Annotated in this window: 50 protein-coding genes (1 of these 50 running past the window's edge); 26 read left to right on the top strand and 24 right to left on the bottom strand. The window is 73.0% G+C overall.

The window, feature by feature from the left end:
* A protein-coding gene (locus ACZ6KO_RS10175; RefSeq protein WP_469302556.1) for a glycoside hydrolase family 13 protein crosses the window boundary here: on the bottom strand, nt 1-1,767 show its 5' portion. 336 nt of this gene lie to the left of the window's left edge; the window shows 1,767 of its 2,103 coding nt (coding positions 1-1,767); it begins with the start codon at nt 1,765-1,767; the stop codon falls past the left edge of the window.
* Between the two features lie 222 nt (nt 1,768-1,989).
* On the opposite strand from ACZ6KO_RS10175, the gene ACZ6KO_RS10170 reads away from it, so the two are divergent.
* The 5 genes from ACZ6KO_RS10170 (at nt 1,990) to ACZ6KO_RS10150 (ending at nt 7,858) form a co-directional block, all read left to right on the top strand.
* Nucleotides 1,990-3,264, top strand: coding sequence for an extracellular solute-binding protein (locus ACZ6KO_RS10170; RefSeq protein ID WP_469302553.1), 1,275 nt, complete (start codon nt 1,990-1,992; stop codon nt 3,262-3,264).
* A gap of 8 nt (nt 3,265-3,272) precedes the next feature.
* Nucleotides 3,273-4,265: a carbohydrate ABC transporter permease gene (locus ACZ6KO_RS10165; protein ID WP_469302550.1), complete on the top strand. Its 993-nt coding sequence runs from the start codon at nt 3,273-3,275 to the stop codon at nt 4,263-4,265.
* Nucleotides 4,266-4,267: 2 nt separating this feature from the next.
* The gene (locus tag ACZ6KO_RS10160) at nt 4,268-5,161 is read left to right on the top strand and encodes a sugar ABC transporter permease (RefSeq protein WP_469303833.1); all 894 of its coding nucleotides are present in this window, start codon (nt 4,268-4,270) and stop codon (nt 5,159-5,161) included.
* Nucleotides 5,162-5,222: 61 nt separating this feature from the next.
* Complete coding sequence (locus tag ACZ6KO_RS10155) at nt 5,223-6,842, top strand: glycoside hydrolase family 13 protein (RefSeq protein ID WP_469302548.1); 1,620 nt, start codon at nt 5,223-5,225, stop codon at nt 6,840-6,842.
* Nucleotides 6,839-7,858: a LacI family DNA-binding transcriptional regulator gene (locus tag ACZ6KO_RS10150; RefSeq protein WP_469302546.1), complete on the top strand. Its 1,020-nt coding sequence runs from the start codon at nt 6,839-6,841 to the stop codon at nt 7,856-7,858. Before ACZ6KO_RS10155 ends, ACZ6KO_RS10150 begins: the two co-directional genes overlap by 4 nt.
* A gap of 9 nt (nt 7,859-7,867) precedes the next feature.
* Here the strand turns inward: ACZ6KO_RS10150 and ACZ6KO_RS10145 are convergent, their stop codons facing one another.
* Nucleotides 7,868-8,134 (bottom strand): DUF397 domain-containing protein, encoded by a 267-nt coding sequence (locus tag ACZ6KO_RS10145; RefSeq protein WP_469302544.1) that lies wholly within the window; start codon nt 8,132-8,134, stop codon nt 7,868-7,870.
* The gene (locus ACZ6KO_RS10140) at nt 8,131-8,979 is read right to left on the bottom strand and encodes a helix-turn-helix domain-containing protein (RefSeq protein ID WP_469302542.1); all 849 of its coding nucleotides are present in this window, start codon (nt 8,977-8,979) and stop codon (nt 8,131-8,133) included. Before ACZ6KO_RS10140 ends, ACZ6KO_RS10145 begins: the two co-directional genes overlap by 4 nt.
* Before the next feature lie 94 nt (nt 8,980-9,073).
* Between ACZ6KO_RS10140 and ACZ6KO_RS10135 the strand changes: the two genes are divergently transcribed.
* Both ACZ6KO_RS10135 and ACZ6KO_RS10130 read left to right on the top strand, forming a co-directional pair.
* Complete coding sequence (locus tag ACZ6KO_RS10135; protein WP_469302540.1) at nt 9,074-9,556, top strand: ATP-binding protein; 483 nt, start codon at nt 9,074-9,076, stop codon at nt 9,554-9,556.
* A 207-nt stretch (nt 9,557-9,763) separates the two neighbouring features.
* The gene (locus ACZ6KO_RS10130) at nt 9,764-10,612 is read left to right on the top strand and encodes a helix-turn-helix domain-containing protein (RefSeq protein ID WP_469302538.1); all 849 of its coding nucleotides are present in this window, start codon (nt 9,764-9,766) and stop codon (nt 10,610-10,612) included.
* Between the two features lie 52 nt (nt 10,613-10,664).
* On the opposite strand, the gene ACZ6KO_RS10125 is transcribed toward ACZ6KO_RS10130, so the two are convergent.
* Complete coding sequence (locus ACZ6KO_RS10125) at nt 10,665-11,534, bottom strand: glycosyltransferase family 2 protein (protein WP_469302536.1); 870 nt, start codon at nt 11,532-11,534, stop codon at nt 10,665-10,667.
* Between the two features lie 18 nt (nt 11,535-11,552).
* A complete protein-coding gene (locus tag ACZ6KO_RS10120) occupies nt 11,553-12,911 on the bottom strand; it encodes a tetratricopeptide repeat protein (protein ID WP_469302533.1) in 1,359 nt (452 codons plus the stop codon).
* A gap of 247 nt (nt 12,912-13,158) precedes the next feature.
* Between ACZ6KO_RS10120 and ACZ6KO_RS10115 the strand changes: the two genes are divergently transcribed.
* From ACZ6KO_RS10115 to pulA, 4 genes are all read left to right on the top strand, one after another.
* Nucleotides 13,159-14,211: an NAD-dependent epimerase/dehydratase family protein gene (locus ACZ6KO_RS10115; protein WP_469302531.1), complete on the top strand. Its 1,053-nt coding sequence runs from the start codon at nt 13,159-13,161 to the stop codon at nt 14,209-14,211.
* A 46-nt stretch (nt 14,212-14,257) separates the two neighbouring features.
* Complete coding sequence (locus ACZ6KO_RS10110) at nt 14,258-14,950, top strand: LbetaH domain-containing protein (protein WP_469302528.1); 693 nt, start codon at nt 14,258-14,260, stop codon at nt 14,948-14,950.
* 186 nt (nt 14,951-15,136) lie between these two features.
* Nucleotides 15,137-16,852 carry a carbohydrate-binding module family 20 domain-containing protein gene (locus ACZ6KO_RS10105; protein ID WP_469302526.1) on the top strand — a complete coding sequence of 572 codons (1,716 nt, stop codon included), beginning with the start codon at nt 15,137-15,139 and terminating at the stop codon, nt 16,850-16,852.
* Nucleotides 16,853-16,957: 105 nt separating this feature from the next.
* Nucleotides 16,958-22,333, top strand: coding sequence for a pullulanase-type alpha-1,6-glucosidase (gene pulA, locus ACZ6KO_RS10100; protein WP_469302524.1), 5,376 nt, complete (start codon nt 16,958-16,960; stop codon nt 22,331-22,333).
* Here pulA and ACZ6KO_RS10095 read toward each other — a convergent pair.
* From ACZ6KO_RS10095 to ACZ6KO_RS10065, 7 genes are all read right to left on the bottom strand, one after another.
* Nucleotides 22,320-22,856 carry a GNAT family N-acetyltransferase gene (locus tag ACZ6KO_RS10095; protein ID WP_469302521.1) on the bottom strand — a complete coding sequence of 179 codons (537 nt, stop codon included), beginning with the start codon at nt 22,854-22,856 and terminating at the stop codon, nt 22,320-22,322. The genes pulA and ACZ6KO_RS10095 overlap by 14 nt on opposite strands.
* A 10-nt stretch (nt 22,857-22,866) precedes the next feature.
* Entirely contained in the window at nt 22,867-23,592 is a 726-nt protein-coding gene (locus tag ACZ6KO_RS10090; RefSeq protein WP_469302519.1) for a TetR/AcrR family transcriptional regulator, read from the bottom strand.
* 64 nt (nt 23,593-23,656) lie between these two features.
* On the bottom strand, nt 23,657-24,733 hold the full coding sequence (locus tag ACZ6KO_RS10085; RefSeq protein WP_469302517.1) for a PDR/VanB family oxidoreductase: 1,077 nt from the start codon (nt 24,731-24,733) through the stop codon (nt 23,657-23,659).
* Nucleotides 24,730-25,635 (bottom strand): metal-dependent hydrolase, encoded by a 906-nt coding sequence (locus tag ACZ6KO_RS10080; protein ID WP_469302515.1) that lies wholly within the window; start codon nt 25,633-25,635, stop codon nt 24,730-24,732. The genes ACZ6KO_RS10085 and ACZ6KO_RS10080 overlap by 4 nt, the downstream gene beginning before the upstream one ends.
* 105 nt (nt 25,636-25,740) lie before the next feature.
* On the bottom strand, nt 25,741-27,633 hold the full coding sequence (locus ACZ6KO_RS10075; protein WP_469303830.1) for a hypothetical protein: 1,893 nt from the start codon (nt 27,631-27,633) through the stop codon (nt 25,741-25,743).
* Between the two features lie 66 nt (nt 27,634-27,699).
* Complete coding sequence (locus ACZ6KO_RS10070) at nt 27,700-28,500, bottom strand: tyrosine-protein phosphatase (protein ID WP_469302513.1); 801 nt, start codon at nt 28,498-28,500, stop codon at nt 27,700-27,702.
* A gap of 24 nt (nt 28,501-28,524) precedes the next feature.
* Nucleotides 28,525-29,115: a rhomboid-like protein gene (locus tag ACZ6KO_RS10065; protein ID WP_469302510.1), complete on the bottom strand. Its 591-nt coding sequence runs from the start codon at nt 29,113-29,115 to the stop codon at nt 28,525-28,527.
* Between the two features lie 126 nt (nt 29,116-29,241).
* Between ACZ6KO_RS10065 and ACZ6KO_RS10060 the strand changes: the two genes are divergently transcribed.
* Complete coding sequence (locus ACZ6KO_RS10060) at nt 29,242-30,015, top strand: hypothetical protein (RefSeq protein ID WP_469302508.1); 774 nt, start codon at nt 29,242-29,244, stop codon at nt 30,013-30,015.
* Between the two features lie 62 nt (nt 30,016-30,077).
* Nucleotides 30,078-31,616, top strand: a complete 1,539-nt coding sequence (locus ACZ6KO_RS10055) for a PepSY-associated TM helix domain-containing protein (protein WP_469302506.1) — start codon at nt 30,078-30,080, stop codon at nt 31,614-31,616.
* Nucleotides 31,617-31,714: 98 nt separating this feature from the next.
* Here ACZ6KO_RS10055 and ACZ6KO_RS10050 read toward each other — a convergent pair whose 3' ends face one another.
* Both ACZ6KO_RS10050 and glnII read right to left on the bottom strand, forming a co-directional pair.
* Nucleotides 31,715-32,356: a winged helix-turn-helix domain-containing protein gene (locus ACZ6KO_RS10050; RefSeq protein ID WP_469302504.1), complete on the bottom strand. Its 642-nt coding sequence runs from the start codon at nt 32,354-32,356 to the stop codon at nt 31,715-31,717.
* Nucleotides 32,357-32,833: 477 nt separating this feature from the next.
* Nucleotides 32,834-33,853: a glutamine synthetase gene (gene glnII / locus ACZ6KO_RS10045; RefSeq protein ID WP_469302502.1), complete on the bottom strand. Its 1,020-nt coding sequence runs from the start codon at nt 33,851-33,853 to the stop codon at nt 32,834-32,836.
* Between the two features lie 202 nt (nt 33,854-34,055).
* Between glnII and ACZ6KO_RS10040 the strand changes: the two genes are divergently transcribed.
* On the top strand, nt 34,056-34,973 hold the full coding sequence (locus ACZ6KO_RS10040; RefSeq protein WP_469303827.1) for a Gfo/Idh/MocA family protein: 918 nt from the start codon (nt 34,056-34,058) through the stop codon (nt 34,971-34,973).
* Between the two features lie 69 nt (nt 34,974-35,042).
* Here ACZ6KO_RS10040 and ACZ6KO_RS10035 read toward each other — a convergent pair whose 3' ends face one another.
* The 3 genes from ACZ6KO_RS10035 to ACZ6KO_RS10025 are packed head-to-tail and all read right to left on the bottom strand — an operon-like array spanning nt 35,043 to nt 37,685.
* Nucleotides 35,043-35,630 (bottom strand): hypothetical protein, encoded by a 588-nt coding sequence (locus ACZ6KO_RS10035; RefSeq protein WP_469302500.1) that lies wholly within the window; start codon nt 35,628-35,630, stop codon nt 35,043-35,045.
* A gap of 45 nt (nt 35,631-35,675) precedes the next feature.
* Nucleotides 35,676-37,175 (bottom strand): MocR-like pyridoxine biosynthesis transcription factor PdxR, encoded by a 1,500-nt coding sequence (pdxR, locus tag ACZ6KO_RS10030; protein WP_469302498.1) that lies wholly within the window; start codon nt 37,173-37,175, stop codon nt 35,676-35,678.
* A gap of 9 nt (nt 37,176-37,184) precedes the next feature.
* Nucleotides 37,185-37,685, bottom strand: a complete 501-nt coding sequence (locus ACZ6KO_RS10025) for a MarR family transcriptional regulator (RefSeq protein ID WP_469302495.1) — start codon at nt 37,683-37,685, stop codon at nt 37,185-37,187.
* A gap of 83 nt (nt 37,686-37,768) precedes the next feature.
* Between ACZ6KO_RS10025 and ACZ6KO_RS10020 the strand changes: the two genes are divergently transcribed.
* Nucleotides 37,769-38,773, top strand: coding sequence for an alpha/beta fold hydrolase (locus ACZ6KO_RS10020; RefSeq protein WP_469302493.1), 1,005 nt, complete (start codon nt 37,769-37,771; stop codon nt 38,771-38,773).
* On the opposite strand, the gene ACZ6KO_RS10015 is transcribed toward ACZ6KO_RS10020, so the two are convergent.
* The gene (locus tag ACZ6KO_RS10015; protein ID WP_469302491.1) at nt 38,697-39,068 is read right to left on the bottom strand and encodes an ArsC/Spx/MgsR family protein; all 372 of its coding nucleotides are present in this window, start codon (nt 39,066-39,068) and stop codon (nt 38,697-38,699) included. The genes ACZ6KO_RS10020 and ACZ6KO_RS10015 overlap by 77 nt on opposite strands.
* Nucleotides 39,069-39,210: 142 nt before the next feature.
* On the opposite strand from ACZ6KO_RS10015, the gene ACZ6KO_RS10010 reads away from it, so the two are divergent.
* The gene (locus ACZ6KO_RS10010; protein WP_401448003.1) at nt 39,211-39,468 is read left to right on the top strand and encodes a hypothetical protein; all 258 of its coding nucleotides are present in this window, start codon (nt 39,211-39,213) and stop codon (nt 39,466-39,468) included.
* Nucleotides 39,469-39,531: 63 nt separating this feature from the next.
* Here the strand turns inward: ACZ6KO_RS10010 and ACZ6KO_RS10005 are convergent, their stop codons facing one another.
* Nucleotides 39,532-40,653, bottom strand: a complete 1,122-nt coding sequence (locus ACZ6KO_RS10005; RefSeq protein ID WP_469302488.1) for a PP2C family protein-serine/threonine phosphatase — start codon at nt 40,651-40,653, stop codon at nt 39,532-39,534.
* 89 nt (nt 40,654-40,742) lie between these two features.
* Between ACZ6KO_RS10005 and ACZ6KO_RS10000 the strand changes: the two genes are divergently transcribed.
* The 3 genes from ACZ6KO_RS10000 to ACZ6KO_RS09990 all read left to right on the top strand — a co-directional run bounded on the left by ACZ6KO_RS10000 (nt 40,743) and on the right by ACZ6KO_RS09990 (nt 43,864).
* Nucleotides 40,743-41,510 carry a VIT1/CCC1 transporter family protein gene (locus ACZ6KO_RS10000; RefSeq protein WP_469302486.1) on the top strand — a complete coding sequence of 256 codons (768 nt, stop codon included), beginning with the start codon at nt 40,743-40,745 and terminating at the stop codon, nt 41,508-41,510.
* 9 nt (nt 41,511-41,519) lie between these two features.
* The gene (locus tag ACZ6KO_RS09995; RefSeq protein WP_469302483.1) at nt 41,520-42,428 is read left to right on the top strand and encodes a TIGR01777 family oxidoreductase; all 909 of its coding nucleotides are present in this window, start codon (nt 41,520-41,522) and stop codon (nt 42,426-42,428) included.
* Between the two features lie 197 nt (nt 42,429-42,625).
* On the top strand, nt 42,626-43,864 hold the full coding sequence (locus ACZ6KO_RS09990; RefSeq protein WP_469302481.1) for an NAD(P)/FAD-dependent oxidoreductase: 1,239 nt from the start codon (nt 42,626-42,628) through the stop codon (nt 43,862-43,864).
* A gap of 573 nt (nt 43,865-44,437) precedes the next feature.
* Here ACZ6KO_RS09990 and ACZ6KO_RS09985 read toward each other — a convergent pair.
* The gene (locus ACZ6KO_RS09985; protein ID WP_469302479.1) at nt 44,438-45,886 is read right to left on the bottom strand and encodes a regulator; all 1,449 of its coding nucleotides are present in this window, start codon (nt 45,884-45,886) and stop codon (nt 44,438-44,440) included.
* A gap of 172 nt (nt 45,887-46,058) precedes the next feature.
* Here ACZ6KO_RS09985 and ACZ6KO_RS09980 point away from each other — a divergent pair, with 172 nt between their 5' ends.
* The 5 genes from ACZ6KO_RS09980 (at nt 46,059) to ACZ6KO_RS09960 (ending at nt 49,506) form a co-directional block, all read left to right on the top strand.
* Nucleotides 46,059-46,400 (top strand): hypothetical protein, encoded by a 342-nt coding sequence (locus ACZ6KO_RS09980; protein WP_469302477.1) that lies wholly within the window; start codon nt 46,059-46,061, stop codon nt 46,398-46,400.
* Nucleotides 46,401-46,497: 97 nt separating this feature from the next.
* Nucleotides 46,498-47,298 (top strand): lipoyl(octanoyl) transferase LipB, encoded by an 801-nt coding sequence (gene lipB, locus ACZ6KO_RS09975; RefSeq protein WP_469302475.1) that lies wholly within the window; start codon nt 46,498-46,500, stop codon nt 47,296-47,298.
* 109 nt (nt 47,299-47,407) lie between these two features.
* Complete coding sequence (gene lipA / locus ACZ6KO_RS09970) at nt 47,408-48,355, top strand: lipoyl synthase (protein ID WP_469302473.1); 948 nt, start codon at nt 47,408-47,410, stop codon at nt 48,353-48,355.
* Nucleotides 48,356-48,599: 244 nt separating this feature from the next.
* Nucleotides 48,600-48,788, top strand: coding sequence for an SCO2195 family GlnR-regulated protein (locus tag ACZ6KO_RS09965; protein ID WP_401447985.1), 189 nt, complete (start codon nt 48,600-48,602; stop codon nt 48,786-48,788).
* Between the two features lie 19 nt (nt 48,789-48,807).
* Entirely contained in the window at nt 48,808-49,506 is a 699-nt protein-coding gene (locus tag ACZ6KO_RS09960) for a DUF4191 domain-containing protein (RefSeq protein ID WP_469302471.1), read from the top strand.
* A gap of 86 nt (nt 49,507-49,592) precedes the next feature.
* Here ACZ6KO_RS09960 and ACZ6KO_RS09955 read toward each other — a convergent pair whose 3' ends face one another.
* Nucleotides 49,593-50,060, bottom strand: coding sequence for an RDD family protein (locus ACZ6KO_RS09955; RefSeq protein ID WP_469302468.1), 468 nt, complete (start codon nt 50,058-50,060; stop codon nt 49,593-49,595).
* A 184-nt stretch (nt 50,061-50,244) separates the two neighbouring features.
* On the opposite strand from ACZ6KO_RS09955, the gene glnA reads away from it, so the two are divergent.
* Nucleotides 50,245-51,654: a type I glutamate--ammonia ligase gene (gene glnA / locus ACZ6KO_RS09950; RefSeq protein WP_401447978.1), complete on the top strand. Its 1,410-nt coding sequence runs from the start codon at nt 50,245-50,247 to the stop codon at nt 51,652-51,654.
* 67 nt (nt 51,655-51,721) lie between these two features.
* Here glnA and ACZ6KO_RS09945 read toward each other — a convergent pair whose 3' ends face one another.
* Nucleotides 51,722-52,387, bottom strand: coding sequence for a TetR/AcrR family transcriptional regulator (locus ACZ6KO_RS09945; protein WP_469302464.1), 666 nt, complete (start codon nt 52,385-52,387; stop codon nt 51,722-51,724).
* Nucleotides 52,388-52,474: 87 nt separating this feature from the next.
* Between ACZ6KO_RS09945 and ACZ6KO_RS09940 the strand changes: the two genes are divergently transcribed.
* Nucleotides 52,475-53,245, top strand: a complete 771-nt coding sequence (locus tag ACZ6KO_RS09940) for an SDR family NAD(P)-dependent oxidoreductase (RefSeq protein WP_469302462.1) — start codon at nt 52,475-52,477, stop codon at nt 53,243-53,245.
* Between the two features lie 33 nt (nt 53,246-53,278).
* On the opposite strand, the gene ACZ6KO_RS09935 is transcribed toward ACZ6KO_RS09940, so the two are convergent.
* Both ACZ6KO_RS09935 and aceE read right to left on the bottom strand, forming a co-directional pair.
* On the bottom strand, nt 53,279-53,800 hold the full coding sequence (locus tag ACZ6KO_RS09935) for a DUF4240 domain-containing protein (protein WP_469303824.1): 522 nt from the start codon (nt 53,798-53,800) through the stop codon (nt 53,279-53,281).
* A gap of 186 nt (nt 53,801-53,986) precedes the next feature.
* A complete protein-coding gene (gene aceE, locus ACZ6KO_RS09930; protein ID WP_469302460.1) occupies nt 53,987-56,668 on the bottom strand; it encodes a pyruvate dehydrogenase (acetyl-transferring), homodimeric type in 2,682 nt (893 codons plus the stop codon).
* Nucleotides 56,669-56,772: the final 104 nt, after the last annotated feature.

The following is a 56,772-nucleotide window of genomic DNA, read 5'->3' as shown; positions in this document are numbered from 1 at the left end:
GGTCTCCGGGGTCCGGCCCGCGCTGGTGTCGCCCTCCCGGGGCTCCGCCCCGAGCCTCGGGGCCAGGGTCCCGGGCTCCAGGGGCGCCAGCCCGGCGGAACTGCCCGGACCCCCGGCCGTCCCGGTTCCGGCGGGGTCCGCCGCGTGTGTCCGGGCCGGGACCGCGGGGGCGTCCGGGCGCGCGGCGGCCGCGCCGGCCGGGGCGGGGATGCGCCCGGCGGCCGCTGCGTCGGGGCGGCCCGCCTCCGGGGCGCCGAGGCCGGGCATTGCGCGGCGCAGTTCGAGGGCCGCCCGGTAGAGCTCCAGCGTGGAGTGCGGGTCGCCGGTCTGCGCGGCGACGCTGAAGGCGCCCCACCCGTCGGGCTGCGGCAGCCAGCTGCCCCCGGGCCCGAAGCCGTACGGCGGCTCGGCGCCCGACCACGGGATCGGCACCCGGCACCCGTCCCGCAACCCGTCCTGCCCCGCGGCCTCGCCGGCCCCGGCCGCCCCCGGGGCCGCTCCGTCCCCGGCACCCCCGCCACCCGCGCCCCCGGACCCCCGGCGGAACGCCGGGTCGCGGCGGGCGGTCGGGGGGAGGTCGCAGACCTCGGGGAGGCCCAGTTCCTCGCCCTGGTAGAGGTACGCCGAGCCGGGGAGGGCCAGCATCAGCAGGGCCGCCGCGCGGGCGCGGGCCAGGCCACGGGGGCCGCCGCCGTAGCGGGTGCGGTGGCGCACCACGTCGTGGTTGGACAGCACCCACGTGGTCGGCGCCCCCACGGACGCCGTCGCCGCCAGGGACTCGTCGATCACCGTCCGCATGGCCACCGCGTCCCACGGGCACTCCAGGAAGCGGAAGTTGAACGCCTGGTGCAGCTCGTCGGGGCGGACGTACAGCGCGAGCCGGTCCGAGGACGGCGCCCACGCCTCCGCGACCCCGATGCGCGGGCCCTCGTACGAGTCCAGCAGGCGCCGCCAGGCGCGGTGGATCTCGTGCACCCCGTCCTGGTCGAAGAAGGGGAGCGGCTGCGTGCCGATCAGGGTGGCCTGGGCCCCGCGCCCGATGTCCGGCAGGCCCGGCGCCTTGACCATGCCGTGCGCGACGTCGATCCGGAAGCCGTCCACGCCCAGGTCCAGCCAGAAGCGCAGGACGGAGGCGAACTCCTCCCGTACCTCCTCGTGCTCCCAGTTCAGGTCCGGCTGCTCGGGCGCGAACAGGTGCAGGTACCAGTCGCCGTCCGCGACCCGCGTCCAGGCCGGCCCCCCGAAGACCGACTCCCAGTCGTTGGGCGGCAGCGAGCCGTCCGCCCCCCGCCCGGGGCGGAAGTGGTAGCGCTCGCGCCGGGCGGGGTCGGCCAGGGCCTCCTGGAACCACACGTGCCGGTCGGAGGTGTGGTTGGGCACCACGTCGACGATCACCCGCAGGCCCAGCTCGTGCGCCGCCCGGACCAGGTCGTCGGCGTCCGAGAGGGTGCCGAAGAGCGGGTCCACCGCCCGGTAGTCGGCGACGTCGTAGCCGCCGTCCGCCTGCGGGGAGACGTAGAAGGGGGTGAGCCAGACCGCGTCCACCCCCAGCCGGGCCAGGTGCGGCAGGCGCGAGCGCACCCCGCGCAGGTCGCCGATCCCGTCCCCGTCGCTGTCGGCGAAGGAGCGGACGTACACCTGGTAGATGACGGCATCGCGCCACCAGCCGCCCGTACCGCCCTCCGCGCCAGCAGCCCCGCCGGCACCGCTTGCGGTCGGGTTGCTGGAAGAGCTTGCAAGGCGGGAGGCGGTGAGCTCATGGGTCATACCGGGGTCAACGCGACGACCCGACCCCTGGTTGCGGGCCCGTTCACTCGAAGACCATTCGAACTAACAGCAAGCTGCGGCAACCGTCCGGACACGCAGATGTAACGATCCCCTCCGCTTGCAGAAAATTGCCGCAAGGTCTTTCGGATGGCTTTCAGCCTTGTTACGTTCTCGGCAACTCGGGACCGCGAGGGAGCGGCCGGGATCATCGAAGGAGTTCATATGCGGCGTGGCATAGCGGCCACCGCGCTGGTCGCGGCCCTGGCGCTCGCGGCGACGGCTTGCAGCGGTGACAAGAACGACGGCGGCACCGACACCGGCGCCGGCGGCGAACTCTCCGGCACGGTCACCTGGTGGGACACCTCCAACGACGCGGAGAAGGCCACCTTCCAGAAGATCGCCGAAAGCTTCACGGCCAAGCACCCCAAGGTCACCGTCAAGTACGTCAACGTCCCGTACGGCGACGCCCAGAACAAGGTCAAGAACGCCTTCAGCAGCGGCGCCGACGCCCCCGACGTGATCCGCGCCGACGTCGGCTGGGTCGCCGACTTCGCCTCCCTCGGCTACCTGGACAAGGTCCCGGCCGACACCGCCAAGCAGGTCGACACGGAGTTCCTGCCCAAGGCGGCGGCCAGCGGCAAGTTCGACGGCCAGATGTACGCCGTCCCGCAGGTGATCGACTCCCTCGGTCTCTTCTACAACAAGAAGATGCTGGCCGACGCCGGCGTGCAGCCGCCGACCACCTTCGAGGAGGTCAAGACGGCGGCCGCCAAGATCAAGGAGAAGACCGGCAAGAGCGGTCTGTACCTGCGCGGCGACGACTCCTACTGGTTCCTGCCGCTGATCTACGGCGAGGGCGGCGACCTCGTCGACGCCAAGACCAAGACGGTCACCGTCGACAACGAGGCCGGCGTCAAGGCCTTCAAGGCCGCCCGTGACCTGGTCTCCTCCGGTGCCGCCGTCACCAACGCCACCGACGGCTACACCAACATGCAGAACGCCTTCAAGACCGGCCAGGTCGCCATGATGATCAACGGCCCGTGGGCGATCAAGGACACCTACGAGGGTGACCAGTTCAAGGACAAGGCCAACCTCGGCATCGCCGCGGTCCCGGCCGGCTCCGCCCGCGCCGGTGGCCCGCAGGGCGGCCACGACCTCGCCGTCTACGCCGGCTCGAAGAACCGCGCCGCCGCGCACGCCTTCACCGCGTACATGACCTCGCAGGAGGTGCAGGTCCAGGCCGCCAAGGAGCTCAGCCTCCTGCCGACCCGCACCGCCGCCTACGAGCAGAGCGACGTCAAGGCCAACGAGATGGTCCAGTTCTTCAAGCCGGCCGTCGACAAGGCCGTCGAGCGCGCCTGGATCCCGGAGAACGGCGCCCTCTTCGACCCGCTGAAGGTCGAGTACACCAAGGCGGTCACCGGCGCCTCCAGCCCGGAGGACGCGGCCAAGGCGGCCGGCACCGAGTTCCGCAAGATCCTCAAGGGCTGGAAGTAAGGACGACGATGGCTGTCCACACCAGCCGGTCGGTGGCGAAGGCCGCGGGTGACGATGTCGCCCGCGGCCGGAGCCGCCGTGGCCTCAAGCACGCGCTCGCCACCCACTGGTACGCCTGGGCGATGATCGCCCCCGTCGTGCTCGTCCTCGGTGTGATCATCGGATGGCCGCTGGTGCGCGGCGTCTACCTGTCGTTGACCGACGCCAACGAGCGCAACGTCGCCCGGACGATCGGCGCCAACACCATCGAGGCGTCGTACGAGTTCGTCGGGCTCGGCAACTACGCGGACGTGCTCGGCGACCCGGTCTTCTGGCAGCGGCTGGTGTGGACGGTGATCTGGACCGTCGTGTGCGTGTCCGTCACCTTCGCGCTCGGACTGGCCCTCGCGAACATGCTCAACCGGAACTTCCGGGGCCGCGGCTTCTACCGGATGGCGCTCATCCTGCCCTGGGCCGTCCCCGGCTTCGTCTCCGTCTTCGCCTGGCGGTTCCTCTTCAACCGCGACAACGGCATCCTCAACAAGCTCCTCGACGGCGGCGGCATCGCGGCGATCCCGTGGCTCGACGACCCGACCTGGGCCAAGCTCTCGGTCATCACCGTCAACGTGTGGCTGGGCGTGCCCTTCATGATGGTCGCCCTGCTGGGCGGCCTGCAGTCCATCCCCGGCGAGCTGTACGAGGCCGCCGAGATGGACGGCGCCAGCGCCTGGCAGCGCTTCCGGCACATCACCCTGCCGGGGCTGCGCGCGGTGAGCATGACGGTGATCCTGCTCTCCACCATCTGGACGTTCAACATGTTCCCGGTGATCTTCCTGCTCACCCGGGGCGGACCGGGCGACTCCACCGAGATCCTGGTGACCCAGGCCTTCCGCGAGGCCTTCATCTCCAGCCCGCGCGACTTCGCCGGCTCCGCGACCTGGGGCGTGCTGATCCTCGCCCTCCTCATGATCTTCGCGCTGGTCTACCGGCGTTCGCTGCGCAAGCAGGGAGAGGTGTGGTGACGATGACCACCGCCGAGACCACCACGCAGACCCCCGCCGCGGCCGCCGCGCCCGCCAAGGCCGTACGGCGGCGCGGGGAGCGCTCCCCGCTGGCCTCCTTCGGCCTGCACGCGACCCTCGCCGTCGCCGCCGTCATCGCCGTCTTCCCGGTGCTGTGGGTGCTGCTGACCTCGCTCAAGCCCGCCGGGCAGGCCGTCAGCACGGACTTCGTGAAGGACCCGACCCTGGAGAACTACCGGTACCTGGTGGAGTCGACCTCCTTCTTCACCTGGTTCGGCAACTCCGTGCTGGTCGCCGGCGTCACCACCGTCCTCGGCGTCTTCATCGCGGCCACCACCGGGTACGCCGTCAGCCGCTTCAAGTTCCCCGGCATGCGCCCGCTGATGTGGACCTTGCTGGTGACCCAGATGTTCCCGATGGCCATCCTCATCGTCCCGCTCTACAACCTGATGGGACAGCTGGGGCTGCTCAACCAGCCGCTCGGCCTGATCATCACGTACCTCACCATCGCGGTGCCGTTCTGCGCCTGGATGATGAAGGGCTTCTTCGACACCATCCCGGTGGAGATCGACGAGTCCGGCCGCGTGGACGGGCTCAACCCCTTCGGCACCTTCTGGCGGCTCATCCTGCCGCTGGCCCGCCCGGGCCTGGCCGTCACCGCCTTCTACTCCTTCATCACCGCCTGGGGCGAGGTCGCCTACGCCTCCGCCTTCATGGTCGGTGAAGAGAACCTGACGCTGGCCGGCGGCCTGCAGACCTTCGTCACCCAGTACACCGCCAACTGGGGCCCGATGACGGCCGCGTCGGTCCTCATCGCGATCCCCGCGGCCATCTTCTTCGTCTTCGCCCAGCGCCACCTCGTCGCCGGGATGACGGCGGGCGCGACCAAGGGCTGACCACCCCGTTGCACAGGCGCCCCGCCCTCCGTACGACCGGCCCGACCTCTCCAAGGACGACATGACCCAGCACCTCGCCGAGACCTCCTCCGCCCCGACCGGGACCCAGCCGGGGGGCTGGTGGAGAGACGCGGTGATCTACCAGGTCTATCCGCGCAGCTTCGCCGACTCCAACGGTGACGGCATGGGCGACCTCGAAGGCATACGGAGCCGGCTGCCCTACCTCAAGGAACTGGGCGTCGACGCCGTCTGGCTCAGCCCGTTCTACGCCTCCCCGCAGGCCGACGCCGGCTACGACGTCGCCGACTACCGGGCCATCGACCCCATGTTCGGCACCCTGCACGACGCCGACGCGGTGATCCGCGAGGCCCACGCGCTGGGCCTGCGGATCATCGTGGACCTCGTCCCCAACCACTGCTCCGACCAGCACGAATGGTTCAAGCAGGCGCTGCGCGAGGGCCCCGGCACGCCGCTGCGCGAGCGCTTCCACTTCCGCCCGGGCCGGGGCGCGGACGGCGCCCTGCCGCCCAACGACTGGGAGTCCATCTTCGGCGGCCCGGCCTGGACGCGGAGCGAGAACCCCGACGGCACCCCGGGCGAGTGGTACCTGCACCTCTTCGCCCCCGAGCAGCCGGACTTCAACTGGGAGCACCCGGCCGTCCACGACGAGTTCCGCTCCATCCTGCGGTTCTGGCTGGACCTGGGCACCGACGGCTTCCGCATCGACGTCGCGCACGGCCTGGTCAAGGCCCCGGGCCTGCCCGACCTCGGCCGCGACGAGCAGCTGAAGCTGCTGGGCAACCAGGTGCTGCCGTTCTTCGACCAGGACGGGGTCCACGAGATCTACCGCTCCTGGCGCAAGGTCCTCGACGAGTACGACGGCGACCGCATCGGCGTCGCCGAGGCCTGGACGCCCAGCGCCGACCGCACCGCGCTGTACCTGCGCCCCGACGAGCTGCACCAGGCGTTCAACTTCCACTACCTGGGCACCGGCTGGGACGCGGCCGACCTGCGCGCCTCCATCGACGACTCGCTCGACGCCATGCGCCCCGTCGGCGCCCCCACCACCTGGGTGCTGTCCAACCACGACGTGGTCCGCCACCGCACCCGCTTCGGCGACAGCCTGGACCGGGCGCGCGCGGCGGGCCTGCTGATGCTGGCGCTGCCCGGATCGGCGTACGTCTACCAGGGCGAGGAGCTGGGCCTGCCGGAGGTCACCGACCTGCCGGACGAGGTGCGCCAGGACCCGTCCTTCTTCAAGGAGAACGGCCAGGACGGCCTGCGCGACGGCTGCCGGGTCCCGATCCCGTGGTCGGGCACCCAGGCGCCGTACGGCTTCGGCACCGGCGGCAGCTGGCTGCCGCAGCCGCAGGAGTGGGCGTCCCTGAGCGTCGAGGCGCAGAGCGGCGACCCGTCCTCCACGCTGGAGCTCTACCGCGCCGCCCTGCGGCTGCGGCGGGCCCACCCGGCGCTGGGCGCGGGCGACGCGGTGCAGTGGCTCGACGCCCCCGAGGGCGTCCTCGCCTTCCGCCGGGGGGACTTCGTCTGCACGGCCAACACCACGCAGCGGCCGGTACGGATGCCCGCGCAGGGCGAGCTGCTGCTGGCCAGCGGTCCGCTCGCGGCCGCGGGCGAGCTGCCGGCGGACACCACGGTGTGGTGGCAGGTGACGTCGGGGTGACCTCCCCCCTCCGGCTGACGGACATCGCCGCGCAGGCCCAGGTCAGCGAGGCGACCGTCAGCCGTGTCCTCAACGGCAAGGCGGGCGTGGCGGCCGGCACCCGGCACAAGGTGCTGGCCGCGCTCGACGTGCTGGGCTACGAGCGGCCCGTACGGCTGCGCAGACGCAGCAACGGCCTGGTGGGGCTGATCATCCCCGAGCTGACCAACCCGATCTTCCCCGCCTTCGCCCAGGTCATCGAGCAGGCGCTGGCGGGGCACGGGTACACGCCGGTGCTGTGCACGCAGACGCCGGGCGGGGCCACCGAGGACGAGCTGGTGGAGCAGCTGGAGGAGCGGGGCGTCACCGGCATCGTCTTCCTGTCCGGCCTGCACGCCGACTCGGCCGCGGACCCCGCCCGCTACCAGCGGCTGGCGGCACGGGGCCTGCCGTTCGTCCTGATCAACGGCTTCAACGAGCACGTCAACGCGCCGTTCGTCTCCCCGGACGACCGGGCGGCGGCCCGCATGGCGGTCCGCCACCTCGCCGACCTCGGACACGAGCGGATCGGCCTGGCGATCGGCCCGACCCGGTACGTGCCCTCGGCCCGCAAGGCGGAGGGCTTCCGCTCGGCGCTGGCCGAACTGGGCACGCCGGACGCCGAACCGTACATCCAGCGCACCCTGTTCACGGTCGAGGGCGGCCACGCGGCGGGGGGCGCGCTGCTGGACCGGGGCGTGACGGGCATCGTCTGCGGCAGCGACCCGATGGCGCTCGGCGCGATACGGGCGGCGCGGGAACGGGGGCTGCGGGTGCCGCAGGACGTGTCGGTCGTCGGCTTCGACGACTCGCCGCTGATCGCGTTCACGGACCCGCCGCTGACGACGGTCCGCCAGCCGGTGCGCCCGATGGCGACGGCGGCCGTCGGAGCCCTGCTGGAGGCGGTCTCGGGCACGCCGGTCCAGCGCACGGAGTTCGTCTTCCAGCCGGAACTGGTGGTCCGGGGCTCGACGTCCCAGGCCCCGTCGGCCCCCTGACGGCAGGCCCTACCCCCGCTGCCCGGCGGCGTACCCGACGAAGCCGGACCAGGCGGCGGGGGTGAGGGCGAGGTGGGCACGCGCCGGCCGCTTGGAGTCACGGACGAGGACCCTGTCGGGGGCCCTCCCCACCTCCACGCAGTCGTTGCTGTCGCTGGGGCTGTAGCTGCTCTTGGCCCACGCCACTTCGACGCAGTCGTTGCTGCTGCCCGGGCTGTAGCTGCTCTTGAACCACTTCAGCGCGGTGAAGTCTCCGTGGGACGGTTCGATGCTCATGTCTCCCCCAGCGCTTTCTCGATGAAGGCCAGCGACTCTCGTGGGTTGAGAGCCTGCGACCGCAGGATCCCATACCGCAGTTCCAGAAGCTGGATGCTTTTGGGCTCCGTGATCAGACGAGTCGACAGCTGGCCTTCGACGTAGCTGATCGCGGAGCCGTCTGCAAGCTTCAGGACGTCGATCTGCCCGGCCATCCCGGCGTGGTCCTCGCAGTCCGTCGGCATCACCTGGACCTCGACGTTACGCATTCTGCCGACGTCGAGCAGACGTTCCAACTGTCCGCGCAGTACTTCTCGACCTCCTATAGGCCGCTCCAGCAACACCTGCTCCAGCACGAACGTGATCGTGGGCGAGGGCTGCCGGTGGAGGACCTCTTGCCGGGCCATGCGCCCTGCCACGTAGCGCTCGACCTCGTCCGGGGTGAACGCCGGTCGCCGCATCTCGTACAGCGCCCGTGCGTACGCCTCGGTCTGGAGCAGGCCGTGCATGTTGTGGTTCCCGTAGGCGTTGAGCTCAACCGCGCTCGACTCCCACTTGGCCAGATCCCTGACCTGCTTGGGGTACCGGGCCTTCTGCACGTCCACCTTCATCGCCGAGATTTTCCCCCCGGCTCCGAGAATCTCATCCGCCTTGTCCAGATACTCTGGGCGGGGAATGCGGGTTCCACGCTCGATCTTGTAGATCAGTTCAGCGCTGTATCCCATCCGCGTAGCGAACCGCGGCCGGTCGAATCCGCCTGCCTCCCGCCACATTTTCAACTGGCGTCCGACCGTGGCGATCACCGCCCCGGATTCATCCTCAGGATCGAGTTCCCAGCTCGACTCGTCCGTGCTGTCCGTACTCACTTCCACCTCCGCATGGGGACCGGCGGGACAGGGCGAGGCCGCCCTGGACAAGGGCCGTACACAGGGCCCCGGGCTCTTTTCAGGTTACGCATGGATGGCGACGCTGAGTGACGTGAATCAGGAAATCTCCTTCGACGCCACGCTGCCCGCCACTCCGCGCGGCGCCCGCCTCGCCCGAGAGCTGGCCGTGGCCCAACTGGCCAGGCAAGAGCTCCCGTTCGCCGATGCCGCACAGATCGTCGCGGAGCTCGCCGCCAATGCTGTGTCACATGGGAAAGTACGCGGCCGAGGCTTTCGCCTCGCGCTGGCGACGCGTTCCGGCCCTACGCTCCGTATCGAGGTGACCGATACCCGGTCCGACGCCCTGCCGCCCGAAAGTGCCGGAATCCCCGCCCTGGAGGGGGAATCGGGTCGAGGCCTGTTCCTCGTCTCGGTCCTGGCCTCGCGGTGGGGAACGGACAAGGGGCTTCCGCCCCTCAAAACCGTGTGGGCGGAAATCGACCTGCCATGTCCCATTTCACCGGATCGAGGTTTCCGCGACCCGGTCGGCCGCGTCTCGGTCGGGCACGACGCATAAGGACTAAATAACCGGGGGAAATGACCTTACCAACCTCCCCCCTCCCCTCCGTCACTCGCTCGGGTGAAAAGGGGGAACCGGGCTGGCGCAAAAGCCAATTGAGGGTGCAGTCTCGATTCCGACAACACCCCAGACATGCGAACGGCCCTCGTACGGGACTGGCATCCCGAGCGAGGGCCTCGCCGCAGAGGAAGCAAGACCTTCCCTATGGCTGACCAGCACCTTAGCGCGCCCAGGCGCGCCGCGTACGGCATCCGGCACAACAACCGTGTCCTGCGTTGCCGATACGTCAAGATCAGCAACCTGCTCGCCCAGCACCGCGAGCTGAGCATCACCGCGATCGGGCTCTCGACGCACATCCAGTCGCTGCCAGCCGGTACGAAGGTGACGATCAAGTCGCTGGCCGAGCGGTTCCCGGAGGGCGAGGTGCGGATCGCCGCCGCGCTGCGGGAGTTGGAGGAGCACGGCTACCTGGCCCGCTACTCGGAGCGGACGGCGGCGGGCACGGTCGTCAGCCACGTCGTGTCCTACAACGTTCCTGCGGCCATGGCCCCCACCGAGGACGACGACCCGACCCCGCCGGAGCCGCCCGCTCCGGACCCCGCGCCCGAGCCCGCCGAAGAGGCAGTGACGGAGGCGGAACCACCCGAGCCCGCTGCCCCTGCCACCCCCGAAACGCTCGACGCCGCAAGGGGCGTACTGACCCGGCTCCGGCTGAGGGATCCGCGGCTGCTGCTCTCGGAGCGGGACGTGCACCGGCTCGCACCCGCCATGGCGGCCTGGCTGGAGCGGGGGATCAGGCCCTCCGTCATCGGCAGCGCGCTGGCCGGGAACCTGCCCGTAGCCCCCATCCGCGCGCCCGCCGCCCTGGTGGCGTACCGGCTGCGGGAGATGATCCCGGCCCGGCTCGCCCCGCCACCGGTGCCGGAGGCGCCGCCGCCGGGGGACCGGGTGATTCACCCGTTCGTGAACTGCGAGGACTGCGGACGCGCCTTCCGCGCCCCACGCCCCGGCCACTGCCGCGACTGCACCCCGGGTGACTCGGCCGTGGCGTGAGGGGCGTAGGGCATCGAGCAGGCCGGGTCGGGACGCCCCGGTGGTCAGGGCGTCAGATGACCGGGGGGCGGCCCAGCCTGGTCATCCGCCATACCGTCCGCCACCGCATGGGCCGCCTGGGCGGGCACGGCACTCGTACGCCTTCGAAGAAGCCGGCCCACCAGGCGGCAAGGCCGGACAGCGGGGGTCGCTGCGCGATCGTGTACGCCGCCCAGGTGGCGAGGTAGATCGGGAGCAGGACGGCGGGCAGGTGCCGTTTGGCCAGCCAGACGCGGTTGCGGCCGGTGTTGCGGTAGTAGACCGCGTGCCGGGAGGCCTCGGTGCGGGGGTGTTGCAGGATCATGTCGGCCCGGTAGTCGATGTCCCAGCCGGCGTCGAGTGCCCGCCAGGCGAAGTCCGTTTCCTCGTGGGCGTAGAAGAAGGGGGCGGGGAAGTCGCCGACCTGGTCGATCACGGTCATGCGGATGGCGTGGCCGCCGCCGAGGAACGTGGTCACCGGCCCGGAGACCATGGGGTTCTTGCCGCCCAGGCGGGGGACGTGTCGGCGCTGGCTCGCCCCGGTCTCGTCCGCGATGCGGAAGCCGGCGATGCCCAGGCGGGGTCTGCCGGCGAACGCTTCCTGGATCAGCCGGAAGGTGTCGGTGCGGGGGAGCAGGCCGTCGTCGTCCAGGACCACGACGATGTCGGCGCCGCCCCGTTCGCGGAGCCACCGCACGCCGGCGTTGCGGCCGCCGGGGATCCCCAGGTTCTCCGGGAGTTCCACCCCGTCCACGCCGTCCGGGAGGGGCGGGAGCTTGACGCCCTGGCCGAGGACGACGACGGTCGCCGGATCGCCTTCCTGAGCGGTCACCGAGGCCAGCAGGGCCCCCAGTTCCGCGGGCCGGTCGCCCATGGTCAGGACCACAACCCCGATCTTCGGCATGTCCGTTGCCCGTTCCTTTCACGCCTGGTTGTTGAGCAGATCGGTGGCGCGCTGGTTCAGGCTCGCCGCGTCGGTCACACCGCGGCGGCGGTACCGGGCTGCCACCGCCTGGATCTCTCGTACCGCCTGCCGGTTGCGGTCGGAGACCACGCCGCCCATGAAGTCCAGGGACCGGGCCCACAGGCGTACGGCTTCCTCGTGCCGGTGCTGTCCGGCCACCGACCGCCCCAGGTTGGCCAGGGTCAGCCCGTGCTTGAGCTGGTACGTGCCTGGCGTACGGCCCGCCAGGGCTCGCCGGTAGTGCCGTTCGGCCGCCGCGTGGTCCTTCATCGCGGTCAGGGTCTTGCCCATGTGCGAGGCGACGGTGGCCGCCACCGGCCCGGAGGCGGCGGCGTAGTCGGGGACCGGGTCCCGGGTGTCCGTCACAGCGTCCTCGGCGGCCAGCAGCGCCCGCGCCGCCCTGGCGTTCTGCCCGCCGGCCCCGTACGCCCGGGCGCACGTCACCAGCAGCAGGGCCTCGGTCTGCCGGTCGACTTTCCCCGCTGCCCTGCCCAGGGCCGCTTCGGCGAGCTCGGGACATGAGCCGGGGTGGCCCAGGTCAAGGGCTTGATGGGTCAGGGCCCGCATCATCCACGCGGCATGGCCGTTCGGGTCGGCCTCACACGCGAGCTGGTAGCCCAGCAGGTAGTACCGCTGGGCGGCGCCCTCCCGGCCGAGGTCGTGGTGTTTCCAGCCGACCAGGCAGGCCAGCTGGGCCGCCGCCCCGAACGCCTCGGAGCGGACCGTGGCGGACGGGAACCGGGCGGTCAGCATCGGTGCGACGGTGTCGGTCAGGTAGGCGGTGACGGTGGTCAGGCCGTGACCGCCGCCCAGCCGCTCGTCCGCGCTGCGGAACGTCTCGGTCAACTGCCGGACGGTCGTCACCTCGGCCGGGCCGACGCTGCCGCCGGTCTCGGAGGCCTGGAGCGTGGCGGCGACCGCTTCGTGGTCGTAGGCCAGCGGCAGGCCGACGGCGGCGGCGGTGAACGCGGCGCCGAGGAAGTCGCGGCGACGTTGCATGACGGACCTCCCGAGATCGGCGATGGCGGCCAGTGGATCGGCTTCCATGGCCCCGCCGCCTTCGCAGCCTAGACCGATCTCGGCGACCGTCACCCGCCGCTTGGTCCGTCTCGTCAGGGCCTCGGCGATGTAGAACGGCGTCTGGCCGGACGGTGTCCCCCCGGCGACCCAGTAGGCGACGGCCGACGGCCCGGTGCTCAATCGCCGGCCGGCCTCGGCAGCCACGGAGCGGATCTCCCTGGCCAGCGCGTAGTACGTGGCCCCGGACTCGGCGATCACGTCCGCTAACGCGCTGTTCGGCGTCCGGTCCCCTGCCAACGTCGGCCCCCTTGCACATGGTCTTGAACGGGTTGAACGGCTTTCCCTCTTCCCCACCGTACTCAGCTGCGGCCCGGGCGAGTTCACTGTTCATCAGGCCGCCCGGGGCCGCTCCAGCGCTCCTTCCGAGGGAGCCCACCCCTGCCCCGGGCGGTCCCTGCCGGGGGGCGGGGAGGCGGTCCCGGGCAGGCCCGGTCGCAGCCTCCCCGCCACCCTTCCCCTCCCGCCGAGTCCGAGGAGAACCGCCGTGCCGCTGCCCGACGCCGACCTGTCTTGCGCCCTCTCCGGTTCGACCGTGGTGGTCACCGGGGGCGGAGGCCTGGTCGGCTCCCGCATCACCGCCCGCCTTCGCGCGGCCGGGGCCCGCGTGATCGCCGTGGGCAAGCTCGACGCGTACCCCGCCACCGTCTACGCCGACCTGTTCGGCGTGCACACCACCGACCGGGACACCATCGTGGGCGACATCGCCGACGCGATGCTGATGGACCATGTCGTCCGGGAAGCCGATTACGTCGTCCATGCCGCCGCCGTCGCCGACGTGGCCGCCTGCACCCGCAACCCCATGGCCGCGATCCAGACCAACGTCACCGGCACACAGGTCCTCCTGGACGCGGTCCGCCGCTGCAACACCCGCGTACGCCGGTTCGTCTTCGTCTCCTCCGCGGCCGTCTACGGCAACGGCGACCCCAAGCGCCACGACGTGCAGACCTGGCACGAGGACCAGCCCCTGGCCCCGCTGTCGGTCTACGCCAACACGAAGGCGTGGGGGGAGGCGCAGACCGCGCTCGTGCTGGGCAAGGCCGACGTCTCCCACACCGCGGTCCGCTATTTCTCCGTCTACGGCGAGCCCCAGACCGTCAAGGAGGGCTCGCACTCCTGGGTGGTCGCCTGGATGGCGATGCGCGCGAAGCTCGGCCTGCCGATGCACCTGAACGGCGGCGGCCGACAGGTCCGCGACTTCGTCCACGTCGAAGACATCGCCGAAGCCACCATCCGCGCCATGCTCGCCCCCGGCGCCGACCGGCAGACCCTCAACATCGGCACCGGCCAGGCCACGTCCATCGCCGACGTGGCCCACCTCATCCGCAACCACTACCCCGACGCCGAGTTCCAGGACCGGCCGCTGCCCGAAGGCGACCCGCTCGGCGGGACGGCCGGCACGGCCCGTATGGCCGCCGCCCTGGAGTGGGAACCCCGGATCACGGTGGCCGAAGGCGTGGCCCGCTACGTCGCATGGCTCGACAACACCCCCGCCGCCCTGCCCGACTTCCTGCGCCGCGAGGCCGTCGAAGCCGCCTGACCTGACCCGTCCACCCCCGCCACGACGACGACCAGGAGCAAGCCAGGTGCCCGAGTTCATCCGTATCGGTGACTACGTGCGCAGCCCCGCAGCGTCCGGCCTGGACGCCACCGGCTACATGAAGATCAGCGAGTTCGAGCTGTCCGACTTCCTCACCCGCTGGGACAGCCTCCACGACGACGCCCTCCAGGTGATGCCCGAGCGGATCCACCCCACCGCCCAGATCCACCCCACCGCGATCATCGGCGAAGACGTCATCATCGGCCCCGGCGTCCGCGTCCACGAGTTCTCGACCGTCCGCAAACGCTCCGTCCTCGCCGCCGGAGTCTCGGTCGGCTTCGGATGCGAAGTCACACACTCCTTCATCGGCGAGAACTCCGTCCTCGGCCACCAGGTCGGCGCCGGCCACTCCATCATCGGGACCGACGCCCACCTGTCCGCCAACCTCGTCATCGCGGCGATCAGCCTGTGGAACTTCGACATGCGCGTACCCGTCAGGGAGATCGTCCTGCACGGCCCCGGCGATGAACCGCCCTACCGGTGCGCGACGTCCCGGTTCGGGGGCCTGATCGGCGACCACGTCCAGACCGGCAGCATGATCACCCTCGGCCCCGGCATCGCCGTGGGCCGACACTCGGCCATCGCGGCCGGCGTCTGCATGGGCAGCACCATCGTCCCCGCCGGCGGCGTCGCGCGATCTTCCTCACCCGAGGTGGTCATCGAACACCGCTGCATCTGACCGCTCCCGGGTAGCGGGTGGACCGCATCCGGCGGCCGGTCGACCGGTTTCGGGCAGGAACGGGTACAGGCCGCACAACACCGTCCGGAAACAATTCTGCAATCTCTTGCGCAAGGTCTTGCAACACCTTGGGGTGCGCCCCTACGGTCGCCACAATCCCCACCTCTCCGCCAGGAGGAGCCCCCCATGCGACCCACCCGCCCCGCCCGTCGCAGTGCCAGAGCCCTGGTCGCGACCGCGACCCTCGTCGCCGCGACCGTGTCCGCCACCGCGACGGCCACCGGGCCCGCCCTCGCGGTCCCGCCGGGCGAGAAGGACGTCACCGCCGTCCTCTTCGAGTGGCGCTTCGACTCCGTCGCCAAGGCGTGCACCGACACCCTCGGGCCCGCCGGGTACGGGTACGTCCAGGTGTCCCCGCCCCAGGAGCACATCCAGGGCGGCCAGTGGTGGACCTCGTACCAGCCCGTCAGCTACAAGATCGCCGGGCGGCTCGGTGACCGCACCGCGTTCACGAACATGGTCAACGCCTGCCACTCCGCCGGGGTGAAGGTCGTCGTCGACTCCGTCATCAATCACATGGCCGCCGGCGACGGGGTCGGGACCGGCGGGTCCTCGTACACGAAGTACGGCTACCCCGGTATCTACTCCGGCGCCGACATGGACGACTGCCGGGCCGAGATCTCCAACTACCGGGACAGGGGCAACGTCCAGAACTGCGAGCTCGTCCAGCTCGCCGACCTCGACACCGGCGAGGAGTACGTGCGCGGGCGCATCGCCGGGTACCTCAACGACCTGCTGTCGCTGGGCGTGGACGGCTTCCGGATCGACGCCGCCAAGCACATGCCGGCCGCCGACCTCGCGAACATCAAGTCCCGCCTGACCAAGCCCGACGCCTACTGGAAGCAGGAGGCCATCCACGGGGCCGGGGAGGCCGTGGACCCTTCCGAATACCTCGGCAGCGGTGACGTGCAGGAGTTCCGGTACGCACGCGACCTCAAGCGGGTCTTCGAGGGCGAGAACCTCGCCTACCTGAAGAACTTCGGGGAGGGCTGGGGGCACATGGCTTCGGGTAAGGCCGGTGTGTTCGTCGACAACCACGACACCGAGCGCGTCGGCGACACCCTCAGCTACAAGTCCGGCTCCGCCTACACCCTCGCCGGCGTCTTCATGCTCGCCTGGCCCTACGGTTCGCCCGACGTCCACTCGGGTTACGAGTGGACCGACAAGGACGCGGGCCCGCCCAATGGCGGTGCGGTGAATGCCTGTTACGCCGACGGGTGGAAGTGCCAGCACGCCTGGCGCGAGATCTCCTCGATGGTGGCCTTCCGGAACGTGGCCCGCGGTCAGGGCGTCACGAACTGGTGGGACAACGGCGCCGACCAGATCGCCTTCGGGCGCGGCACCAAGGCGTACGTCGCGATCAACCACGAGGGCGCGGCCCTCACCCGTACCTTCCAGACCTCCCTGCCCGCCGGGGACTACTGCGACGTGCAGAGCGGGCGCACCGTCGGCGTGAACGGCTCCGGCCAGTTCACCGCCACCGTCGCCCCCGGCACCGCCCTCGCCCTGCACGCGGGCGCCCGCTCCTGCGGCACCCCGCCGCCGGCCGGTACCGGTGCCGCCTTCGGGGTGAACGCCACCACCGTGCCCGGCCAGAACGTCCACGTCACCGGCGACCACGCCGCGCTCGGCGGCTGGAACACCGGTGCCGCCCTCAAGCTGGACCCGGCCGCCTACCCGGTCTGGAAGCTCGACGTGAACCTGCCGGCCGGTACGGCGTTCCAGTACAAGTACGTCCGCAAGGACGCCGCCGGCAACGTCACCTGGGAGAGCGGCGCCAACCGCACCGCCACCGTGCCCGCGAACGGCCGGGTCACCCTGACCGACACCTGGCGCAACTGACCGCGCCCCCCTGACGAGGGCCGCCGCCGGGCACCCAAGAACCCGCCACCGCCCGGCTGCGGCCCTTTTTCCTGCCCAGAACAGCCCAGTGCAAGGAGTCCTGCCGTGATACGCCCAGCCCTGCGCACCGCCGCGGGCGTGGCCGCCGCCGCCCTGGCGGTGACGCTCGTGCCCGCGCTGCCCGCCGCGGCCGCCGGCGCCGCCGCCCGGCCGCCCGCCCCGCCCTCGGACGCGAAACTGGCCGCCGAGCCGGCCCGTCACGACCTGACCCGGGAGCAGTTCTACTTCGTGCTCCCGGACCGGTTCGCCAACGGCGACCCGCGCAACGACCGGGGCGGGCTGACCGGCACCCGGCTGGAGACCGGCCTGGACCCGGCCGACAAGGGCTTCTACCAGGGCGGTGACCTCAAGGGGCTGACCGACCGGCTCGACTACATCAAGGGCCTGGGCACCACCGCCATCTGGATGGCGCCGATCTTCAAGAACCAGCCGGTGCAGGGCAAGGGCGAGGACGTCTCCGCCGGGTACCACGGCTACTGGATCACCGACTTCACCCAGGTCGACCCGCACTTCGGCACCAACGCCGACCTGGAGAAGCTGATCGACAAGGCCCACTCCAAGGGCATGAAGGTCTTCTTCGACGTCATCACCAACCACACCGCCGATGTCGTCGACTACGAGGAGAAGTCCTACTCCTATCTGTCCAAGGGGGCCTTCCCCTATCTGACCAAGGACGGGGTGCCCTTCGACGACGCCCAGTACGCCGACGGGAAGGGCAAGTTCCCCGCCACCGATCGGGATTCCTTCCCACGCACTCCCGTCGTGCCCCCGGCCAAGAAGGACCTGAAGGTGCCGGCCTGGCTCAACGACCCGCAGATGTACCACAACCGCGGCGACTCCACCTTCGCGGGCGAATCCAGCGGCCAGGGCGACTTCTTCGGTCTCGACGACCTGTGGACCGAGCGTCCCGAGGTCGTCAGCGGCATGGAGAAGATCTACGAGAAGTGGGTCCGCGACTTCGAGATCGACGGCTTCCGCATCGACACGGTCAAGCACGTCAACACCGAGTTCTGGACCCAGTGGGCCACCGCCCTCGACACGTACGCCGCCAAGCGCGGCCGGCCGGACTTCTTCATGTTCGGCGAGGTCTACTCCGCCGACACCGCCGTCACCTCCCCGTACGTCACGCGCGGACGGCTGGACGCCACCCTCGACTTCCCGCTCCAGGACGCCATCCGCGCGTACGCCTCCCAGGGCGCCGGCGCGGGCCGGCTGGCCGGGGTGCTCGGTGACGACTACCGGTACACCACCGACAAGGCCAACGCCTACGAGCAGGTGACCTTCCTCGGCAACCACGACATGGGCCGCTTCGGGGCCTTCCTCAAGCAGGACCGGGCGGGCGCGGGCGAGCAGGAGCTGCTGGACCGCTACCGGCTGGCGAATGAACTGATGTTCTTCAGCCGCGGCAACCCCGTCGTCTACTACGGCGACGAGCAGGGCTTCACCGGCGCCGGCGGCGACAAGGACGCCCGCCAGTCGCTGTTCGCGTCCAGGACCGCCGACTACCTCGACGACGACCAGCTCGGAACAGCGCGCACCCACGCGAGCGATGCCTACGATCCGGGACACCCGCTCTACCAGCAGATCAGTGCTCTCTCGAAGCTGACCAAGGCCCACCCGGCCCTGCGCGACGGCATCCAGAGCGAGCGCCTCGCCGACGGCTCCGTCTACGCCTTCGCCCGCACCGACGCCAAGGCCCGCACCGAGTACCTGGTCGCCGCCAACAACGCCACGGCCGCCCGCACCGTCGAGCTCGACGCCCCGGCCGGCGCCGCCTACCACGTGCTGTACGGCGGCGGGGGCACCACCACCGTCTGGGCCTCCTCCGCAGGCAAGGTCACCGTCTCCGTCCCCGCCCTCGGCTCGGTCGTCCTCCAGGGCACCGCGCCCCTCCCCGCCCCCGCCATCAGGCCGTCGATCATCCTCACGCCCCCGGCCCCCGGCGCCACCGGCACCGTCGAACTCACCGCCGACGTCACCGGCGGCGGCCTGAACCGGGTCGTCTTCGCCGCCCAGACCGGCAACGGGAAGTGGGAGGTTCTCGGCTCCGCCGACCACGCCCCGTACAAGGTCACCCAGCACGTGACCGCGCCCGCCGGCACCGCCCTGCGCTACAAGGCGGTCGTCGTCGACGCCTCCGGCCGCACCGCGAGCGCGCAGGCCGCCTCCGTCGCCGGCCAGGTGCCGCCCGCCGAGGTACCCACCGCCACCCAGCGCGACTACGCCGTCGTCCACTACCACCGCCCCGACGGCGACTACACCAACTGGCGGCTGTACGCCTGGGGGGACATCGCCGAGGGCGAGGCCACGCCCTGGCCGACCGGTCACGACTTCGTCGGCCGCGACGCCTACGGCGCCTTCGCGTACGTACGCCTGAAGCCCGGCGCGAGCTCCGTCGGCTACCTCGTCATCGACAAGGACGGCAACAAGGACGTCGCCGCCGACCGCACCATCGACGTGACGAGGACCGGCGAGATCTGGCTGGAGCAGGGCCAGGAGCCCGCCCGTACCGACCGTCCCGCCCACCCGCCGCAGGACACCTCCAAGGCCGTCCTCCACCACCGCCGCGCCGACGGCGCGTACGACGGCTGGGGCCTGCACGTGTGGACCGGCGCCGCCACCCCCACCGACTGGTCCAAGCCGCTGCCGCCCGCCCGCTTCGACGCCTACGGCGCCGTCTACGAGGTCCCCCTCGCCCCCGGTGCCACCAGCCTCAGCTACATCCTCCACAAGGGCGACGAGAAGGACCTCCCCTCCGACCAGTCCCTGGACCTGAAGGCCGCCGGCCACGAGGTGTGGCTGCTCGCCGGCCAGGACAAGCACCTCCTTCCCCAGCCCGCCGGCTCCGCCGCCGCCCTGGACCTCACCAAGTCCCAGGCGGTCTGGATCGACCGCGACACCCTCGCCTGGAACGCCCCCGCGGCGGCCGCCTCCGCCCAGCTGCTCGCCTCCCGCGACGGCGCCGTCAAGGCCGAGAACGGCACCCTGACCGGTACGGCGCAGTGGCTGCGGTTGAACCGCTCCGAGCTGACCGCCGCCCAGAAGCAGAAGTTCCCGCACCTCGCCGCGTACCCCGCCTTCACCGTGGACCCGCGCGACCGGGACCGCGTCCGCGAGGCGCTGCGCGGCCAGCTCGTCGCGAGCGCCCGCGCCGCGGGCGGCGCCGTCCTCGCCGCGACCGGCGTCCAGCTCGCCGGGGTCCTCGACGACCTGTACGCCACGACCGCGGCCCTCGGCCCGGTCTTCAAGGACGGCAGGCCCACCCTCTCCGTCTGGGCCCCCACCGCCCAGCAGGTGACCCTCGAACTCGACGGCCGCAGCGTCGCCATGCGCCGTGACGACACCACCGGCGTCTGGTCGGTGCGCGGCGAGCGCTCCTGGACCGGCAAGCCGTACCGCTACGCCGTCACCGTCTGGGCCCCCAGCACCCGCCAGGTGGTCCGCAACCTCGTCACCGACCCCTACTCCACCGCCCTGACCACGGACTCCACCCACAGCCTCGCCGTGGACCTGGCCGACCCCGGGCTCGCCCCGCCCGGCTGGCGGGACCTGCGCAAGCCCGCCCCCGTCCCCTTCACCGCCGCCCAGATCCAGGAACTGCACATCCGCGACTTCTCCGTCGCCGACCGCACCTCCCGCCACCCCGGCCGGTACCTGGCCTTCACCGACACCTCCTCAGCGGGCATGCGCCACCTGCGCGACCTGGCCGCCGCCGGCACCTCGTACGTCCACCTGCTGCCGGCCTTCGACATCGGCACCATCCCGGAGAAGGCCGCCGACCGCACCGAACCGGCCTGCGACCTCAAGGTCTACGCCCCGGACTCCGAGCAGCAGCAGGCCTGCGTGGCCGCCGCGGCCGCCAAGGACGCCTACAACTGGGGCTACGACCCGCTGCACTACACCGTCCCCGAGGGCTCCTACGCGAGCGACCCGAACGGCACGGCCCGCACCGTCGAGTTCCGCAGGATGGTCCAGTCCCTGAACGGCGCCGGGCTGCGCACCGTCATGGACGTCGTCTACAACCACACCGTCGCCGCCGGGCAGTCGGACAAGTCGGTCCTCGACCGCATCGTGCCCGGCTACTACCAGCGCCTCCTCGCCGACGGTTCCGTCGCCACCTCCACCTGCTGCGCCAACACCGCCCCCGAGAACGCCATGATGGGCCGCCTGGTCGTCGACTCGGTCGTCACCTGGGCCAAGGAGTACAAGGTCGACGGCTTCCGCTTCGACCTCATGGGCCACCACCCGAAGGCCAACATCCTGGCCGTGCGCCAGGCCCTGGACGCCCTCACCGTGGCCAAGGACGGCGTCGACGGCAAGGCGATCGTCCTCTACGGCGAAGGCTGGAACTTCGGTGAGATCGCCGACGACGCCCGCTTCGTCCAGGCCACCCAGAAGAACATGGCCGGTACCGGCATCGCGACCTTCTCCGACCGGGCCCGCGACGCCGTCCGCGGCGGCGGCCCCTTCGACGAGGACCCGCGCGTGCAGGGCTTCGCCTCCGGCCTGTTCACCGAGCCCAACGGCTCGCCCGCCAACGGCACCCCCGAACAGCAGCGGGCCCGGCTCCTGCACGCCCAGGACCTGATCAAGGTGGGCCTGTCCGGCAACCTCGCCGCCTACACCTTCACCGACACCGCCGGCCGCCGCGTCAAGGGCTCCGAGGTCGACTACAACGGCAGCCCGGCCGGTTACGCCGCCGCGCCCGGCGACGCGCTCGCCTACGCCGACGCCCACGACAACGAGACCCTGGCCGACGCCCTGACGTACAAGCTGCCGGCCGCCACCGCACCGGCCGACCGGGCCCGTATGCAGGTCCTGGCCATGGCCGCGGCCGCGCTCTCCCAGGGGCCGGCCCTCTCCCAGGCCGGCACCGACCGGCTGCGCTCCAAGTCGCTGGACCGCAACTCCTACGACAGCGGCGACTGGTTCAACGCCATCCACTGGGACTGCCGCGACGGCCAGGGCAACGGCTTCGGCCGCGGTCTGCCCCCGGCCGCCGACAACGGCTCCAAGTGGGTCTACGCCAAGCCCCTGCTGGCCGGGGTCACGGCCCCCTCCTGCGCGCAGACCGAGGGCGCCTCGGCCGCGTACCGGGACCTGCTGCGGATCCGTACGAGCGAGCCGGTCTTCTCCCTGACCACCGCCGACGCCGTCCAACGCGCCCTGGCCTTCCCGCTGTCGGGCCCGGCGGAGACCCCCGGCGTCATCACCATGACCCTGGGGGACCTCGTCGTCGTCCTCAATGCCACGCCCGCCGCCCAGCACCAGCGCGTCCCCGCGCTCGCCGGACAGCGGTACGCCCTGCACCCGGTCCAGGCGCAGGGGGCCGACGCGGCGGTCAAGCAGGCGTCGTACGAGTCCGCGACGGGCGATTTCACCGTCCCGGCCCGTACGGTGGCGGTCTTCACACGACGGTGAGCTGATCCAGCCGCTTCTCCAGCAGGATCACCCCGTACACCCGCCCGTCGGCACCCTGCTTGTCGGGCAGCTCCCCGACCACCCGGTAGCCCGCACCCTGGTAGTACGCGAGCAGCCGGGGGTTGGTGGAGACGCAGTCCAGTCGCGCCCGTTCGCGGCCGGTCCTGGCGATGCGCCGCTCGGCGTGCTCGAGCAGCCGCCGGCCGGCCCCGGCGGGCGCGACCCCGCGGTCGGCCATCAGCCGGTGCACGTATCCGGCGACCGGCGGCTGTATGCCCCAGGCCTCCTCGTCGGACCACCACAGCTCGTACGCCCCGCAGATCCGCCCGTCGGGATCGCCGGCCAGCCAGACCTCGCCCTCGCGCATGATCGCCGTGAAGTGCGCGGCGTCCTTCTCCCCGGGCTTCCACTGCTCGATGCCGTTGTCCCGCATCCACCGCGCGGCCCGGTCGTACAGGGCCGTCAGGGTCCCGGCGTCCTTCTCCGCGGCCCGCCGGAACAGCAATCCGTCGTCAATGATCACGCGGGCATTATCACGCGCCGTCCGACCCGGAGCCGGGGCCGGGCGTGGGGGCGAGGGCCGCCAGCCGCGCGACCAGCTCGCCGAACGGCCCGTCCGCGGGTTCGTCGGCGAGCATCCGCATCAGGATCGAGGCCATCTCCGCGTCGTACGCGGCACTCACGGCGGCCAGCGCCGCGAAGTCGTGCACCAGCTGCAGCTCCAGCTCGGCGCGCGGGATCCGCTTGCCCTCCAGCCAGATCAGCGCGGTGGACTCGGCCAGCGACACCCACGACCGCACCACCAGCTCCAGCCGGGCGGGCGGCGTCCCCTCCACCATCAGGTGCGCCAGGATCTGCTCGTACGCGGCCTGCCGGACCTCGTCGATCAGGGCGTTGGTCCGGCTGGACCCGGCCGCGGGCCCGCCGCGCATCAGGGCCGAGAACCCCGGCCCGTGTTCGTCGACGAACGCGAAGTACCGCCCCATGACCCGCAGCAGGCGGGCCCCCAGCGGACCCTCGTGCGGCTCGACGAACCGCTGCGCCAGCTCGTCGGCAGCCCGTCGCAGCGCCGCCTCGTAGAGGCTGAGCTTGCCCGGGAAGTAGTGGTAGACCAGCGGCCGCGATATCCCGGCCGCGGCCGCGATCTCGTCGATCGACACATCGTCGGGCGACCGGTGGCTGAACAGCTCCAGCGCCACACCGATCAGCTGCTGCCGCCGCTCCTCGACACCCATCCTGCGTCGTACCCCGGTTGTCATGCGGACACCCTACTTCGTACGGCCGTCCGCGCCGCCCGCCGAATCCGCCCCGCCCGCGGGCCGGTCAAAGGTCTATGACCAGCTCCTCGCCGCGGGCGCGGGAGACGCACAGCAGCATCGAGTCCGCGCGTTCGGCATCGGTGAGGAGGGTGTCGCGGTGGTCCACCTCGCCCGCCAGCACCCGGTGTTGGCAGGTGCCGCAGAAGCCCTGCTCGCAGGAGTACGGGGTGGCGGGGAGCTCCTCGCGGATCGCGGCCAGCGCGGTGCGGTCCGCCGGGACCTCGACCGTGCGACCCGAACGCTCCAGACGGACGGTGAACGGCCGGTCCTCGGCGGTGGCTCCGGCCCCGCCGCCGGCCGGCGCGAAGCGTTCCAGGTGCACGGCGACGCCCGGCGGGACCGCCGCCGTGACCGCGCTCATCAGCGGCTCCGGGCCGCAGGCGTAGACCAGGGTGTCCGGGGCCAGCGCGGCCAGCGGCGCCAGGTCCGGCAGCCCCACCTCGTCCTGCGGCAGGACGCTGACGCGGTCGCCGTACGCCGCGAGTTCGGGGAGGAAGGGCATCGAGGCGCGCGAACGGCCGCCGTAGAGCAGGGTCCAGGCGGCGCCGGCGGCCGTGGCCGCGCGCAGCATCGGCAGGACGGGGGTGATGCCGATCCCGCCCGCGACGAAGACGTAGGAGGCGGCCGGGACCAGCTCGAAGCGGTTGCGCGGCGGGCGCAGTTCCAGCTCGGCGCCCTCCACCAGCTGCTCGTGGACCTCGCGGGAACCGCCGCGGCCGTCCTCGATCCGGCGCACGGCGATGGTGTACGTACCCGTCCGGGCCGGGTCCCCGCACAGCGAGTACTGCCGGGTCAGCCCCGAGGGCAGCACCACGTCGACGTGCGCGCCCGGCGTCCAGGGCGGCAGGTCGCCCGCCTCCAGGGTGAGCTGGACCACGCCCTCGGCGGGCTCGGTGCGCGAGACGATCAGCGCGCGCAGCCGGCGGCGCGGGGAGTACCCCGAGACGGGGGTCTCCAGGGCGGGCAGCGGCCACAGGGGCGAGCGGCGGATCCGCCGCCGCAGGGCGCGCCGGGCCAGCCAGGCCGTCCCGGCCACGGCGGCGACCGCCAGCGGGCGCGGGACCGGCGGGCGCGGGGTCATCGGGCCGCACCGCCGTTCGCGCCGGGGGAGGTCGCCAGGTACGCCACCGCCTGCGCGGTGGAGCCCTCCTGCGAGGGGTGGTACGTACGCGAGAGGTAGGTGGGGATCGAGCGCAGCATCGCCGGGGCCGAGGGCAGGGTGCCCTGCCGGCCCGCCCGCAGGAACTGGCCCACCGACGCCCTGCCGTCCTTCAGCGTCGGGTCGTTCTCCATGAAGAAGCGGGCGCCGCGCTGCCAGAGGAACACCAGCGCGGTGAAGGCCGTCGCCCAGGTGCGGGCGCGCCGCCGGTAGCCGCCATCGACGTGCATGAAGAGGTCGAAGGCCACCGAGCGGTGTTCGACCTCCTCCGCGCCGTGCCAGCGCAGCAGATCGAGCATCACCGGGTCGGCGCCGCGCCGGTCCAGCTCGTCCGCGTTGAGCACCCAGTCGCCGAGGAACGCCGTGTAGTGCTCGATCGCCGCGATCATCGCCACCCGCTCCATGAGCCACCAGCGGCTCGCCCGGCCGGGCGGCAGCGTGCGGTCGCCCAGCAGCTTCTCGAAGAGCCAGTCGACCTGCGCGGTGTAGGGGGTCGGGTCGAGACCGAGGGCCTTGAGGTGGGGGAGGACGTCGTCGTGCGCGGCCGCGTGCATGGCCTCCTGGCCGATGAAGCCGATCACGTCCGCCCGCAGCCGCTCGTCCTTGATGTACGGCAGCACCTGCTTGTACACGTGCACGAACCACCGCTCGCCCGCGGGCAGCAGCAGGTGCAGCACGTTGATGGTGTGGGTGGCGAACGGGTCGCCCGGCAGCCAGTGGAGCGGGGTGTCCTGCCAGGAGAACGCCACGTTCCGGGGCCGGAGTTCGACGGGTTCGGACGACGCCACGGGGACGGAGACGGGGGCGAGCGGCGTATTAGACATGGCGTCAATGTACTGATGGGTACGCGCGCCGCAACACCCCCGTGCACCAAGGTTTCCCGCCCGGCCGCCGACTACCGCAGGACGCCGGCTCCCGCAGGACGTCCGCTACCGAAGGACGCCCGCCTTCGTGCCGTCCTGGAGCGTCCCCGACAGCTCGGCCTGCGCGCCCTCCTTGGCCTTCACGGCCAGCCGGTTGCCGGTCGCGGAGCCGGTCGCGCCCCCCGTCACCGACAGCGACGTGAACTGCGCGCTGCCGGCGGCCAGGACGTACCACTGCCCGCCCGGCGCCTTCCACAGCACACCCGCCAGCGCCCGCGGTTCACGTACCCCGCACGCCGGTGAGCCCTCCGCGGTCGCCGTCTGCGCCGCCGCCGGCGCACCCGGCGCCAGGAACTGGCCCTGCACCCGCTCCGCGGCGCCCCGCCAGGTCTCCGCCCGTGAACACAGCCAGGCCGCCGACCCCTTGCCCTCCGGCAGCGGCTGCTTCGCGTACGCCCACAGGTTCACGCTGCGCACGCCGTGCGAGCGCACCGAGGCCAGCAGGCACGCCGACTTCGACCAGTCGGCGAGCGCCGGATCCGCCTCCGTGCCCGGCGTGCCCGAGGTGAGCCGGACCGGGGTCAGCTCGCCCAGGTCGGTCACCAGCCGGGTCCCGGACGCGGACTTCAGCTCCATCGCGTTCCAGGTGGTGCACGCCCCGGCCGCCGGCGGGCTCGGCGCCGGCGCGGTGATCCCCTCCGGCGTCAGCTTCAGCGGGACCGCCTCCTCACCGGACTTGACCAGGTCCCGTACGGCCGCCGCCGTCACCCACGGCGCCGTCAGGTACCGCACGTTGCCGTCCACCCGGCTGACGACCAGGGCGTTCGCGGTGTCGGCCGAGGCCCCGTCGGTCCGGGCGAAGTCCAGGGCCGCGCCCGCCGTGCCGGAGACCGGCTCGGCGTACCGCGCCACGCGCAGGCCGTCGTACAGCAGCACGACCACCGCCTGGTCGACCGTGCCCGCGAACAGCAGCTGCGGCGGCCCCATCGGCGGGCCGGACTGCGTCCCCGGGGTCGCCGAGACGACCACCGTCGGCCCGGGCCGCGCCCAGACGGCCAGCGCCCGCCGCAGCAGCGCGGCGTCGCCCACCCGGTCCCCGCGCGCGGGCCAGACGGAGAAGTCGGTACGGGAGGACGTCCGCCAGGCGGCGGGCGCGACCCGGGTGAGCTGCCCGGGGTCCAGGGCCTGCTCGGCGGCGGCGTTGCGCGCGTACGGCGGCGCGGCCGCCCCGTCGGCGCCCCAGCCGCCGCCGGGCAGCGCGAGCAGCGCCCCGCACACCAGCAGCGCCGCCCCGGCCGCGAGCGCGGCCCGCACGTGCCGGCGGCGGCGCAGCAGATCGGTGGGCCGGGCCTGGAGCACGCACGGGTCGAACTCGGGGGAGGTGAAGAGCACGTCGTTCGCGGGATCCCCCGACTCCGCGACCGCGGCCGCCGGATCGGCGACGCCGGCCTCGGCCAGCACCTGGACCACCTCGGCCTCGGGCAGCTGCTCCAGCGCGCGCAGCACGCACGCGGCCCGGCCGGGGCCGTCGAGGGTGGTCAGCCACTGGTCCAGGGCCAGCTCCTCGGCCCCGCCGGCGCGCGGGAACAGCCGCAGCCCCCACACCTGGGGGAGCCCCGGCGGCAGTTGCGCGCGCCGCGGCAGGGACCGGAAGGTCAGCGGCAGCCCGGCCTGCAGCGCGCTGCGCAGGACCCGCAGCCGGACGTACGCGTACCCGGGATCGGCCGCGCTGCCGCGCTGCGTCGGCACGCGGCCCTGCGGCCCGGCCTCGCGGCCGCGCGGCAGGGCGCGCTGGACCAGCGCGTGGGCGGTGAGCACGCGGCGGTTGCGCCCCAGGGAGGGCGGCAGCACCAGATAGGCGATCCGCACCAGCCGGGGGTAGTGCTCGACGATCGCCGCCTCGGCCTGTTCGACGTCGAGGGGGCGGGTGGCGGTATCCGGAGCAGTCACGTTCAGCAGAACGAGCGAACCGCCGGACGGTCACCCGCCCCCGGGTCGCGCGTCCGGCGATCGGGCGGGAGGGCGTCAGGCGATCAGGCGGGCCCGCAGCGCGTCGACGGTCCCGTCCGCGACCCCGAGCCCCTCGCGCACGTACGTCTCCATCGAGCCGTACCGCGCCGCGACCTCGTCCAGGGCCGCCTCCAGGTACTCCGGGAACACACCGATCAGCGCCAGCGCGATGTCCGGATCGCCGCCGGCGGCCGTGAAGCCCTCGATCATCGGGGCGAAGGCCTGCCGCACCGCCGGGTTCACCGACAGGTACTCGGCCATCTGGGTCTCCTCGTCCGCGCCGAGCAGCGCCAGGACGACGGTCGCGCCCCAGCCGGTGCGGTCCTTGCCGGCCGTGCAGTGGAAGAGCAGCGGGCCGGCGTCGGGCGCGGCGAGCTCGGTGAGCAGCGTGCGGTAGGCGGCCCGGCCGGAGCCGGAGTGGACGAAGGAACGATACGTCTCGGTGAACAGCGCCTGCGCCCGCCCGCCGCCGAGCTCCCGCTCCGCCGCCACCGGGTCGGACAGCAGGTCCTTGAGCTGGGTGGCGACCGGTACCCGGCTCGCGTTCATCTTGTCGGCCAGGACGTCGCGCACCAGCGCGCGGGCCCCGTCCGGCACCCGGTCGGGGTGGGCCGCGCGCTCGCCGTCGGTACGGAAGTCGATGATCGTCCGCAGCCCCAGGGCGGCCACCGCCGGGTCGGCGCCGAGGTCGAGCCGGTCGAGCTGGCCGGACCGCAGCACCAGCCCCCGGCGCACGGTGCGGCCGTCGGCCAGCACGGTGCCTCCGAGGTCGCGGAGGTTGGCGACGGTGGTGGACGGGGTGGCGGTGGCGGTCATTGCGGCGGCTCCTCTGGTAACGGTCTATGCGATTTTCCGACGATTTGCCGGGGAAAGGTAATCGACGGCCACCGACAGCCCGACGCCTATCCCCAGCGCCACCAGGTGCCCGGCGTCCGTGAACGTCCGACCGCGCCGCACCACCGGCCACGCGGCGAGCGCCAGCAGCCCGCCCCGGGCCGCGCCCCGCACGGGCCCGCGCGGCAGCGCCGAGGTCAGGGCGCCCAGCACCGCGTTGAACCCGTAGCTGGTGCCCACGTCCACCGCCCGCCGGGTCTCGGCCGCGGGCCGCCCGGCGCGCAGCGCCCCGTAGACCAGCAGCGTGGCCGCGGTGTGGCCGAGCAGGAAGACCGCGGCGGTCCACCACACGCCGTACGCGTACTCGGCGTACCCGAGCACGGCGAGCAGCAGCAGCGCGTACGGCAGCGGCATCGGCTCCTCGACGACGAGGGCGCTGCCGGCCAGCGTCTCCCAGCGCCCGGCCGCGAGGTTGTCGACATTCGTCGACCAGGAGCGCAGCACCTGCTCCCGCCTGCCGTCCCCCATCCGCTCCAGCACGTACGCCCCGAGCTGCACACCGCCGGTGTAGAGGGGGGCCAGTAGCAATGGCTTCACCCGTTCATGATCGGGCACGGCTTCCGGCCACGGACAGCCGGGGCGCCCCCCCCCACGTCGTCCATTGGGAAACCTGATGGGGCCGCTCTTGGGGGCGGCGGGCCGGGATGGGAGCATGGCCTGAACATGACTACCGAACCCGCGCCGATGCGCGTCGCACGCGCCGCGGTGTTCGCGGCTCTGTGCACCGCTCTGGGCGGGGTCGGGCACGCGTACACGTCCGGCCACGACATCCCCGCCACCGGGCTGCTCGCCGCCTTCGGGCTGACGGGCGCCCTGGCGTGGCTCGCGGCCGGCCGCCAGCGCGGTCCGGTGTCCATCTCGGCCGCGCTGCTCGCCGTGCAGGGCGCGCTGCACCTCGTCTTCGCCGGGAGCGGCCACGCGCCGGCCCCGGGCGGGGTGCGGGGCATGCCGCCCGGCCACCACCACGCGCAGCCGTCCGCGGGAGTCCCGGCGCCGGCGGACCCGGCCACGGTGGCCGACGCGGCCGCGATGGCCGACGCGGCCGCGATGGCCGACGCGGGCGGGATGGCGGGCACGGGCGGGGTGGCGGACACGGCCGGCCTGGCGGATCTGGCCGCGATGGCCGGGACCGGTGGCGCCGGGATGCTCGCCGCGCACCTCCTGGCCGCGCTGATCTGCGGGATCTGGCTCGCCCGGGGCGAGGACGCCGTCTTCCGGCTGGCCCGCGCGCTGCGCGCGCTCGGGGCCCGGGTCGTGGTGGCCCTCGTACGGCCGCACCTGCCGGCGCCCGAGCGGCCGCTGCCGTCCGGCCGGTGGTCCTGCGCACCCCCGCGCGCCCTGCGCGGCGCGGTGCACGCCTACGCCGTCGTACGGCGGGGCCCGCCCGGCGGGGTGTCCGTCCGAGCCTCGGCCCCCGGCCGTCCTGCCTGCGCCTGACCGGCGAACCGGCGAGTCCTGGGGGCTGTTTCCCCCTGCCTTCGCCGACACCTAGGACCTCCATGGCCATCGACGACGTCCCGGACACCCGCGCCGGGACCGCCACCAGCGACGCCCCCACCAGAGATACCGACACCGGTACCGACACCGATACGGGCACGGACACCGGCACCGACACCGGCACCGACGCCGGTGGAGGTGCCGGCGGCTCCGCGTCGCGGCGCGGCGGCACCTGGGCCGCGCTGCGCCCGCTGCTGCTGCGCATGCACTTCTACGCGGGACTGCTCATCGCCCCGCTGCTCTTCGTGGCCGCCACCACCGGGTTCCTGTACGCCCTGTCCTTCCAGGCCGAGAAGATCATCTATTCGGACGAACTGACCGTCGACACCGTCGGTCAGAGCGCCCTGCCGCTGAGCGCGCAGGTCGACGCCGCGCGGATCGCCGCCCCGGAGGGCAAGGTCCTCTCCGTGTGGCCGGCGCCCGAGGCGGACGCCACCACCCGCGTGATCATGGAGAGCCCGTCCGCCGAGGAGGGTGAGACCCTCACCGTCTTCGTCGACCCCTACACCGCCCACGTGCGCGGTCAGCTGACCACCGTCGGCGACGCGCTCCCGCTGCGGGCCTGGCTGAGCGAGTTCCACAGTTCCCTCCAGCTCGGCGAGTTCGGCCGCAACTACAGCGAGCTGGCCGCCAGCTGGCTGTGGGTGGTCGCCCTGGGCGGGCTCGCGCTGTGGATCGGCCGCCGCCGCACCCGGCGCGCGCAGCTCGTCGTACCCGACCGCAAGGCGACCGGGCGGCGCAGGACGCTGTCCTGGCACGGCACCGTCGGACTCTGGGCCGTGGCCGGTCTCGTCGTGCTCTCCGTGACCGGTCTGACCTGGTCGAAGTACGCCGGTGAGAACATCGGCCGGGTGCAGGACGGCCTCGGCGGCGCCACCCCGTCCGTCTCCGCCTCCCTCAAGGGCGGCGCGGGCGCGGCGGCCGGCGGCGACGAGCACGCGGGCCACACCATGGGCCCCGGCGAGACGATGCCGGACATGCCCGCGAAGGCCGACGTCGGCATCGACCGGGCGGTCGAGGCCGCCCGCGCCGCCGGGGTCACCGAGAGCCTTCAGGTGACGATGCCCGTGCCGGGCAAGGGCTACGTCATCAAGGAGAAGGACCGCACGGTTCCGGTCAACCTGGACGCCGTCGCCGTCGACCCGGCCGACGGCCGGGTCATGGACGAGCTGCCGTTCGCGGAGTACCCGGTCCTGGCCAAGCTCACCCGCTTCGGCATCGACCTCCACATGGGCACGACCTTCGGGCTGGTCAACCAGCTCGCGCTCGCGCTGCTCGCGGTCGCCGTCATGGCCCTCGTCTTCTGGGGCTACCGGATGTGGTGGCTGCGTCGGCCGACCAAGGACCGGGCGCTGTCCTTCGGGCGGCCGCAGCCGCGCGGAGCGTGGCGGAAGCTGCCGGTCACGGCCCTGCTGCCGCTGGCCGCGGTGGTGGCCGTGGTCGGGTGGTTCGTCCCGATGCTGGGGATCAGCCTGCTGGCGTTCCTGGTCGTCGACGTGCTGGCCGGCTTCGTGGGCCGGCGGCGGGCGGCCGCGGCGTAACCACTGACGGCTGATCACCTCCGGCCGCTGACGGCCGACGGGCCCGTGCTCCCTCCTCGGAGCACGGGCCCGTCGCGTGTGCGGGGCTTCCGGGGCGCTCAGGGCGCGTACTTGTAGCCCACCCGGCGCACGGTCTGGATCGCACCCCGGTGGGCGGCGCCCAGCTTGCGGCGCAGGCGGGCGATGTGGACGTCCACCGTGCGGCCGTCGCCGACGTGGCCGTAGCCCCACACGGTGGTCACCAGCTGGTCCCGGCTGTGCACCCGGTGCGGGTGCGCCACCAGGTGGGCCAGCAGCTCGAACTCCAGGTACGTCAGGTCCAGGACCCGGCCGTCCACCTCCGCGGTGCGCCGCGCCGCGTCGATGCGTACGAGCGCGTCGCCGGCGGTGCCCGGCCCGGTGGCCGGGCCGGTGGCGGCGCCGGTGCCGGGCCGGAGGCCGGCCGCCGCCTGCGGGGCGAGGGGCCGGGGCTGCGCCGCCGGCGCCACCAGGGGCTGCTGGTCGGCGGGTACGAGGACCAGGTAGCCGATCATCGGCGGCTGGCCCGGGAGCGCGGGCACGGTGTGCTGGGGGGCCGGGAGCCAGGTGGCGCCGGGCGGCAGGAGGTCCACCACGCGGGCCGCCTCGTCGCGGTCCACGGCCCGCAGTCGATGGCGCGGTCCGTGATGGGGCGGGAAGGGGAGCGGGGCGGTCGCGGTCGCAGCGGTCGCGGCAGAGGTGATGGAACGGGTGTTCGCCATGAGTGGTCAGCTCTTTCACGCGGAGAGGTCGGCAGGAGACGTCGGTCGGTCGTCGTGCCGCGCAGACCGAAGGCCTTCGGGAAGGTCTGGTGGAGCGTTCCGGAAGGCGTTAGAGGGCCGGCGCGTTCTTCGCGCGGCAACACACCCGGTCGAAATCGTGATCCTGACGGGAGGGCCAGAACGGCTCGAGGTCGCTGCGACCGGTCGAGGTGTGCGAATGGCTGGCCATGCGCCCATTCAAGCAGATGCCGAAGGCGCGGGGCAGACCGTATCTCACCTGCTGGAGCGGAATCTCACATTCCGCCACCAAAACCTGACAAACCCTCAAGCGGCCGCCCCCGCCCTCCCCTCGTGACCGGCCGTTCGTATCGCATGCCGGGCAGATCCGTCCCACGCCCGGACGGCGGCGGATGACGGACGACGCCCGTCGCGCTGCGGCAGCGCGACGGGCGTCGGTGGAAGGCGGACGGGCCGGCGTCAGACCAGGCCGGCCTTGTCCAGGCCGGTGCAGCAGGTGTCCACGATCAGGCGGGTGACGACGTACGGGTCGACGTTCGCGTTCGGACGGCGGTCCTCGATGTAGCCCTTGCCGTCCTTCTCCACCTGCCACGGGATGCGCACCGAGGCGCCGCGGTCGGAGACGCCGTAGCTGAACTCGTTCCACGGGGCGGTCTCGTGCAGACCCGTCAGACGCTCGTCGATGCCCGCGCCGTAGTTCTTCACGTGGTCCAGCGGCTTGCTGCCCTCGCCCAGCGCCTCGCACGCGGCGACGATCGCGCGGTAGTCCTCGCGCATCGCCTTGGTGGAGAAGTTGGTGTGCGCGCCCGCGCCGTTCCAGTCGCCCTTGACCGGCTTCGGGTTGAGGGTGGCGGAGACGTTGAAGTCCTCGGCCGTGCGGTAGAGCAGCCAGCGCGCGATCCACAGCTGGTCCGCGACCTCCAGCGGGGCCAGCGGGCCCACCTGGAACTCCCACTGGCCCGGCATGACCTCGGCGTTGATGCCCGAGATGCCCAGGCCGGCGGCGAGGCAGTGGTCCAGGTGCTTCTCGACGATCTCGCGGCCGAAGATCTCGTCCGAGCCGACGCCGCAGTAGTAGCCGCCCTGGGCCGCCGGGTAGCCGCCCACCGGGAAGCCGAGCGGCCGGATGCCGTCGAAGAAGGTGTACTCCTGCTCGATGCCGAAGATCGGCTCCTGCGCGGCGAACTTCTCGGCGACCGGGCGCAGCAGGGCGCGGGTGTTCGACTCGTGCGGGGTCATGTCGATGTTCAGGACCTCGCACAGCACGAGGACGTTGTCGCCGCCGCGGATCGGGTCCGGGCAGGAGAACACCGGCTGCAGCACGCGGTCGGAGGCGTGGCCCTCGGCCTGGTTGGTGCTCGACCCGTCGAAGCCCCAGATCGGCAGCTCGGCGCCGTCGTCGAGGATCTTCGTCTTGGAGCGAAGCTTCGCCGTCGGCTCGGTGCCGTCGATCCAGATGTACTCAGCCTTGAAGGTCACGGGCCCCATCCTCAGACTCTGCGGGTGCTGCGGTTCGCTGCGGTGATGTCCGCAGCGTGCCCGCTCGCGATTTCTCTTCCGTTGCCCGTGTGTGAACCCCGTGTTACCGGGGTTTCAGCCGCAGGTCGGGCGCCTCGTGCGGGTTGGTGGAGGTGCGCCCGTCCCGGTGGGGCAGACTAAGCACGTGAGCATTTCGTACGATTTGACCTCCCCGAACGGTCCCGCCGCCGGCCCCCGTCCCCGCATCGGACTGCTCGGCACCGGCCCCTGGGCCCACCGCACCCACGCCCCCGCCCTCGCCGCGCACGCCGGCTCCGACTTCGTCGGCGTCTGGGGCCGCAGGCCCGAGGCCGCGGCCGAGCTGGCCGCCGCGTACGGCGTGAAGGTGTACGAAGACCCCGACGCGCTGTTCGCGGACTGTGACGCCGTGGCGTTCGCCCTGCCGCCGGACGTCCAGGCCCCGCTCGCCGTGCGCGCGGCCGCGGCCGGCTGCCACCTGCTGCTCGACAAACCGGTCGCGACGACACCGGAGGGCGCCCGCGCCGTCGCCGACGCGGTACGGCGCCATGGCGTCGCCTCGGTCGTCTTCCTCACCCTCCGCTTCGCCGAACCGGCCGCCGGCTGGGTCCGGGAACAGTCCGCGCGTTCCGGCTGGTTCACGGCCGCCGCCCACTGGCTCGGCGCCGTCTACCCGCCCGACGGCGCGCCCAGCGCGTACGCCGACTCGCCGTGGCGGCGCGCCAAGGGCGGCCTGTGGGACGTGGGCCCGCACGCCCTGTCGGTCCTGATCCCGGTCCTGGGCGACGTGGTCGGGGTGACCGCTGCCCGCGGCCCGGGCGACGTGGTCCAGCTGGCGCTGCGGCACGCGTCGGGCGCGGCGAGCACGGCCGTCCTCAGCCTGAGCGCGCCGCAGGCGGCGGCCGGGGTGGGGCTGGAACTGCGCGGCGCCGAGGGCGTCTTCTCGCTCCCGAACTGGAGCGACGTCCCGGGCGCCTACGGCCGCGCGGTCGACGCCCTGCTGACAGCGGCCCGTACGGGCGTCCCGGACCCGCGGGACGCGGCGTTCGGGGCGCGGCTGACGGAGATCCTGGCGGAGGCGGAGGAGCGGCTGGAGGCATAGCGGACGGGGGCGGCGGCCCTGGCCCTTCCGGGGCGGGCCGCCCGTCCCGGAAGGGGTCGCCCGTCCCGGCTACTTGATGACTGCGTTCGCCACGATGATGGCCAGCCCGATCGTGGCGTCCGCCACGCCCATCGCGAGCGCGGAGGTCAGCCGGTGGCCGACGCGCAGCGCCACGAAGGAACCCCACCCGAACAGCAGCGCGGTGTTCAGGCCCAGTCCCACGGCGGTCACGCCGGGCGCGTCCCACCGCGCGAACCCCGCCAGGACCAGCAGCAGCACGGTGGGCAGGGTGGCCGCGATCATCGGCCACTCGTTCCACAGGGCCCGCCCCAGGACCCGCCACCGGTACCGGGCGGACCCCACGTGCTGGGTGGCCATGTGATGCGCGTACCCGTGCGCCAGCCCGGCGGCGCCCGCCGTCACCAGCACCCAGCTGGCGTCGTGGAACGGGGTGTACTCCCCGCCCGCCTGGTCGAGGGCCGCCAGCAGGCCACTGGCCAGCACGGTCCCGTAGACCCCGCCGAACATCCAGTCGGCGCCGCGCCGGGGCGCGGGGGCGGGGTTCGGGGTCGTGGTGGGTGGGGTGGGTGGGGTCGGTGCGGTGGTGGCCGGAGCCGTGGTCGTGGCCGGAGCCGGGGTCGTGGGCTGGTGGGACATGGTGTTCCTTATGCGGCATTCATCCGTGTTGTTCCGCAGCCCACCCTACGAGGGAGCCCGCCGGAACGACGTGAAGGCGGGGGCCGGGGGCAGGTCCCCGGTGCGTCCGCCGAAGCCCAGGTCCTCCAGTACGCCGGTCAACGCCCCCACCGCCCGCGCGAACGCGTGGTCCGGGAGGGCCGCGAAGCCGATCACCAGGCCTTCGCGGGGCCGGTCCCCGGCCGAGGGGTGGTGGTACGCCGAGAGCGGGTCCAGGGCCAGCCCGGCCGCGTCCGCCGCCGCGAGGGTGGTGCGTTCCGTGCCCGGGGGCAGTGTCAGGACCGCGTGCAGGCCCGCCGAGATGCCGGTGACCGGAAGCCGCGGGACCGCCCGGGCGAGGGCGGCGGTCAGGGTGTCGCGGCGCGCGCGGTAGCGGGCGCGCATGCGGCGTACATGGCGGTCGTACCCGCCGGAGTCCAGGAAGTCGGCCAGGGTGAGCTGTTCGAGGGAGCTGGACCACGGCTCGCGCACGCCCTTGGCCGCCAGCAGCGGACCGAGCAGCGCGTCCGGCACGACGAGCCAGCCCAGCCGGATCGCGGGGGAGAGGGACTTGCTGAGCGAGCCCCCGTAGACGACGTGGTCCGGGGCCAGGCCCTGGAGGGCGCCGACCGGTTTGCGGTCGTAGCGGAACTCGCCGTCGTAGTCGTCCTCGACGATCAGGCCGCCCGTGGCGCGCGCCCACTCCACCGCCGCCGTGCGGCGGGACGGCAGCAGTGGCCCGCCCGTCGGGAACTGGTGGGCCGGAGTGAGCAGCGCGGTGCGGGCCCGGCGGGGGAGCAGGTCCGTGCGGGCGCCGTCGTCGTCGACCGGTACGGCGTGCGCGCGCACGCCCGCCGAGGCGAGGAGCCCGTGGTGGAAGGGCAGCCCGTACGCCTCGAACGCCCAGTCGCGCGGGCGGACGGCGGCCAGCAGCCGCAGGGCGCCCGCGAAGCCGGCGACGATCACGATGTGGTCGGCGTCGGTACGGACGCCGCGCGCGCGGGTCAGGTACCCGGCCAGCGCCCGGCGCAGCTCCGGCCGCCCCTGCGGGTCGCCGGGGCCGAAGGCCTCGGCCGGCGCCGCCGCCAGGGCCCGCCGGGTGCTGGTGGACCAGGCGGCGCGGGGGAAGGCGGACGGGTCGGGCTTGCCCTGGACCAGGTCGAAGCGCGGGGCGGAGGCCTGGGGGTCCGGCGGCCCGGGCGCGGCCGGTGCGCCGGCCGCGACCCCTTCGGCGACCCGGGTGCCCGAGCCCTGGCGGGCCGTGAACCAGCCCTCGGCGACCAGTTCGGCGTACGCGTCGGCGACCGCGCCCCGCGCCATGCCGAGGTCGGCGGCCAGGGTCCGGTAGGGCGGCAGCCGGGTCCCGCCCGCCAGCCGGCCGCTGCGCACGGCGTCGCGCAGGGCCTGCGCGAGCACGGTGCGGCGGGCGCCGTGCGCGGGGAGGTCGAGGTGCAGGTCGCTCCCGCCGGTGCCGGGTGGGGGCGGAGGCGGGGGCGGAGGCGCGGGAGTGTCGTCGGCCGCGGTCATGGGGCGAGCCTACGGCGCGGGCGGTCGCGGGCCGTCGGCGCCGAACGCGTCCCGGGCCCCCGTCAGGAAGCGGTGGACCGTGGCCCGCTCGGCCGTGTCGAAGGTGTCGGTGAGGGTCAGGAGGGCGTCGATGAAGGGGCCGAAGAAGGACCGGCCCAGGTCCATGGCCGCCGGGGTGACCCGGAGCAGCACCCGGCGGCGGTCGGCGGCGTCGCGTACGCGGGCCACGTGGCCCAGGCGTTCCAGCCGGTCGATGACGGCCGTGGTGCCCGCCGAGTTGAGGGCGAGCCGGGTGCCGAGCAGGCCCGCCGTGGCGGGTTCGCCGGCGCGGGCGGCGTCCAGGAGGCAGATCAGGGCCCGGACGTCGGTGGGGTGCATGCCGTTGCGGGCGGCGAACTCGCCCTGCCGCAGACCGAACTCGACGGTCACGGCGCGCAGGAGGTGCACCAGTTCTTCGCGGGGGTCGTGGCCGGCGTCCCGGTGGTCCGGGTTCTGGGATCCCTCGTGCATGGCGTCTCGTCTCCGTCCGTCGTAATCTCTCGTTGAGCGAGATTATCGTCCATCGAGGGATTGGAAGCGGCTCCATGGCACCGATGACGGCTTTCCGTGACGCGTACGACGCCGTGCTCGACCACTGGCCCGGGCCCGTTGACGCCCTGGACCTCCCCACCCCCTACGGGCTCACCCACATCAACAGCACCGGGGGAGGGGAAGAGGGAGGGCCGCCGCCGCTGGTGCTGCTGCCCGGGGGCGGCGCCACCTCCACCGTGTGGGGCGGCTGCCTCGCCGCCGGTCTCGGACGGGGACGCCGGGCGTACGCCGTGGACCTGGTCGGGGACCCGGGGCTCAGCGTGCCCGCCGACGGGGTCCGGACGCGGACGGTGGCCGACCTCATGGGCTGGCTGGACGCCGTACTCGACGGACTCGGGGGCGGGCCGGTCGAACTCGTCGGCCACTCGTACGGCGCCTGGATCGCCGCCCACTACGCCGTCCACGCACCCCGGCGACTGAGCCGGCTGGTGCTGCTCGACCCGACCCGGGTGTTCGCCGGGTTCCGCGCGGGCTACCTGCTGCGGGCCCTGCCCATGCTGGCCCGGCCCACGCCGGAGCGGATCCGCTCCTTCCTGGCCTGGGAGTCGGTCCCGTGGGAGTCCGAGCCGCGAACCTCGCGGCCGGCGGACGGGCCGGTTCCGGTTCCTGCCGACGGGATCGGGGCCGCCTGGCTGCGGTTGCAGGAGGCGACCGCCGCCTTCCCCGCCGTGCGCCCGGTCTCCGGGCCCCGGCCCGCCACCGGCCGGCTGCGCGAACCGTACGCCCACGGGCCCGGCCCGGGCGCCGGCCCCGCGCTGCCCGTGCTCGCGCTGTTCGCCGGGCGGGCCCGCTGCCACCGTGCGGACCGGGTCGCGGCGTCGGCCGCCGCCGCGCTCCCCGGGGCGGTGGTCGGCGTGCTGCCCGGGGTCGGGCACCACGCGCTGCCGCTGGCGGGGGCCGCCGCGATCACCACGTGGCTGCGGCCAGGCGCTACGCCTTCCGGGACAGCGCTTCCCGCACCGCCTCCTCCGAACGGGCCACCAGGGCCGTCCCGTCCTCGGCCGTGATGATCGGGCGCTGGATCAGCTTCGGGTGCGCGGCGAGGTGGGCGATCCACCGGGCGCGGGCCTCCTCCGTCCCCTCGCGCGGCAGGTCCCCTACGCCGGTCTCCCGGGCCAGCGGGTCCGAGGTGCGCGTGATGTCCCACGGCTCCAGGCCCAGGCGGCCCAGGACCTCGCGGATCTCGGCCTCCGAGGGGACGTCCTCCAGGTAGCGGCGGACGGTGTACTCGGCGCCTTCCGCGTCCAGCAGGGTCAGCGCGCTGCGGCACTTCGAACAGGCGGGATTGATCCAGATCTCCATGGCCGGGAAGCCTATCGGCACGCCTGCGCCGGAGCCGTCCCGATGGCGTCTGGCCAGGGGCTTTTGTCAGTGGTCCCCGGTAAAATCGAAGACAGCACGACAGGAACCGACGGACCGCCAACTACCCTTTGGGAGGCTGTGGATGGCCGCTGCCGCGATCATTGACCCGCCGAAGAAGAAGCCGCTGCCCGCGGGTCTGCCCCGGGAGTGGTACGAGAGCCACAACCGCCGTCTGAAGGCCATGCGGCTGGCGATATCGCTGCTCGACTCCGGTACGTACGACGCCGCACGCGCCACCAACCGCAAGATCCGGACGATGGCCGCCCGCACCGGCATCCACCGTCCGTCCAACGTCACCTGCCGCATGGTCCGCACCCTGATCCACGAAGCGCACCACTGACCGAGCCGGCGACCGAACGGCTCCCGGGGGAGGACCGCCCCCGGGAGCCCGCGTCAGGCGCGGTCACGTCCGCGGCCCCGGCTCCGAGACCGGCTCCGGTTCCGGGACCGTCCGCGCCGGTACGGACAGCAGCAGCAGCGCCACGTCGTCCCGCGGCCCGCCGCCCGTGAAGTCCACCAGGTCCTCCCACACCGCCCGCGGCAGCCCCGCCGGGTTCGCCGCCAGGACCGGGACCCGCGTCGCCAGGGGGTAGAAGACCCCTCCTGCGTCCCGCGCCTCCGAGACCCCGTCCGTGTACGCGAGCAGCCGGTCGCCGGGCAGCAGCGGCGTGCCCGCCACGCCCGGCGCGGCCGCCCCGGCCAGCCCCAGGCCCAGCGGAGGGCCCGGCTCCACCGTCGTCTCGGACACCGTGAAGCCCCGCATCAGCAAGGGCGGCGGATGGCCGTACGAGAGGATCCGGACGAGTTCCAGGCCGGGCGGGAACTCCAGCAGGACCGCCGTCGCGAACAGCTCCGCGTGCTCCACCGCCGCCGAGTCCGCCACCAGCCGCCGGTCCAGCCGCGCCGCCACCCCCGCCAGCTCCGGGTCGTCCAGCACCCCCTCGCGGAACGCCCCGAGCAGGCCGGCCACCGTCCCGACCGCCGCCAGGCCGTGGCCCTGCACGTCCCCGACCACCGCGCGCACGCCGTAGGGACCTGCCCGTACGTCGTACAGGTCGCCGCCGACCAGCGTGCCGCGCTGTGCGGCCCGGTAGAGCCCCGCGCAGCCCAGCCGCCCCACCCGTTCCGGCAACGGCGGCAGCACCGCCAGCTGCGCGGCCTCCGCCACCGTCCGTACGCTGACCAGCTGGGCGTCCCGGCGCTGCCGTACCCACGCGATGACCACGCTGAGCACGCCGACCGCCGCCACCGTCGCCAGATCCGCGCCCCGAGCGTGTCCCACCCCCAGCCGGGGGATGCCCAGCAGGACCAGCACGATCCCGGCGAACACCGCCGTGCCGCGCGGACCGTAGGCGAAGGCCGCCACCGGGGGCAGGCCGGCCAGGAAGAAACCCAGTTCCACGGTGCCGGGCGTGGCCCGTTGCGCGAACACCAGCACCACCAGAGCCACCACGGGCGCGATCCGGGCCCAGGGTGGCGGCGGCGCCCCCTGCAACCAGCCCGGTTCCTGGCGTCGGCGTCTCACCCTTCCACCCTGGTGCCCGGGCCGGGCCCGCGCACCCCGGACCACCTCCTCGGGTGGCCGCCGGGGGCCGGGCCCACGACAGTGGTCCCGTGCCACAGAGCGAGCCGCAGCCCGGACGGGATCCCGGACCCGGACCCGAGCCCGACCCCGGGGCCGACCCCGATCCCGGGACCGGTGGCCGGAGCGCCGAGATCAGCACCCGGCTGAACTGGCTGCGCGCCGGCGTGCTCGGCGCCAACGACGGGATCATCTCCACCGCCGGCCTGGTCGTCGGTGTCGCCGGAGCCACCACCTCCCGCCCGGCCATCGTGGCGGCGGGCGTGGCCGGGCTGCTCGCCGGTTCGCTGTCCATGGCGGCCGGCGAGTACGTATCCGTCAGTTCCCAGCGCGACTCCGAGGAGGCCGCCCTGGAGACCGAGGCCCGCGAGCTCGCCGACGAGCCCGAGGCGGAGCTGGCGGAACTCACCGACATGCTGGCCGCCCGCGGCCTGACCCGCGAGGTGGCCCGGGAGGCCGCCGTCCAGCTCACCGAGCGGGACGCGCTGCGCGCCCACGCCCGCGTCGAGCTGGGCATCGAGCCCGGCGAACTGGCCAATCCCTGGCACGCGGCCCTCGCCAGCCTCGCCGCCTTCACCGCCGGCGCGCTGCTGCCGCTGCTGGCCGTCGTGCTGCCCGAACCCGCCCGGCGGGTCCCGGTCACCGTGGTGTCCGTCCTCGCCACGCTCACCCTGTGCGGCTGGGTCAGCGCCCGGCTGGGCGGCGCGCGGGTGGCGCGGGCGATCGTCCGCAACGTCGTGGGCGGCGCGCTCGCCATGACCGTCACCTACGCGGTCGGTACGTGGATCGGGGCGGGCTGACCGGGCAGGATGAGGGCCATGCGGATCGCGGTCACCGGCTCGACCGGGCTCATCGGCAAGGCGCTCGTACGCTCCCTGCGCGCGGACGGACACGAGGTGGTGCGCCTGGTGCGCCGCCCGCCCGCCGCCCCCGACGAGGCGGCGTGGGACCCGCCGCGCGGGTACGTCGACCCGGCCGGCCTGGAGGGCTGCGCGGCCGTCGTCCACCTGGCCGGGGCCGGGGTCGGCGACCACCGGTGGAGTGCGGCGTACAAGAAGGAGATCCGCGACAGCCGGGTCCTGGGCACGGCGGCGCTGGCGCGCGCGGTCGCCTCGCTCGCCGAGCCGCCGCGGGTGCTGGTCAGCGGGTCGGCCGTCGGCTACTACGGCGACCAGGGCGACCGGGTGCTGGACGAGGACTCCCCGGCCGGCGAGGGCTTCCTGCCCTCGGTGTGCGTGGAGTGGGAGGCGGCCGCGGCCCCCGCCCACGCGGCGGGCGTCCGGACGGTCTTCGCGCGGACCGGGCTGGTGGTCGCGGGCAAGGGCGGCGCGTGGGGCAGGCTCTTCCCCGTCTTCCGGGCGGGCATCGGCGGGCGGATGGGCGACGGCCGCCAGTACTGGCCGTTCATCGCGCTGCACGACGAGGTCGCGGCCCTGCGGCACCTGATCGACACGCCCGCGCTGGCCGGGCCGGTGAACCTGACCGCGCCGGAGCCGCTGACCAACCGGGAGATCACGGCGGCGATGGGGCGGGTGCTGCACCGGCCGACGCTGCTGCCCGTACCGGCGCCGGCCCTGCGGATCGTGCTCGGGGAGATGGCGCAGGACGTGCTGGGCAGCCAGCGGGCCCGGCCGGTCCGGCTGCTGGAGTCCGGATTCGTGTTCCGCCACCCGCTGATCGAGCAGGCCCTGCGGGCGGCGCTGGCGGCAGAGGACTGAGACCGCGTCACTGCCGCGCGACACGGACACGGCCGCGCTACCGCCGCGATACGACCGGAACACGACCGTGACTTGACCGTGAAACGACGGGAGCACGACCGAAGTTGTGCGGAATACCGCAGCGGACTTGGGTTCTCCTCAGGCCGGTTGGGGGAAGGAGGACGTGACATAGCCGCGCCGACCTCGGGGAGGGGCACGTGCTCAGCAGCGCACACCATGCGGACGTCGTCATTGTCGGAGCCGGAGTCTCGGGACTCGCGGCAGCGCACCACCTGATCGCAGCGGGGGTCAGCGTCATCGTGCTGGAGGCCGCGGACGGCCCGGGCGGGCGGATGGCCACCGAGCTGACCGACGGATTCCGGTTGGACCGGATCGGTCAGCTGCTCAGTACCTCGTACCCGGAGCTCGACCTGACGCCCGGTCTGGGGGACCTGGTGCTCCGGCCGTTCGCGCCCGGCGTGCGGGTGCACACCGAGGGCAAGGTACTGCGGGTGGGCACGCTCACCCCGGCCCGCGCGCTGGCCAGCGGCTCGCTGGAGCAGGCCAGGCTCAGCGCGATGCTGGGCCGGCTGGCGGCGCTGCCGGTGGAGCGGGTCCTGGCCCGCCCGGAGCGCACGGCGGCCGCCGCGCTGCGCTCGCGGGGCGCGGGGGCACTGCGGCCCCTGCTGGCCACCTTGCTCTGCGACGCCGAGCTCGGCACGTCGAGCCGGGTCGCCGACCTCGCGCTGCGCGGGTTCGCGCGGGGGAGGCTGGCCGTGCCCGAGGGCGGGGCGTCGGCCCTGCCCGAGCTGCTGGGGGCGAGCCTGCCGCCCGGCACGGTCCGTACCGGCGTACGGGTCCGCTCGGTGGCCACGAACCTGGTGACGACCGAGGAACACGGTGACTTCGGCTGCCGTTCGGTCCTGCTGGCCACCGGCGCGCGGGCGGCGGCGGACCTGCTGCCGGGGCTGCGGGTGCCGCGGTTCCACGAGGTCACCGCGATCCACCACGCGGTGCCGGGCGGCCTGCCGTCGGACGGCTCGCTGCTGCTGGACGGCGACGCGCGGTGGCCGGTGGCCCACACGGCGGTCATGAGCGCGGTCGACCCGACGCGGGCGCCGGCCGGGCGGTCGCTGGTCACCACGACGGTGCTGGGCCCACCGCCGGCGCTGCGGACGGTGGCCTCGCGGCTGGCGCGGCTGTACGAGACGTCCACCCGTGACTGGGAGGTCCTGGCGGTGCACCACACGCCGGAGGCGGTCCCGGCGATGCCGCCGCCGCACGACCTGCGGCGGCCGGTGCGGGTGCTGTCGGGGCTGTACGTGTGCGGGGACCACCGGGACACGAACACGGTCCAGGGCGCGCTCCAGTCGGCCCGGCGGGCCACGTCTGCCGTCCTGCGCGACTTCGGCATCCCCCGCCCGGCGACGCCTCCACTGGTGCCGGCGGCGGCGTAGGCGTACGGGGCCGCGTGGGCGGGGCGCCGCCCCGAGGCCCCGCGCCTCAATCGCCGGCGGGGCTGGCCGACCGGGGCTCCGCCCCGGGCCCCGCGCCTCAATCGCCGGCGGGGCTCAAAGATCGGGGGCTGCGCCCCCGGGCCCCCTACGTGCGCTCCGCGCCCGTGCGCTCAAACGCCGCGCGGGCTGGAAATGCCGCTGCGCGGCATCCCAGCCCCGCGGCGGTCAACCTCCCAGCGCCGCTGGGCACCCCATCCAGCCCCCGAGGGGCAACCGTTCGGCGCCGCCGGGCCCCCATTCCAGCCTCGCCGGCGTTTGAGGCGCGGGGGTCCGGGGGCGGAGCCCCCGAAACCGCCCCCACCGGGCAACCGTCCAGCGCCGCTGGGCACCCAATCCAGCCCCGCCGGCGTTTGAGGCGCGGGGGTGCGGGGGCGGAGCCCCCGAAGCCGGCCCCACCGGGCGACCGTTCGGCGCCGCCGGGCACCCCACCCAGCCCCGCCGGCGTTTGAGGCGCTGGGGGTCCCCCCGGACGGAGTCTGGGGGAGGGAGTGGGGGCAGCGCCCCCGCCCCCCGTCAGGGGAACGACAGCGCCGCCACCCGGTCCCGATACGTCCGCACCGCCGCCGCGTCACGGTACGGCTCCAGCCGCCGTTCGAAATCCCGTACGTACTCCACCGCCCGCACCGACCGCATCTCCATCGCCTGCTGCGCCGCCTCCGCCCCCAGCGCGCACGCCTGGTCCAGTTCGCCCAGCCCCAGCCGCGCCGTCGCCAGGACGACCCGGCAGAACAGCCGGGACCGGGCGTAGGCCGGCGCGCGCAGCTGCAGCGAGCGTTCCGCGTGCTGCGCCGCCGCCCGGTACTGCTGGAGGTCCCGGTGGCTGTGCCCGAACTCGTCCGCCAGCTGCGCCTCGTCGAAGAACCGCGCCCAGTGCGGCACGTCGTCCCCCGGCCGCGCAGCACCCAGCGCCCGCTCGGCCCGGACCAGCGACGCGGTGGCCGCCCGTACCTCGCCCAGGACCGCGTGCCCCCGCGCCTCCGCCGCGTGCAGCAGCGCCTGCATCACCGGCGGCGGCCCCGAGCCCACGCCCTGCTGGGCCACCCGCGCCAGCTGGACCGCCTCCCGGCCGTGCCCCAGGTAGACCGCCTGGCGGCTCATCGTCACGAGCACGTACGAGCCGTACGGCCGGTCGCCCGCCGCCTGCGCCAGCCGCAGCGCCTGCACGAAGTACCGCTGGGCCAGCCCGTGCGCCGCGATGTCGTACGAGGTCCAGCCCGCGAGCCGGGTCAGGTCCGCGGCCGCCGCGAACAGCCGGCGCCCGGTGGTCTCCCCGTACGTGCCGCGCAGCATCGGCTCGGCCTCGTGCTCCAGGTAGCGCACCAGGGCCTGGCGGGCGTGGCCGCCGCCGTACGCCTGGTCGAGCGTGCGGAACAGCTCGCCCACCGACCGCAGCGCCGCGATGTCCCCGCCCGTCACCCGCTGCCCCGGCCCCCGGTCGATCTGCCGCTGGCGCGGCACCGACCCGCGGCCCTGCGCCGGCACCCGGGCGGCGGCGGCCGGGTCGGTGCCGCGGCCGACCCGTTCGTCGGCGCGGCCGATCAGCCAGTCGCGGCTGGGCACCACCAGCCCGGCGGGCGTGAACGCGATCTTGCGCAGTTCCGCGTGCGAACCGGAGTCCTTGCGCCACAGCCCGCTCGCGATGTCGACGGCCTCCTCGGGCGTCGCCGCGAACTCCAGGCCCGCGTAGACCGGGGCGCAGGCGTCCAGGCCGAGGTCCTGAGCCGACAGCCGCCGCCCCAGGCGCCGGGTGAAGACCTCGGCGATCAGTGCGGGGGTGGTGCCGCGCGGCTGCTGCCCGCGCAGCCAGCGGGTGACGGAGGTCTTGTCGTAGCGCAGATCGAGACCGTGTTCGAGGCCCAGCTGGTCGACACGGCGGGCGAGCCCGGCGTTGGAGAACCCGGCTTCCGCGATCAGCGCCGCGAGCTGCCGGTTGGGGACGCGCTGGGCAGGTCGTTCCGTCATCGGCTCCACGGTCTCCTGACGTGACGGACCGGGGTCCCGGCCCTGTGAACGGCGTGAATGTAGCGGCGAACTCCGCCCACACCGCCCGCTCTGCCCCACATTCATCCGATCGTGCGAAGAACCGGGAGGTCTCTTTACGGCCGCTGACGGCAGTGCCCCCTAGGCTGCGGCCATGACCCGCAGGTCCCCCCGACCGCATTCCGCCTCCGCGCCCGCTTCCGGACCGGCCTCCGGACCGGCCTCCGCGCCCGCCTCCGGGCCGGTCGTCGCCGAGTGCACCGCCCCGCTGCCCGCGCCCGAGCTCACCGAGGCCGAGTGCCGGCGCTGCGGCACGCTCATCGCGGGTCTGGACGGGCGGTACGCGTGCGGCGTGTGCGGCTGGGTCAACGACCACTCCGAGGGGCACCGGCGGCTGCCGCGCGCGGACGAGGACCCGGACCTGCCGCGGCGCGGGCGCCGGCTCCCCAAGCTGCCGCCCGGACCGCCCGAGGAAGGGGCCGGGACGGCGCCCTGACGGCCTTCTGTCGCCCTCCTGACGGGTCCCGGACGCGCCGCCGTACCCTTGCTGGAGCGATATGTGCACACAGCAGGTTCAACGAGGAGGCGCTGCGGTGGCTGAGCTGCGGTTTGTCCGTCTGGGCTTCGGCCCGGACGCGGTCGAGTACACCGAGGCGTGGGAGGAGCAGCGCCGGGTCCACGCCCAGCGCTTCGAGGACGCCGTCGGCGACACCTGCCTGCTGCTGGAGCACCAGCCCGTCTACACCGCCGGGCGGCGTACCGACGACAGCGAGCGGCCGCTCGACGGCACGCCCGTCATCGACGTGGACCGCGGCGGCAAGATCACCTGGCACGGCCCGGGCCAGCTGGTCGGCTACCCGATCATGAAGCTGCCCCGCCCGGTCGACGTCGTCGCGCACGTCCGCCGGCTGGAGGAGGCGCTGATCCGCACCGCCGCCGACTTCGGGCTGGAGACCACCCGTATCGAGGGCCGCTCCGGCGTCTGGGTGCTCGGCGACCCGGTCGAGCAGCGCCCCGCGATCGGCGGGCTCTCGTTGGACTTCGACCCGCGGATCGGCGACGACGAGTTCGACGCCCGCCTGAACGGTCCCGAGTACGCTCCCTCCAACGCCGGCCAGCGCCGCGAGGACCGCAAGCTCGCCGCGATAGGCATCCGCGTGGCCAAGGGCGTCACCATGCACGGCTTCTCGTTCAACGTGAACCCCGACAACACCTGGTTCGACCGGATCGTGCCGTGCGGGATCCGGGACGCCGGTGTGACCTCGCTCTCGTACGAGCTGGGCCGCGAGGTCACGATCGGGGAGGTGCTGCCGGTGGTCGAGGGGCACCTGAAGGACGTGCTGGAGAACGCCGAGCTGCGGCCGCGCGAGATCGAGGCCGCGGCCGGAGCCTGAGGGGCGGGGAATGCGTCCGGGCTCCCGCAGGTTGGCCGGACGTAAGAGCGTACGAATTACGGGCGTACCCTGGTGGGCGCCGAGGAATCAAAGTCACAGGGAGCCGGTCGTGTCCGCAGTCGCACCCGACGGACGCAAGATGCTGCGCCTGGAGGTCCGTAACGCCCAGACCCCCATCGAGCGCAAGCCCGAGTGGATCAAGACCCGGGCGAAGATGGGCCCCGAGTACACCGCGATGCAGAGCCTCGTGAAGAGCGAGGGCCTGCACACCGTGTGCCAGGAAGCCGGCTGTCCGAACATCTACGAATGCTGGGAGGACCGCGAGGCCACCTTCCTCATCGGTGGTGACCAGTGCACCCGGCGCTGTGACTTCTGCCAGATCGACACGGGCAAGCCCCAGGCACTGGACCGCGACGAGCCCCGCCGCGTGGGCGAGTCCGTGGTCACGATGGACCTGAACTACGCCACCATCACGGGCGTCGCGCGCGACGACCTGCCGGACGGCGGTGCCTGGCTGTACGCGGAGACGGTGCGCCAGATCCACCAGCAGACCGCGGGCCGTGAGTCCGGCCACACGAAGGTCGAGCTGCTGGCCCCCGACTTCAACGCCGTGCCGGAGCTGCTGGAGGAGGTCTTCGCCTCCCGCCCCGAGGTCTTCGCGCACAACGTCGAGACGGTGCCGCGCATCTTCAAGCGGATCCGCCCCGGCTTCCGCTACGAGCGCTCGCTGGACGTGATCACCAAGGCGCGCGAGTACGGCCTGGTGACCAAGTCGAACCTGATCCTGGGCATGGGCGAGGAGCGCGAGGAGGTCAGCGAGGCGCTGCGCGACCTGCACGCGGCCGGCTGCGAGCTCATCACCATCACCCAGTACCTGCGGCCCTCGCCGCGCCACCACCCCGTGGAGCGGTGGGTGAAGCCGGCCGAGTTCGTGGAGCTGGCGAAGGAGGCCGAGGAGATCGGCTTCTCGGGCGTCATGTCCGGCCCCCTGGTCCGCTCGTCGTACCGGGCCGGGCGGCTCTACCAGCAGGCCATGGAGAAGCGCGCGGCGGTCTGAGCCGTGAGGCCTCGTGAGGCGTGCCTCACACCTCCACCCGTGTGAACTCACGCACAAATGATTACTAATCAGTAACACCGCATCGACGCGGCCCCTAGGCTCTTTCCAGGACGAGCCCGGCGGGCCGCGTCAATGTTTCATCATCGTTTGACCGCCGGGTCACGCCCTGGTAACACCGAACAGTGATGCTGGATCCACGCACCGCAACCACCCTGACGTGAGTTCCGAGAGAAGGATCGACACCATGCAGGCCGCGCCCGTTCGCGCCATCGCCATCCCGTCCTTCACCGACGCCCTCCGCGGCATCGAGTCGATGCTCATCCGCGGCGCCCGTCGCAACGCCTGGACGGCCGTCCTGGAGGACCGTCGCAGGGCCAAGGACCGGGTCGAAACCGAGCACGCGCTCGAGGCCGTGGCTACCCGGACGTCGTAAGCCACGTAAACTTCGCTACATGGCGAGGAAGTCAAACGCAGACACTGCTGCGAACCCCGGGCGACTGAAGCAGATCGCCCTGACGTACAAGATGACCCGTAAGGCCGATCCCAAGGTCGGTCTCATCGTCGCGGGCGTGGGAATCGTCACCTTCGGTGTCTTCCTTGCGATCGGCTTCCTGATCGACCACCCGGTCTACCTGGGCATCCTGGGCTTCCTGGTGGCGTTCCTCGCGATGGCGATCGTCTTCGGGCGCCGGGCCGAGCAGGCTGCCTTCGGGCAGATGGAGGGCCAGCCGGGCGCTGCCGCGGCCGTACTGGACAACGTGGGCCGTGGCTGGACCACGACCCCGGCCGTGGCGATGAACCGCAACCAGGACATCGTCCACCGCGCGGTCGGCAGGGCCGGCGTCGTGCTGGTCGCCGAGGGCAACCCGAACCGGGTGAAGATCCTGCTCGCGGCCGAGAAGAAGAAGATGGCCCGGATCATGCCGGACGTCCCGGTCCACGACATCATCGTCGGCACCGGCGAGGGCGAGGTGCCGCTCAAGAAGGTGCGCACGACGCTGCTCAAGCTCCCGCGCGTGCTGGCCGGCCCCCAGGTCACCCAGATCAACGACAAGCTGCGGGCCATGGGCGACCTCATGAGCAACATGCCGCTGCCGAAGGGCCCGATGCCCAAGGGCATGCGGATGCCGCGCGGCGGAAAGATGCGCTGAGCATCTCGTATACGAAACGGGGGCGCCCCGGAGCATGGCTCCGGGGCGCTTTTGTTCGTCTGCCGTTCGTCCGCCGTTGCCCGGAATCAGATCCGGACCTGGACGGCGCGGGCCAGCCGGTCGTGCAGGCCGCGGCCGTCGCGGTCCCAGACCAGGGCCGGGATCACCAGGGCGAGCAGCACCGTCCGCAGCAGGGCGCGGAAGAAGCCGAGCCGGCCACCGTCCTCCGCGATCACCCGGAGCCCGACGATCCGCTTGCCGGGGGTGAAGCCCACGGTGCCGACGGTCAGCAGGACCAGGGCGAGGAACAGGGGCAGCGCCCAGTTTCCGGCGGCGACCCAGTCACGGTCGGTGATGAGGCCGAATGCGATCAGCTGGCAGCCCAGCCAGTCGATGGCCACACCGCCCAGCCGGCGGCCGAAACGGGCCGCGGAGCCGGGTCCCGCCTGGGGCAGCCCGAGGCGCTGGCCCGGGTAGCCCAAGTCGACGCCCATCTGCTCGACCGCCGCGCGGGGGCCGGAGAGCCACGATCCGATTGCTTCCCTGTTGTCCACTCGACCACGGTACCTGTGGCGCTCCAGAGCACCTCCGCGGGGATCCGGTTAACTTGTGCGAAACAAATGGGTCATGCTTGAGAAATCCCGTCTGCTTATGGTCGGGTCAGCGTGCGGCACCGCACTGACGCACCACGGGCTATAAGCCCGACCCTCCCCCGGGGTCGGGAGTAGGAGGAGTTGGATGTTCCAGAACGCCGACGACGCGAAGAAGTACATCGCGGACAACGACATCAAGTTCGTTGATGTCCGGTTCTGCGACCTCCCGGGTGTGATGCAGCACTTCACCATCCCGGCGAAGGCGTTCGACCCGTCCGAGGAGCTGGCCTTCGACGGCTCCTCGATCCGCGGCTTCCAGGCGATCCACGAGTCGGACATGGCGCTGCGCGCCGACCTGTCGACCGCCCGTCTGGACCCGTTCCGCCGCGACAAGACGCTGAACGTCAACTTCTTCATCCACGACCCGATCACGGGTGAGGCGTACAGCCGCGACCCGCGCAACATCGCGAAGAAGGCCGAGGCGTACCTCGCCTCCACCGGCATCGCCGACACCGCGTACTTCGGCCCCGAGGCCGAGTTCTACGTGTTCGACAGCGTGCGCTTCGCGACCTCCGCGAACGAGGGCTTCTACCACATCGACTCCGAGGCCGGCGCCTGGAACACCGGCTCCGAGGAGAACAACCGCGGCTACAAGGTCCGCTACAAGGGCGGCTACTTCCCGGTCGCCCCGGTCGACCACTTCGCCGACCTGCGCGCGGAGATCTCCCTGGAGCTCGACGCCCAGGGCCTCCAGGTCGAGCGCCAGCACCACGAGGTCGGCACCGGCGGCCAGGCCGAGATCAACTACAAGTTCAACACGCTGCTGGCCGCGGCCGACGACCTGATGCTCTTCAAGTACATCGTGAAGAACGTCGCCTGGCGCAACGGCAAGACCGCGACCTTCATGCCGAAGCCGATCTTCGGTGACAACGGCTCGGGCATGCACGTCCACCAGTCCCTGTGGCAGGGCGGCGACCCGCTCTTCTACGACGAGGCGGGCTACGCGGGCCTGTCGGACACCGCCCGCTACTACATCGGCGGCATCCTCAAGCACGCCCCGTCGCTGCTGGCCTTCACCAACCCGACGGTGAACTCGTACCACCGCCTGGTCCCCGGCTTCGAGGCCCCGGTCAACCTGGTCTACTCGCAGCGCAACCGCTCCGCGGCCATGCGCATCCCGATCACGGGCTCGAACCCGAAGGCCAAGCGCGTCGAGTTCCGCGCCCCGGACCCGTCCTCGAACCCGTACCTGGCCTTCTCGGCCCTGCTCCTCGCGGGCCTCGACGGCGTCAAGAACAAGATCGAGCCGATGGAGCCGATCGACAAGGACCTCTACGAGCTGGCCCCCGAGGAGCACGCGGGCGTCCCGCAGGTCCCGACCAACCTCGAGTCGGTCCTCCAGGCCCTGGAGAACGACAACGAGTACCTCCAGGCCGGCGGCGTCTTCACGTCCGACCTGATCGAGACGTGGATCGACTACAAGCGGACCCACGAGATCGCCCCGATCCAGCTCCGCCCGCACCCGCACGAGTTCGAGCTGTACTTCGACCTCTAAGCCGCACGCTGAAAGGCCCCGCCGCTCTCCCTGGAGAGCGGCGGGGCCTTCGTGTCGTACGGCGTCGTCAGGCGTCCCCGCCGCCGAGGAGGGTCATGCCGCGGGTCAGTTCCCGCAGGGCGTGGACCGCCAGTTCCGACGGGGAGCCCGGGCCCTGGGGCGGGGCGTCCGTCGTGGACCAGACCTCCAGGGAGACGCGGATCGCGTCCGTGGCCGCCGCCGCCAGGAGGCGGACGGCCAGGGGGTCGGCCCCGGGGCCGACCAGCCGGGCGATCACCGGGACCAGGCGCTCCTCGGAGTCCTGGTTGACGCGGTACCAGACGGCGCGCAGGGCCGGGTCGGCCTCGGAGGCGCGCAGCAGGCCACGGGTCCAGTTCAGGCCCTCGGAGACGGCCACCGGGCCGGTCAGGGAGCGGGTGACCGCGCGTTCGAGGGCCTCGGCGAGCGGGGTGCCGGGCTCCTCCTCGGCGAGCAGGTCGCGCCACTCGTCGCCGCCGCCGGCCAGGAGCGGGGCCACGGCCTCCTGCTTGTTGCGGAAGTAGCGGTAGAACGTACGCAGCGCCACGCCCGCGCGGTGGGCGATGTCCTCGGCGGTGGTGCCGTCGGGGCCGTGCTCGGCGAAGAGCTCGCAGGCGGCGCGGGCGATGTCGAGCTGGGTCGCGGCCTTGCGCCGCTCGGTCAGCGACTGGGCGCGGGGACCGTTCTGGGGGGAGTACGGACGAGGGGATTTCACCACCGCAGCGTACCTTTCGGTAGGCAGAGCGAATTGCGTTTATTGACAGGGTGGCAATCTGTGTCATCCGCTCGGTACGCTCGGCTCATGAACCGTTACGAAGGACGTCGCGTCCTCATCACCGGCGGCGGCTCCGGCATCGGCCAGGCCACCGTCCACCGCATCCTCGCCGAGGGCGGCCGGGTCCACACGGTGGACGTCGACGAGGCCGGGCTCAAGGCCACCGCCGACCGCGCCGCCGCCGACGGCGTCGCGGAGCGCCTGACCACCGCGGTCCTCGACATCGCCGACGAGAGCGCCGTCCAGGAGGGCGTCGCCGCCGCCGTCGCGACCCTCGGCGGGCTCGACGTCCTCGTCAACGCCGCCGGGATCCTGCGCTCGGAGCACACCCACAAGACCACGCTGGACTTCTGGAACAAGATCATCTCGGTCAACCTGACCGGCACGTTCCTGATGGTCCGCGAGGCGATACCGGCGCTGCTGGAGGGTGACCGTCCGGTCATCGTCAACTTCAGCTCCACCTCGGCGTCCTTCGCGCACCCCTACATGTCCGCGTACGCGGCCAGCAAGGGCGGCATCCAGTCGATGAGCCACGCGCTCGCCGCCGAGTACAGCAAGCAGGGCCTGCGCGTCGTCTGCGTCGCCCCCGGCTCGATCGAGAGCGGCATGACCACCGGCACCGGCCCCGGTCTGCCCGAGGACACCGACTGGAGCCTGTTCACCAAGCTCGCCCCGGCCATCGGCCAGGGCTTCGCCGGCCCGCAGACCGTGGCGGGCGTCGTCGCGATGCTGGGCTCCGAGGACGGCGCGTTCATCACCGGTACGGAGATCCGTATCGACGGTGGTACCCACTACTAGGCCCCGTCGGCCCACGCCCCGGGGGCCGCGCGCTCAGGCCGCGCGGAAACGTTCCCACAGCCGGGGGTAGCGCTCCGCCAGTGCGGCTTCGCTCTCGAAGTCCACCGGAGCGCCCTCCGGCTCGGCCGCCTGGAGCGGGATGCCCAGGTCCGGCGCCACCGAGCCGGTCAGCTGCTCGTACGCCTCGTCCGCGGCGTACCCCAGATCCTCGCCGTCCCCGTCGATCTCCTCGTCGAACTCGGCCAGCAGCTCGGCCAGCGCGTCCGGATCGTGCACCCCGCCCTCGAAGACCTCCCGCCCCTGGCCGATGAGCCAGCAGCGGAAGTAGTCGAACGCGTCATCGCTCGCCCCGTTGAACAGGACGTACGCCGCGCCCCACAGGTCCCAGGTGTACGCCCGGTTGAACCGCGCCTCGAAGTGCCGGGCGAAGTCCAGGACGGAGTCCGGATCGAGCTGTGCCAGGCGCTCGACGAGCAGGTCGGCATGCTCCTCGGGGTCGCCCTCGGCGGCCTCGCGGGTGCGGTCCACGATCTCCCAGAACTCCGTCTCGTCCATCACGGGATCCAGCATCAGGGGTGCGCGTGCGCGCCGCCACTGCTCATACGGCCAAAGGCCGGTGCACGGCCCCCCGTTCGGCCCAGGCCGCACGAAACGGCCTGAGGCCGCCCGAAACGCCGCGAGGCGGCCCGCCCCCGTCGGGGGTGGGCCGCCTCACGGGCGTCGGTGGTGCGTACGGACGGCCTACAGGCCGTAGCGCTCCCGGGCCTCCTTGACCGCCGAGGCCGGGACCTCGCCGCGGCGGGCGAGCTGGGCCAGGGCGGCGACCACGATGGACTGGGCGTCGACGCCGAAGTGGCGGCGGGCGCCCTCGCGGGTGTCGGAGAGGCCGAAGCCGTCCGTGCCCAGCGAGGTGTAGTCCTGCGGCACCCACTGGCTGATCTGGTCCGGCACCTGGCGCATCCAGTCGGACACCGCCAGCACCGGGCCGGGGGCGCCGTCCAGGACGCGCGTGACGTACGGCGTGCGGTCCTCGCCGCGCAGCAGGGCCTCGTCGCACTCCAGCGCGTCGCGGCGCAGCTCGCCCCACGAGGTCGCGGACCACACGTCGGCGGCCACGTTCCAGTCGGCGGCCAGCAGCGCCTGCGCCTCCAGGATCCAGTGGATCGCCGTACCCGAGGCCATCAGCTGGATCTTCGGGGCGTCCGCCGCCGGGGCGTTCTCCAGCGAGGAGGCCTCGTTGAAGCGGTAGAGGCCCTTGAGGATGCCCTCCTCCACGCCCTCCGGCATGGCCGGCTGCACCTTCGGCTCGTTGTAGACCGTCAGGTAGTAGAAGACGTCTTCGGGCTTCTCGCCGTACATGCGGCGCAGACCGTCCTTGACGATCACCGCGATCTCGTACGCGAAGGCCGGGTCGTAGTTCAGCGACGCCGGGTTCGTGGACGCGATCAGGTGCGAGTGGCCGTCCGCGTGCTGCAGGCCCTCACCGGTCAGCGTGGTGCGGCCGGCCGTGGCGCCGACGATGAAGCCCTTGCCGAGCTGGTCGGCGAGCTGCCACATCTGGTCGGCGGTGCGCTGCCAGCCGAACATCGAGTAGAAGATGTAGAAGGGGATCATCGGCTCGCCGTGCGTCGCGTACGACGTGCAGGCGGCGATGAAGTCGGCCATGGCGCCGGCCTCGGTGATCCCCTCGTTGAGGATCTGGCCGTCCTTGGCTTCCTTGTAGTACATGAGCTGGTCGCGGTCGACCGGCTCGTACGTCTGGCCCAGCGGCGAGTAGATGCCGGCCGACGGGAAGAGGGACTCCATACCGAAGGTACGGGCCTCGTCGGGGACGATCGGCACCCAGCGCTTGCCGGTCTCCTTGTCCCGCATCAGGTCCTTGACGAGCCGGACGAAGGCCATGGTGGTGGCCATCTCCTGCTTGCCGGAGCCCTTGATCAGCGGGGCGAAGGAGCGGTCGGCCGGGGCCGGCAGGGCCACGTGGTGGACCTTGCGGGCCGGGGCGGGGCCGCCGAGGGCCGCGCGGCGCTCGTTCAGGTACCGGACCTCGGGGCTGTCGGCGCCCGGGTGGCCGTAGGGCACGACACCGTCGGCGAAGGCGCTGTCCGGGATCGGGAGTCCGAGCTTGTCGCGCATGCTCTTGAACTCGTCGATCGTCAGCTTCTTCATCTGGTGGTTCGCGTTCTTCGACTCGAACCCGGCACCCAGCGTGTAGCCCTTGACCGTCTGCGCCAGGATGACCGTCGGCGCACCCTTGTGCTCGAGGGCGGCCTTGTACGCGGCGTAGACCTTGCGGGGCTCGTGGCCGCCGCGGGAGGAGTGGAAGCACTCCGCGATCTTCGCGTCGGACAGCACGGCGGCCAGCTGCACCAGCTCGGCGTTGGCGCCGAAGAAGTGCTCGCGGATGTAGGCCACGTCGCGGGTGGCGTACGTCTGGAACTGCGCGTCCGGGACCTCGCGCAGGCGGCGGACCAGCGCGCCGGTGGTGTCGAGCTGGAACAGCTCGTCCCAGGCGGAGCCCCACAGCGACTTGATGACGTTCCAGCCGGCCCCGCGGAACTGGGCCTCCAGCTCCTGGACCACGCGGAAGTTCGCGCGGACCGGGCCGTCGAGGCGCTGCAGGTTGCAGTTGATGACGAACGTCAGGTTGTCGAGCCGCTCGCGGGAGGCGAGGGCGAGGGCGGCCGTCGACTCGGGCTCGTCCATCTCGCCGTCGCCCAGGAAGGCCCAGACGTGCGAGTTGGCGGTGTCCTTGATGTTCCGGTTCTGCAGGTAGCGGTTGAACCGCGCCTGGTAGATCGCCGAGAGCGGGCCCAGGCCCATGGAGACCGTGGGGAACTCCCACAGCCAGGGCAGCCGCCGCGGGTGCGGGTACGAGGGCAGGCCGTTGCCGCCGGACTCCTGGCGGAAGTTGTCCAGCTGCTGCTCGGAGATGCGCCCGTCGAGGAAGGCGCGGGCGTAGATGCCGGGGGAGGCGTGGCCCTGGATGTAGAGCTGGTCGCCCGACCCGTCGGCCTCCTTGCCCCGGAAGAAGTGCTGGAAGCCGGTCTCGTAGAGCCAGGCCGCCGAGGCGAAGGTGGCGATGTGGCCGCCGACGCCGTACTTGGAGCCACGGGTCACCATCGCGGCCGCGTTCCAGCGGTTCCACGCGGTGATCCGGGCCTCCATCTCCTCGTCACCCGGGAACTCGGGCTCGGCGGAGGTGGGGATGGTGTTGACGTAGTCCGTCTCCAGCAGCTTCGGCAGGGCGAGCCCGGCGGCCTCGGCGTGGTGGAGCGTACGACGCAGCAGGTACTCGGCGCGGCGCGTACCGGCGGCCTTGGCGACGGCGTCGAGGGACTGCGCCCATTCGGCGGTCTCCTCGGTGTCGCGGTCCGGGAGCTGGTCGAGCTCGCTCGGAAGCTTTCCTACGGGGTCGGACATCGGTGTGCGCCGCCTTCCGGACTAAGGAGGGGGGTGAAGAAGGAACCCTGACGGGCAGGACAGGGTCGACGGACCCGATGGGGTCCGCCGACGACTGTAAGTCC

The organism is Streptomyces sp. NPDC042102 (assembly GCF_055582305.1).
This window is presented reverse-complemented; position numbering and strand designations above follow the sequence as displayed.

Bases quoted from the DNA above. Each gene is read 5' to 3' on its own strand.
- ACZ6KO_RS10145 (WP_469302544.1), bottom strand. From the start codon at position 8,134: ATGAGCATCGAACCGTCCCACGGAGACTTCACCGCGCTGAAGTGGTTC.
- ACZ6KO_RS09980 (WP_469302477.1), top strand. From the start codon at position 46,059: ATGACCCGCAGGTCCCCCCGACCGCATTCCGCCTCCGCGCCCGCTTCC.
- ACZ6KO_RS10105 (WP_469302526.1), top strand. From the start codon at position 15,137: ATGCGACCCACCCGCCCCGCCCGTCGCAGTGCCAGAGCCCTGGTCGCG.
- ACZ6KO_RS09960 (WP_469302471.1), top strand. From the start codon at position 48,808: ATGGCGAGGAAGTCAAACGCAGACACTGCTGCGAACCCCGGGCGACTG.
- ACZ6KO_RS10025 (WP_469302495.1), bottom strand. From the start codon at position 37,685: ATGCACGAGGGATCCCAGAACCCGGACCACCGGGACGCCGGCCACGAC.
- ACZ6KO_RS10160 (WP_469303833.1), top strand. From the start codon at position 4,268: ATGACCACCGCCGAGACCACCACGCAGACCCCCGCCGCGGCCGCCGCG.
- ACZ6KO_RS10035 (WP_469302500.1), bottom strand. From the start codon at position 35,630: ATGTCCCACCAGCCCACGACCCCGGCTCCGGCCACGACCACGGCTCCG.
- ACZ6KO_RS09935 (WP_469303824.1), bottom strand. From the start codon at position 53,800: ATGGACGAGACGGAGTTCTGGGAGATCGTGGACCGCACCCGCGAGGCC.
- ACZ6KO_RS09985 (WP_469302479.1), bottom strand. From the start codon at position 45,886: ATGACGGAACGACCTGCCCAGCGCGTCCCCAACCGGCAGCTCGCGGCG.
- ACZ6KO_RS10090 (WP_469302519.1), bottom strand. From the start codon at position 23,592: ATGACAACCGGGGTACGACGCAGGATGGGTGTCGAGGAGCGGCGGCAG.
- ACZ6KO_RS09940 (WP_469302462.1), top strand. From the start codon at position 52,475: ATGAACCGTTACGAAGGACGTCGCGTCCTCATCACCGGCGGCGGCTCC.
- ACZ6KO_RS10020 (WP_469302493.1), top strand. From the start codon at position 37,769: ATGACGGCTTTCCGTGACGCGTACGACGCCGTGCTCGACCACTGGCCC.
- ACZ6KO_RS10135 (WP_469302540.1), top strand. From the start codon at position 9,074: ATGGCGACGCTGAGTGACGTGAATCAGGAAATCTCCTTCGACGCCACG.
- glnA (WP_401447978.1), top strand. From the start codon at position 50,245: ATGTTCCAGAACGCCGACGACGCGAAGAAGTACATCGCGGACAACGAC.
- ACZ6KO_RS09965 (WP_401447985.1), top strand. From the start codon at position 48,600: ATGCAGGCCGCGCCCGTTCGCGCCATCGCCATCCCGTCCTTCACCGAC.
- ACZ6KO_RS10125 (WP_469302536.1), bottom strand. From the start codon at position 11,534: ATGCCGAAGATCGGGGTTGTGGTCCTGACCATGGGCGACCGGCCCGCG.
- ACZ6KO_RS10060 (WP_469302508.1), top strand. From the start codon at position 29,242: ATGACTACCGAACCCGCGCCGATGCGCGTCGCACGCGCCGCGGTGTTC.
- ACZ6KO_RS10130 (WP_469302538.1), top strand. From the start codon at position 9,764: ATGGCTGACCAGCACCTTAGCGCGCCCAGGCGCGCCGCGTACGGCATC.
- pdxR (WP_469302498.1), bottom strand. From the start codon at position 37,175: ATGACCGCGGCCGACGACACTCCCGCGCCTCCGCCCCCGCCTCCGCCC.
- ACZ6KO_RS10010 (WP_401448003.1), top strand. From the start codon at position 39,211: ATGGCCGCTGCCGCGATCATTGACCCGCCGAAGAAGAAGCCGCTGCCC.
- ACZ6KO_RS10155 (WP_469302548.1), top strand. From the start codon at position 5,223: ATGACCCAGCACCTCGCCGAGACCTCCTCCGCCCCGACCGGGACCCAG.
- aceE (WP_469302460.1), bottom strand. From the start codon at position 56,668: ATGTCCGACCCCGTAGGAAAGCTTCCGAGCGAGCTCGACCAGCTCCCG.
- ACZ6KO_RS10080 (WP_469302515.1), bottom strand. From the start codon at position 25,635: ATGTCTAATACGCCGCTCGCCCCCGTCTCCGTCCCCGTGGCGTCGTCC.
- ACZ6KO_RS10055 (WP_469302506.1), top strand. From the start codon at position 30,078: ATGGCCATCGACGACGTCCCGGACACCCGCGCCGGGACCGCCACCAGC.
- ACZ6KO_RS10165 (WP_469302550.1), top strand. From the start codon at position 3,273: ATGGCTGTCCACACCAGCCGGTCGGTGGCGAAGGCCGCGGGTGACGAT.
- ACZ6KO_RS10170 (WP_469302553.1), top strand. From the start codon at position 1,990: ATGCGGCGTGGCATAGCGGCCACCGCGCTGGTCGCGGCCCTGGCGCTC.
- ACZ6KO_RS10015 (WP_469302491.1), bottom strand. From the start codon at position 39,068: ATGGAGATCTGGATCAATCCCGCCTGTTCGAAGTGCCGCAGCGCGCTG.
- ACZ6KO_RS10050 (WP_469302504.1), bottom strand. From the start codon at position 32,356: ATGGCGAACACCCGTTCCATCACCTCTGCCGCGACCGCTGCGACCGCG.
- ACZ6KO_RS10085 (WP_469302517.1), bottom strand. From the start codon at position 24,733: ATGACCCCGCGCCCGCCGGTCCCGCGCCCGCTGGCGGTCGCCGCCGTG.
- ACZ6KO_RS09995 (WP_469302483.1), top strand. From the start codon at position 41,520: ATGAGGGCCATGCGGATCGCGGTCACCGGCTCGACCGGGCTCATCGGC.
- ACZ6KO_RS10070 (WP_469302513.1), bottom strand. From the start codon at position 28,500: ATGACCGCCACCGCCACCCCGTCCACCACCGTCGCCAACCTCCGCGAC.